At 70.8% G+C, this 44,630-nt stretch carries 42 protein-coding genes (1 of these 42 running past the window's edge); 19 read left to right on the forward strand and 23 right to left on the reverse strand.

Annotated features, from left to right (window positions below; genetic code table 11):
• The 4 genes from ligD to ABZ374_RS21540 all read right to left on the reverse strand — a co-directional run.
• Nucleotides 1-321, reverse strand: partial view of a non-homologous end-joining DNA ligase gene (gene ligD / locus ABZ374_RS21525; RefSeq protein ID WP_360313361.1) — the 5' end (the start) only. The gene continues 561 nt to the left of window position 1, outside the view; the window shows 321 of its 882 coding nt (coding positions 1-321); the start codon lies at nucleotides 319-321; its stop codon lies beyond the left edge, outside the window.
• Nucleotides 322-458: 137 nt separating this feature from the next.
• Nucleotides 459-737 (reverse strand): hypothetical protein, encoded by a 279-nt coding sequence (locus ABZ374_RS21530; protein WP_360313363.1) that lies wholly within the window; start codon nucleotides 735-737, stop codon nucleotides 459-461.
• Nucleotides 738-995: 258 nt separating this feature from the next.
• A complete protein-coding gene (locus ABZ374_RS21535; RefSeq protein WP_355537031.1) occupies nucleotides 996-1,166 on the reverse strand; it encodes a DUF5670 family protein in 171 nt (56 codons plus the stop codon).
• Between the two features lie 62 nt (nucleotides 1,167-1,228).
• Complete coding sequence (locus ABZ374_RS21540) at nucleotides 1,229-2,707, reverse strand: aminotransferase class V-fold PLP-dependent enzyme (RefSeq protein ID WP_360313366.1); 1,479 nt, start codon at nucleotides 2,705-2,707, stop codon at nucleotides 1,229-1,231.
• 151 nt (nucleotides 2,708-2,858) lie between these two features.
• On the opposite strand from ABZ374_RS21540, the gene ABZ374_RS21545 reads away from it, so the two are divergent.
• From ABZ374_RS21545 to ABZ374_RS21555, 3 genes are all read left to right on the forward strand, one after another.
• Nucleotides 2,859-3,404 (forward strand): GNAT family N-acetyltransferase, encoded by a 546-nt coding sequence (locus tag ABZ374_RS21545; RefSeq protein WP_360313368.1) that lies wholly within the window; start codon nucleotides 2,859-2,861, stop codon nucleotides 3,402-3,404.
• A gap of 226 nt (nucleotides 3,405-3,630) precedes the next feature.
• Entirely contained in the window at nucleotides 3,631-4,113 is a 483-nt protein-coding gene (locus ABZ374_RS21550) for a helix-turn-helix transcriptional regulator (protein WP_360313370.1), read from the forward strand.
• Between the two features lie 29 nt (nucleotides 4,114-4,142).
• Nucleotides 4,143-4,574: a nuclear transport factor 2 family protein gene (locus tag ABZ374_RS21555; RefSeq protein WP_360313372.1), complete on the forward strand. Its 432-nt coding sequence runs from the start codon at nucleotides 4,143-4,145 to the stop codon at nucleotides 4,572-4,574.
• 32 nt (nucleotides 4,575-4,606) lie between these two features.
• Here the strand turns inward: ABZ374_RS21555 and ABZ374_RS21560 are convergent, their stop codons facing one another.
• The gene (locus tag ABZ374_RS21560) at nucleotides 4,607-5,077 is read right to left on the reverse strand and encodes a MarR family winged helix-turn-helix transcriptional regulator (protein WP_360313374.1); all 471 of its coding nucleotides are present in this window, start codon (nucleotides 5,075-5,077) and stop codon (nucleotides 4,607-4,609) included.
• Nucleotides 5,078-5,207: 130 nt separating this feature from the next.
• Between ABZ374_RS21560 and ABZ374_RS21565 the strand changes: the two genes are divergently transcribed.
• From ABZ374_RS21565 to ABZ374_RS21585, 5 genes are all read left to right on the forward strand, one after another.
• Nucleotides 5,208-5,927 (forward strand): hypothetical protein, encoded by a 720-nt coding sequence (locus ABZ374_RS21565; protein ID WP_360313376.1) that lies wholly within the window; start codon nucleotides 5,208-5,210, stop codon nucleotides 5,925-5,927.
• A complete protein-coding gene (locus ABZ374_RS21570; protein ID WP_360313378.1) occupies nucleotides 5,813-6,226 on the forward strand; it encodes a PPOX class F420-dependent oxidoreductase in 414 nt (137 codons plus the stop codon). Before ABZ374_RS21565 ends, ABZ374_RS21570 begins: the two co-directional genes overlap by 115 nt.
• Nucleotides 6,227-6,413: 187 nt before the next feature.
• The gene (locus tag ABZ374_RS21575) at nucleotides 6,414-7,883 is read left to right on the forward strand and encodes an SDR family NAD(P)-dependent oxidoreductase (protein WP_360313380.1); all 1,470 of its coding nucleotides are present in this window, start codon (nucleotides 6,414-6,416) and stop codon (nucleotides 7,881-7,883) included.
• Nucleotides 7,884-8,125: 242 nt separating this feature from the next.
• Nucleotides 8,126-8,758 (forward strand): hypothetical protein, encoded by a 633-nt coding sequence (locus tag ABZ374_RS21580; protein WP_360313382.1) that lies wholly within the window; start codon nucleotides 8,126-8,128, stop codon nucleotides 8,756-8,758.
• 194 nt (nucleotides 8,759-8,952) lie between these two features.
• Nucleotides 8,953-10,410, forward strand: coding sequence for a CHRD domain-containing protein (locus ABZ374_RS21585; protein WP_360313384.1), 1,458 nt, complete (start codon nucleotides 8,953-8,955; stop codon nucleotides 10,408-10,410).
• A gap of 122 nt (nucleotides 10,411-10,532) precedes the next feature.
• Here the strand turns inward: ABZ374_RS21585 and ABZ374_RS21590 are convergent, their stop codons facing one another.
• Nucleotides 10,533-11,552, reverse strand: a complete 1,020-nt coding sequence (locus tag ABZ374_RS21590; protein ID WP_360313386.1) for an NADP-dependent oxidoreductase — start codon at nucleotides 11,550-11,552, stop codon at nucleotides 10,533-10,535.
• A 65-nt stretch (nucleotides 11,553-11,617) separates the two neighbouring features.
• On the reverse strand, nucleotides 11,618-13,132 hold the full coding sequence (locus ABZ374_RS21595; protein WP_360313388.1) for an MFS transporter: 1,515 nt from the start codon (nucleotides 13,130-13,132) through the stop codon (nucleotides 11,618-11,620).
• A 160-nt stretch (nucleotides 13,133-13,292) separates the two neighbouring features.
• On the opposite strand from ABZ374_RS21595, the gene ABZ374_RS21600 reads away from it, so the two are divergent.
• Nucleotides 13,293-13,733 carry a MarR family transcriptional regulator gene (locus ABZ374_RS21600; protein ID WP_360313390.1) on the forward strand — a complete coding sequence of 147 codons (441 nt, stop codon included), beginning with the start codon at nucleotides 13,293-13,295 and terminating at the stop codon, nucleotides 13,731-13,733.
• 189 nt (nucleotides 13,734-13,922) lie between these two features.
• Here the strand turns inward: ABZ374_RS21600 and ABZ374_RS21605 are convergent, their stop codons facing one another.
• Nucleotides 13,923-14,693, reverse strand: a complete 771-nt coding sequence (locus tag ABZ374_RS21605; protein WP_360313392.1) for a TetR/AcrR family transcriptional regulator — start codon at nucleotides 14,691-14,693, stop codon at nucleotides 13,923-13,925.
• Between the two features lie 131 nt (nucleotides 14,694-14,824).
• Between ABZ374_RS21605 and ABZ374_RS21610 the strand changes: the two genes are divergently transcribed.
• The 3 genes from ABZ374_RS21610 to ABZ374_RS21620 all read left to right on the forward strand — a co-directional run bounded on the left by ABZ374_RS21610 (nucleotide 14,825) and on the right by ABZ374_RS21620 (nucleotide 17,677).
• Nucleotides 14,825-16,324: an MFS transporter gene (locus tag ABZ374_RS21610; RefSeq protein ID WP_360313394.1), complete on the forward strand. Its 1,500-nt coding sequence runs from the start codon at nucleotides 14,825-14,827 to the stop codon at nucleotides 16,322-16,324.
• A gap of 136 nt (nucleotides 16,325-16,460) precedes the next feature.
• A complete protein-coding gene (locus tag ABZ374_RS21615; RefSeq protein WP_360313396.1) occupies nucleotides 16,461-16,613 on the forward strand; it encodes a hypothetical protein in 153 nt (50 codons plus the stop codon).
• Nucleotides 16,614-16,804: 191 nt separating this feature from the next.
• On the forward strand, nucleotides 16,805-17,677 hold the full coding sequence (locus ABZ374_RS21620; RefSeq protein WP_360313398.1) for an SAM-dependent methyltransferase: 873 nt from the start codon (nucleotides 16,805-16,807) through the stop codon (nucleotides 17,675-17,677).
• Nucleotides 17,678-17,762: 85 nt separating this feature from the next.
• Here ABZ374_RS21620 and ABZ374_RS21625 read toward each other — a convergent pair whose 3' ends face one another.
• Together ABZ374_RS21625 and ABZ374_RS21630 are read right to left on the reverse strand one after the other, a co-directional pair.
• Nucleotides 17,763-19,112 (reverse strand): SidA/IucD/PvdA family monooxygenase, encoded by a 1,350-nt coding sequence (locus ABZ374_RS21625; protein ID WP_360313400.1) that lies wholly within the window; start codon nucleotides 19,110-19,112, stop codon nucleotides 17,763-17,765.
• A gap of 703 nt (nucleotides 19,113-19,815) precedes the next feature.
• On the reverse strand, nucleotides 19,816-20,616 hold the full coding sequence (locus tag ABZ374_RS21630; protein ID WP_360313402.1) for an LmbU family transcriptional regulator: 801 nt from the start codon (nucleotides 20,614-20,616) through the stop codon (nucleotides 19,816-19,818).
• Between the two features lie 1,159 nt (nucleotides 20,617-21,775).
• Between ABZ374_RS21630 and ddaH the strand changes: the two genes are divergently transcribed.
• On the forward strand, nucleotides 21,776-22,621 hold the full coding sequence (gene ddaH, locus ABZ374_RS21635; RefSeq protein WP_360313404.1) for a dimethylargininase: 846 nt from the start codon (nucleotides 21,776-21,778) through the stop codon (nucleotides 22,619-22,621).
• Nucleotides 22,622-23,137: 516 nt separating this feature from the next.
• On the opposite strand, the gene ABZ374_RS21640 is transcribed toward ddaH, so the two are convergent.
• Nucleotides 23,138-23,938, reverse strand: a complete 801-nt coding sequence (locus ABZ374_RS21640; protein WP_360313406.1) for an ABC transporter permease — start codon at nucleotides 23,936-23,938, stop codon at nucleotides 23,138-23,140.
• Complete coding sequence (locus ABZ374_RS21645; protein WP_360313408.1) at nucleotides 23,935-24,906, reverse strand: ATP-binding cassette domain-containing protein; 972 nt, start codon at nucleotides 24,904-24,906, stop codon at nucleotides 23,935-23,937. Before ABZ374_RS21645 ends, ABZ374_RS21640 begins: the two co-directional genes overlap by 4 nt.
• 347 nt (nucleotides 24,907-25,253) lie before the next feature.
• Between ABZ374_RS21645 and ABZ374_RS21650 the strand changes: the two genes are divergently transcribed.
• Both ABZ374_RS21650 and ABZ374_RS21655 read left to right on the forward strand, forming a co-directional pair.
• Nucleotides 25,254-25,814 (forward strand): sigma-70 family RNA polymerase sigma factor, encoded by a 561-nt coding sequence (locus ABZ374_RS21650; protein ID WP_360313410.1) that lies wholly within the window; start codon nucleotides 25,254-25,256, stop codon nucleotides 25,812-25,814.
• Nucleotides 25,811-26,617: a zf-HC2 domain-containing protein gene (locus ABZ374_RS21655; RefSeq protein WP_360313412.1), complete on the forward strand. Its 807-nt coding sequence runs from the start codon at nucleotides 25,811-25,813 to the stop codon at nucleotides 26,615-26,617. The genes ABZ374_RS21650 and ABZ374_RS21655 overlap by 4 nt, the downstream gene beginning before the upstream one ends.
• Before the next feature lie 94 nt (nucleotides 26,618-26,711).
• Here ABZ374_RS21655 and ABZ374_RS21660 read toward each other — a convergent pair whose 3' ends face one another.
• Nucleotides 26,712-27,413, reverse strand: coding sequence for a transcriptional regulator (locus ABZ374_RS21660; protein WP_360313414.1), 702 nt, complete (start codon nucleotides 27,411-27,413; stop codon nucleotides 26,712-26,714).
• A gap of 166 nt (nucleotides 27,414-27,579) precedes the next feature.
• On the reverse strand, nucleotides 27,580-28,254 hold the full coding sequence (locus tag ABZ374_RS21665; protein ID WP_360313416.1) for a helix-turn-helix domain-containing protein: 675 nt from the start codon (nucleotides 28,252-28,254) through the stop codon (nucleotides 27,580-27,582).
• A 177-nt stretch (nucleotides 28,255-28,431) separates the two neighbouring features.
• Here ABZ374_RS21665 and ABZ374_RS21670 point away from each other — a divergent pair, with 177 nt between their 5' ends.
• The 4 genes from ABZ374_RS21670 (at nucleotide 28,432) to ABZ374_RS21685 (ending at nucleotide 33,995) form a co-directional block, all read left to right on the forward strand.
• On the forward strand, nucleotides 28,432-29,727 hold the full coding sequence (locus tag ABZ374_RS21670; RefSeq protein WP_360313418.1) for a zinc-binding dehydrogenase: 1,296 nt from the start codon (nucleotides 28,432-28,434) through the stop codon (nucleotides 29,725-29,727).
• A gap of 57 nt (nucleotides 29,728-29,784) precedes the next feature.
• Complete coding sequence (locus tag ABZ374_RS21675) at nucleotides 29,785-31,233, forward strand: APC family permease (RefSeq protein ID WP_360313420.1); 1,449 nt, start codon at nucleotides 29,785-29,787, stop codon at nucleotides 31,231-31,233.
• 259 nt (nucleotides 31,234-31,492) lie between these two features.
• Nucleotides 31,493-33,253: a Cys-Gln thioester bond-forming surface protein gene (locus ABZ374_RS21680; RefSeq protein WP_360313422.1), complete on the forward strand. Its 1,761-nt coding sequence runs from the start codon at nucleotides 31,493-31,495 to the stop codon at nucleotides 33,251-33,253.
• 346 nt (nucleotides 33,254-33,599) lie between these two features.
• A complete protein-coding gene (locus ABZ374_RS21685; RefSeq protein ID WP_360313424.1) occupies nucleotides 33,600-33,995 on the forward strand; it encodes a RidA family protein in 396 nt (131 codons plus the stop codon).
• Between the two features lie 67 nt (nucleotides 33,996-34,062).
• Here the strand turns inward: ABZ374_RS21685 and ABZ374_RS21690 are convergent, their stop codons facing one another.
• From ABZ374_RS21690 to ABZ374_RS21730, 9 genes are all read right to left on the reverse strand, one after another.
• Nucleotides 34,063-34,914, reverse strand: a complete 852-nt coding sequence (locus tag ABZ374_RS21690; RefSeq protein WP_360313426.1) for a fumarylacetoacetate hydrolase family protein — start codon at nucleotides 34,912-34,914, stop codon at nucleotides 34,063-34,065.
• 49 nt (nucleotides 34,915-34,963) lie between these two features.
• The gene (locus ABZ374_RS21695; RefSeq protein WP_360313428.1) at nucleotides 34,964-36,025 is read right to left on the reverse strand and encodes a hydroxyacid dehydrogenase; all 1,062 of its coding nucleotides are present in this window, start codon (nucleotides 36,023-36,025) and stop codon (nucleotides 34,964-34,966) included.
• Nucleotides 36,009-37,103, reverse strand: a complete 1,095-nt coding sequence (locus tag ABZ374_RS21700; RefSeq protein ID WP_360313444.1) for a dihydrodipicolinate synthase family protein — start codon at nucleotides 37,101-37,103, stop codon at nucleotides 36,009-36,011. The genes ABZ374_RS21695 and ABZ374_RS21700 overlap by 17 nt, the downstream gene beginning before the upstream one ends.
• A gap of 48 nt (nucleotides 37,104-37,151) precedes the next feature.
• Nucleotides 37,152-38,216 (reverse strand): NAD-dependent epimerase/dehydratase family protein, encoded by a 1,065-nt coding sequence (locus ABZ374_RS21705; protein WP_360313430.1) that lies wholly within the window; start codon nucleotides 38,214-38,216, stop codon nucleotides 37,152-37,154.
• 35 nt (nucleotides 38,217-38,251) lie between these two features.
• Nucleotides 38,252-39,211 carry a carbohydrate ABC transporter permease gene (locus ABZ374_RS21710; protein WP_360313432.1) on the reverse strand — a complete coding sequence of 320 codons (960 nt, stop codon included), beginning with the start codon at nucleotides 39,209-39,211 and terminating at the stop codon, nucleotides 38,252-38,254.
• 2 nt (nucleotides 39,212-39,213) lie between these two features.
• Nucleotides 39,214-40,119, reverse strand: a complete 906-nt coding sequence (locus tag ABZ374_RS21715; protein ID WP_360313434.1) for a sugar ABC transporter permease — start codon at nucleotides 40,117-40,119, stop codon at nucleotides 39,214-39,216.
• A gap of 89 nt (nucleotides 40,120-40,208) precedes the next feature.
• The gene (locus tag ABZ374_RS21720) at nucleotides 40,209-41,468 is read right to left on the reverse strand and encodes a sugar ABC transporter substrate-binding protein (protein WP_360313436.1); all 1,260 of its coding nucleotides are present in this window, start codon (nucleotides 41,466-41,468) and stop codon (nucleotides 40,209-40,211) included.
• Nucleotides 41,469-41,623: 155 nt separating this feature from the next.
• On the reverse strand, nucleotides 41,624-42,916 hold the full coding sequence (locus ABZ374_RS21725) for a Gfo/Idh/MocA family oxidoreductase (RefSeq protein ID WP_360313438.1): 1,293 nt from the start codon (nucleotides 42,914-42,916) through the stop codon (nucleotides 41,624-41,626).
• A gap of 68 nt (nucleotides 42,917-42,984) precedes the next feature.
• Nucleotides 42,985-44,630: peptidase C14 (locus tag ABZ374_RS21730; protein ID WP_360313440.1), on the reverse strand; the 1,646-nt coding region annotated here is incomplete at its 5' end.

Below are 44,630 nucleotides of genomic sequence, written 5' to 3' on the forward strand. Positions count from 1 at the left end.
CCACATCAGGGTGGCCAACGAGTCGACGTCGACGTGTCGCCGGTTCTCCTCCCGGCCGACCACCTCGATCGTGCGCACCCAGTCGGGCGCGCCGGCCGGGACGTTCTTGTTGTAGAAGCGGCTGCCGCCGTCCACGCCGTGCGGAAAGCGGATGAACGTGGCCGGGCGTCCGGTGATGTGCGGGAGCAGGACCGGGGCGATCCGGGCGTAGTAGTCCAGGGCTTGGCCCTTGGTGTATCCGGTCTGGGGCCACCACACCTTGTCCAGGTGGGTGAGCGTCAGCGAACGTCCGTCGACTGTCGTGGCGATGCGGTCCGGCATGGGAGGAAAGTCCCCCGCTGCCGCGTTTCGATGCGCGGGGCCGAGCAATCGCCCGGCGGCCTCGCGGATTCCGGTCGGCGGCCCGGTGGACCCCGGTCGCCGGCCAGGCGGATTTTCGGTCGGTCGGTCGGCGGTGTTCAGTCGGTGGGGAATGCCGCCACACGCTCGTCCAGCGGCACCGGCTCCTCGGCGATCCCGTCCGCCGAACCGCTGGCGAAGCGGGCACACACACCTCGGCAGGCGAAGGTCTGCCGCTCCTCCACGTGTCCGACCGGCACCGCGTCGTGCGCGGGTCGGTCCGCTGCGGCCCGCAGGTCGCGGCCGCACATCGTGCAGGCCAGGCCGTAGGTCATCTCGACCGTGGTCTCCGGTCGAGCGCTTCGGCGGTGTCCCGCGATCGAGTGCTGTGAGTACATGGGTTCGAATCCTCTGGTCGGTCTGGTGCGCGAATGTCCGGATCGCCGCAGACGACGCCGCCGTGGATGACGGCATACGAGGTGCCCTCGGTGTGCCCAAAGTACTCCTACCGTCACGCCGTCCGGACCCCCGCGCAAAATCGTTTCGACATCGCGGCGCGGCCGAATCGGCGCGTGCCGCGCCGACCGACCCCGGGCGCGGCGACGGGGCCCGTCACCCGGACGGGCCCCGTCTGCGCCGGTTCGGCTACGCGTGACTCACCAGCGATACCAACGCCCGCGCCGACCACCCGCGCCGGCGCTGCGGAAGACGAACCCGAGGGCCCAGAGCACCAATACGATGACGGCGATCCACCAGAGAGCCTTGAGGGCGAATCCCGCACCGAACAGGATCAAAGCGAGCAAAAGCACGACAAGCAGCGGAATCATCTTGAACCACCTCCGGCCGACGTCTGCCCCGGAAGTCTCGGTTCACGCGGTGCGTCGCAAATTCATTCGAGGGCGTCTGTGTCGGCGCCAGCCGGTGTGCCCACACCCAGGTCCGCGGCCACCCGGGCACCGATCTCCCGGACCACCTGCGCGAACAGTTCGACGTCCGCCGCCGTGGTCCGCCAGTTCACGATCGCCGGACGCAGCGCGACCCGGCCCGCGTACACGGTGGTACCGGCGTACACCCGGCCGTCCTCGTTCAGTTCGGCGCCCAGCCGGCGATTCAGCTCGTCGAGTCCGGCCTCGCCGAGCGCGGCTTCGGGGCGGTAGCGCAGGCACACCACGCACAGCCGGACCGGGGCCAGCAGTTCCAGTTCGGGGGCCTGCTCGACCAGCGCGGCGAGATGGTTCGCCAAGTCGTGGTGCCGCTCGATCATCGACCGGTAGCCGGACCGGCCGTAGGCGCGCAGCGTGGCCCAGATCGGCAGGGCCCGGGCCCGACGCGAGGATTCCGGCCCGAGCGAGGCGTAGTTGAGGTGCGTGTCGCCGACACCGGGCAGGTAGGGGGCATTCCACGCGCCGAACGCCCTGCCCATCAGCTCGGCGTCGCGCACGAAGGCGAAGCCGCTCTCGTAGGGCACGTTGAGCCACTTGTGTCCGTCGGCGGCCACCGAGTGCGCCCGCTCGACCCCCCGGACCAGGTGGCGAAGCCGCGGCGAGACCCCGGCGAACAGGCCGAACGCACCGTCCACGTGCAGCCACGCGCCATACCGCCGGGCCAGGTCGGCGAGCGCCTCGATCGGGTCGAAGTCGCCGGTGTCGACCTCACCCGCCGCGGCGATCAGCACCGCGGGTCCGTCGATCTCGATCAGCGCGCGCTCCATCGCGTCGATGTCCACCCGGCCCACGTCGTCGCGCGCGCACACCCGCAGCGTGTCCCGCCCGCAGCCCAGGATCTGCAACGCCTTGCGGTTGCTGGGATGGACGTATCCGCTCGCCAGTACCGGCATGGTCGGCAGTCCGGCGAGACCGTCGGCGCTCACGTCGACGCCGTGCTGCGCGGCCCACCAGTGGCGCGCGCAGGTGAGCGCGGTGAGATTGGCGAAGGTGGCGCTCGGGGTGAGTACACCGCCGTACGCGTCGGGCAGCCCGAACAGGTCCTTGAGCCAGCCGAGCACCACCGTCTCGGCCTCGGTCGCCAGCGGCGACGCGGCCCACAGACCGCCCGCCTGGTCCAGCAGCGCGGTGATCCAGTCGCCGGCCTGAGCGGCGGGCGTGGCGCCGCCGACGATGAAGTGGAAGAACCGGGGCCCCGAGGACTGCATCGCGGCGCGGGTGCCGACGTCGAGCAGTTCCTCGACACTGGCGAGTGTGCCGTCGCCACGCTCGGGCAGCGGCCCGCCCAACCGGTCGAAGAGCGCGTCGGCGGCCGGATTGCGGACCGGCAGTTCGGGCAGCGCCTCCAGGTAGGGCCCGGCGGCCTTGGCCACCAGGTCGAGGGCGGGCCGGACGAGGTCGCGTTCGTGGAGGGGGTCAGCCATACCGGCAGGGGAACACGCGGGCCCGGTCCGCGTCGAGTATTTCCTTGCTGTGCAAGGTCGTTGACGGTTCATCAGGACGGCGGTGCGTGGGGGACGCGCGGCGCGGGGAAGATCCGCCCGGGGGGGCCGATCACCTCTGTCTGGAGGACGCGTGGCAACCGACATCGAGCGGACCCATCACCGAGGCGGCGACCTCGACGAGATCCGGCAGGTGCTGCTCGACATCTACGCCGAGGTGTACGCGGCGGATCTGGACCGCCCCTTCCAGTCGGTGCACAACTTCGCGCGGCGGCTGGCCGGTTACGCCGCCGCGCCGGGCTTCGAGTGCGTCGTGGGCTGGAGCCGGGACATCCCGGTCGGCTACGCGTTCGGCTACCCGCTCCGGGCCGGTGCGCGCTGGTGGGTCGGGTTGACCGAGCCGGTGCCCGCGGTGGACATCGAGGAGGACGGCCGGCGCACGTTCGCGCTCAACGAGCTGATGGTTCGCGAACCGTGGCGCGGTTCGGGTGCGGCCCGCGCCATTCACGACACGCTGCTGGCGGCCCGTACCGAACAGCGGGTGACCCTGCTGGTGGATCCGACCCACCCGAGGGTGCTCGCGCTCTACGAGCGGTGGGGCTATCGGGTGCTCGGCGATCTGCGTCCGGCCTGGCCGGACGCGCCGCTGCTCACGGTAATGCTGCTCGATCGGCGCTGACCCGGTGCCGCACACACCGGCACGGGCGTCGGAGGATCCTCCCGATCCGAGCACACATGCCGGCAGCGCCGTGGGGTGATCACACCGATTCGTACCCGGTGCGCACCGCCCCGGCCTGTGCGCGTGCGGTCACTTCCGGGATTCGCGGACCATCCGCCGTTCGCCCCGGGCGGCCGGCCGGCAACGTCGCGCGCCGAGGCCGCCCTTCGCGCGGGCAGCCGAGGCGATGGCGGCGTTCCGGACCCGGGTCACGGCCACCGACGTCGCGGCCTGGGAAGCCGACACCGCCCGCCCGAATGAGCCACAACTCCTGGCGTTGGCGCAGGTGTTGTGGTGTTCGCCGGCCGAACTGATGGGCCGGCCTGGCACCTTGCGCGAGCCGCGGTTGTTCGCTTCGGAGTTGGCCCGGCGGCTCGGTCTGCCCGAGCCGTTCCATCCGGGGCCCAGGCGGACAACCGCCGGCGCGGTGACGAGCGGGCCGGCGCGGCGCCGGCGCGCGAACTCGCGCTGGACCTGCGCGGCCCGGCCGAGGTGGCCGGTGCTGCGACGGGGCACGGCGGTGGATCCGGAGGAGGTGGTCGACCGGTTCCGGGCGCCGCTCGGGATCCCGCCGGCCGACCCGACGGCGGCCGGGGTGTGGCGTACCCGAGCTCGGGCGCGTCGTGGCACGGCGCGGCGCGGCGGCACGGAGAAGCTTGCCTCTGTTTAGTTTCGGCGTGCGTGCGTAGGGTGCGCGCCATGAGTGACGCGACCGCGAACAAGCGGCTGATCGAGCAGTTCTGGCAGGACCTGTACACCCGCGACTTCGCCAAGGTCGCGGCCTGTTTCGCCGACGACGGCCACTACACGGACGTCGCCGCGCCCGGTCCCGGCGCGACCGGGCCGGCCGCGATCGAGGCTCGGTTGCGGTTGGGCCTGGAGATGCTCACCGGCTACATCCATCACCACCGCAGCACCGTCGCGGAAGGCGACCTGGTGGTCACCGAGCACGCCGAGGAGTGGCACTGGGAGAGCGGCGAGCAGGTGATCCTGCCGTTCGTGTCGATCCACGAGTTCCGGGACGGGAAGATCGTGCGCTGGCACGACTACTGGGACTTCGGCACGCTGATGAACGCCGCGCCGCAGTGGTGGCTGGAACACGTCGCCAAGGGCTACGCGCAGGGCGCCTGACGGCTTCGCCCGCGCCCGCCGGCGGGCGCGGGTCACGGGCGGGCCTCCAGGTGCTCGACCACGGTGTCGGCGATCTGTTCCAGCAGCGCGATCTGGTCCGGGGTGAGCAGGTCGATCAGGTTCCGCCGGACCGAGGCGACGTGCCGGGGTGCGGCCTCCTCGATCACCCGCAACCCCTCGGCGGTCAACACGATCTCGGCACCGCGCCCGTCCCGCGCGCACTCCTCGCGGCGGACCAGGCCGCGCTGCTGCATGCGCTTGACGTGATGCGACATCCGGCTCTGCGACCACAACATGCGCTCGGCCAACTCGCCCAGCCTGCGCCGGTGCCCGCTCGCCTCGGAGAGTTCGGACAACACGTCGTAGTCGGGATCCGACAGGCCCGAGTCGACGGCCAGGTCTCGGGCCACCCGGGTGTCCACGAGCAGCCGCAGGCGGCGGTATCCCCGCCACGCGCGCTGCTGCCCCGGGTCCAGCCAGGGCGTCTCCTCGATACCGGCCATGGCCGCCAATCTAGCAGCTACTTGACATGTCATATACCTGCCCGCGACGATTTACATGACACATCAACCACTCCGTTCGGCCCGACGTCCACGCCGACGGTGCGGCCGGGAAGGCCGGTACCTCGTGAGCGTGCCCGATCGCCTGCCGAATCGGTTGATCCGGCTGTTCCTGGGCTTGGCCCTGTTCGGCGTCGGCATCGCGCTGATGGTGCGGGCGAAGCTGGGGCTGGACGCCTGGAACGTGCTGCACGAGGGCGTCGCGGAGCGCACCGGGCTGCCGTTCGGACGAATCGTGATCGGCACCGCCGTCCTGGTGTTGCTGCTCTGGATCCCGCTGCGGCAGCGACCGGGGATCGGCACGATCGCCAACGTCGTGCTGGTCGGCCTGGTGGTGGACGCGTTGTTGTGGCTGCTGCCGACGCCGACGGGCCTGCCGCTGCGGACCGGGCTGTTGCTCGCGGGCGTCGTGGTGACCGCGATCGCCACCGGCCTGTACATCGGCGCGGGTCTGGGCCCGGGGCCGCGCGACGGGCTGATGACCGGATGGGCCGCCCGGGGCCACTCGATCCGGGTGGGCCGCACGGTGATCGAGGCGAGCGTGCTGGTGGCGGGGGTGCTGCTGGGCGGGACGGTCGGCGTCGGCACGGTCGTGTTCACCCTCACCATCGGCCCGCTGGCCCACTGGTTCCTGCCCCGCCTGACCCTGCCCCCCAAACCGGAAGCGAGCCACCCGACATGGACACGGAACTCCTCGGCACCGATCGACGCGGCGTCCTCACCACCCTCAAGCGGGACGGCCGCCCCCAGCTCTCCCCGGTCTCCTACCTCTGGGAGCCGGACCTGCGGCTGATTCGCATCTCGGCCACCGCCGACCGCGCCAAGACCCGCAACCTCGCCCGCGACCCGCGCGCGAGCTTCCTGGTCACCGCGCCCGACTACGCCGGCTACCTGGTCGCCGAGGGCCGCGCCGAGATCGGCGCGCCCTGCCGGGCCCCCGACGACGCCGCGGCCGACGAACTGGTCGAGGTCTACCGCCGGATCGTCGGCGAACACCCGGACTGGACCGAATACCGCGCCGTGATGGCCGCCGAACACCGGGTCGTCATCCGGATCACCGTCGAGCGCACCTACGGCTGGTCCCGCACCTGAGCGAGGGCGCCGGTCCGGCGGGCCGCCGCGAACCCCTCGCACCGATGCCGTGGCGGTGCGTGACGGGCGGCGGCCGGGCCCGGGAGCACCCGGGCGGGCCGGTGCGGGAATTGGTCCAGGTCCCCGCACGACGTAGAGTTTCGCCGGGGTTTCGTGGTGGCGGCGAATACAGGAAACGGCAACGACGATGACAGCGAGTAGCGACATTCAGGCGGACACGAGCGTGCGGGCAGGCATCGACCCCGTGCGTATGGAGCTGTGTCTGAGCGTGCTCGCCGAGGTCGAGGACCTGGACGTCGAGCACCCGGACGCGGTGCGGATCCGCCGGGCCACGGCCGCCATCTACAAGAGCGTCAAGGAACGCCGCCGCAAGGAGCGCCGGGACCGGGTGATCGCCAACGACGAGGCGGTCACCGCCGCCACCGCGACCGGCGCCCCCGGGCGGATCGACGACGAGACGCTCGGCATCGCGTTGACCACGGTCACCACGACCGAGATCGCCGGCGTGCTCGAACGCGCCCGGGCCTGCTACATCTGCAAGAAGCGCTACCGCGAGGTGGACGCGTTCTACCACCAGCTGTGTCCCGAGTGCGCTGCCGAGAACCGGGCCCGCCGCGACCAGCGCACCGACCTGACCGGGCGCCGCGCCCTGCTCACCGGCGGTCGGGCCAAGATCGGCATGTACATCGCGTTGCGCCTGCTCCGCGACGGCGCGCACACCACGATCACCACCCGCTTCCCCAACGACGCGATCCGCCGGTTCGCCGCGATGCCGGACAGCGCGGATTGGCTGCACCGCCTCAAGATCGCCGGGATAGACCTGCGCGACCCGGCCCAGGTGGTCGCGCTGGCCGACTCGGTGGCCGAGGCCGGGCCGTTGGACATCCTGATCAACAACGCCGCGCAGACGGTGCGTCGGACCCCGCAGGCGTACGCGGCACTGGCCGCCGCCGAGGCCGCCCCGCTCCCGGCCGGCGAGTTGCCGGAGATGGTCTCGTTCGGCCACATCGGCGGCAGCGGTCACGTGTTGTTGCCCGGCCAGTCCCGCGCGGAGGAACAGGCACTGACCCCACAGGCGCTCACCGCGCTCGCGCTCACCAGCGGATCGGCCTCGCCGGCCCGGATCGAGACCGGCACCGCGATCGACGCGGGCGGCCTGGTACCCGACCTGGACCCGGTGAACAGTTGGACGCAGCGGGTGCACGAGGTGGATCCGGTCGAACTGCTCGAAGTGCAACTGTGCAACGTGACCGCGCCGTTCGTCCTGGTCAGCCGGCTGCGTCCGGCGATGGCCGCGGCCTCGGCACGGCGCAAGTACGTGGTCAACGTGTCCGCGATGGAAGGCCAGTTCAGCCGCGGCTACAAGGGCCCCGGCCACCCGCACACCAACATGGCCAAGGCCGCGCTGAACATGCTGACCCGCACCAGCGCCGAGGAGATGCTCTCCGACGGCATCCTGATGACGGCCGTGGACACCGGCTGGATCACCGACGAGCGCCCGCACCCGCAGAAGATGCGGCTCGCCGACGAGGGCTTCCACGCGCCGCTCGACCTGGTCGACGGCGCGGCCCGGGTATACGACCCGATCGTGCGCGGCGAGGCCGGCGAGGACCTGTACGGCTGCTTCCTCAAGGACTACGCACCGGCCGCCTGGTAGGCCGCCCACCTGCGCGTTCCGGCCCCGGCGAAGCTTCTCGCCGGGGCCGGTTCGGGTTCCGGCCGGGTTCGCGGAAAAAAACTTCGGACCGCGTTGAACCCTCCGCGACCCCTCCCCCGTACTGCTGGATGTCGACGCGCAACGACCGGCACGCGAACCGGTCGACTCGGGAACGGGGACCCAAAGTCCTCCTCCCGTACCGCCGTTCGACCAAACCATCGATCATCTTGCGGGGGTTCACCATGTCCGTTTTCAGCACCCACAGCACCCACAGCACCCACAGCCGCCGCGGCACCCGCGGCATCGCCGCCGTCGCCATCGCCGGCGCGCTCGGGCTGGGGCTGTCCGCCTGTGGCAGCGACTCGAAGGACGACGGCAAGGCCGCCGGCAACACCACCCCGCCCGCCACGCAGCCGTCCCAGCCCGCGCCGAGCGCGCCCGGCCAGACCCCGAACGGCACGGCGGGCAAGGCCGTACTGAAGGCGGGCACCGACGCCAAGCTCGGTGCGATCGTCACCGACGGCAGCGGCTTCACCCTGTACCGCTTCGACAAGGACACCGCCAAGCCGGCCAAGTCGAACTGCGACGGCGACTGCGCCGTGAAGTGGCCCGCCGTGACCGACACCGGCGGCGTCACCTTGAACGGTATCGACCAGTCCGCCGTCGGCAGTGTCACCCGCACCGACGGCAGCACCCAGGTCACCATCGGCGGCTGGCCGGTGTACCGCTTCGCGGCCGACGCCAAGCCCGGCGACACCAAGGGCCAGGGCGTCAACGGCACTTGGTTCGCGGTGACCCCCGACGGCAGCAAGGCCGGTGCGGCCACGAGCACGGCGCCGCAGACCGACAAGCCCTCGACCGGCGGCGGATACTGACCGACCCGAGCGGTGCCGGTCGGTCCGCCCCGGCACCGCTCGCCAAGGACCACTGATCCGGCAACTCCGGGGCATCATCGATGAGTTGCCACCGGCAGTACCGGCCCCGTGCCCCCGCGCCGACGACGCGGACGAGGCCCGGCCGATCCCACCCACGCGTACTTCACCGAACCATGACCTCGGGGAGATTCGTCATGCCCGCACGCAAGTACACGCTGCCCACCGTCGCCCTCGCCACCGCCCTCGCCTTCGCCGTCTCCGGCTGCGCGTCCTCGGACACCAAGTCCGGTGCCGGGAAGGCCGATTCGGCCACCGTGGCCAAGGGCGCCAACGACCCGGCCGACAACCCCGGCACCGCGCACGGGGCCGAACACGGCGGCACCGTCCCGGCCGCCGACCACACCACCACCGGCGCGGCCGAACCGGCGTCCGGTGCGGAGACCTTCTTCGCCGCGGGCCTGTCCGGCGCGAACGAGGTGCCCGGCGGCAACGCCGCGGTGGGCGACCGGGACGGCAAGGGCACCGCGCTGGTCCGGATCAAGGGCGACCAGGTGAGCTTCGGGATCCGCTGGGAGGGCATCGGCGCGCCCACCGCGGCCCACCTGCACCTGGGCGGCAAGGGCCGCAACGGCGAGGTCGCGGTGCCGTTCTTCGCCTCGACCCTGCCCGGCACCGCGAACGCGGTCACCGGCAGCGTCCGGGTCGTCGACGCCGCGCTGCGGGCGAAGATCACGAGCGACCCGGCGAGCGTGTACTTCAACGTGCACACCGGCGAGTTTCCCGGCGGGGCGATCCGCGGCCAACTGGTCGAGCTCACCCGCCCCGTCGAGGTGAACAGCGTGCTCAAGAACGGCACGCTGCCCGCCGAGGCGACGGGCAAGCAGGAGGTGGCCGACCCGGCGGGCGGGAAGACCGGCGACCCGGACGGCCGCGCGGACACCTCGATCCGGCCGTGGGGCAACTGCATCGACTGGTCGTTCGCTTGGACCGGCGTCGCGCCACCCACCCTGGGCCACCTGCACCGGGGGGCGGCGGGCGCCAACGGTGACGTGGTCGCACCGCTGTTCGAGGCGAAGGCCGGCCTGCCGCAGTCGGTGACCGGCCTGGCCGGCACCGTGGAGGGGATCGACCCGGCCGTGGTCGAGCGGATCGACGCGACGCCGGCGAACTACTACACCAACCTGCACACCGGCGAGTTCCCGGGCGGCGCGGTGCGCGGGCAACCGGACCGGAAGGTGACCCCGAAGCCGCCGGCGGTGAACCTGTCGGTGGTCGCGGGCAAGCAGATCTACCAGTGCACCACCAAGGACGGCGGCACCGCGTTCACCCAGCTCGACGTGGCGGCCAAGCTCCAGGGCGGTCTCAAGCACACCTTCGTGACCCCGACCGCCGGCCCGCCGCAGTGGATCGCTCCGGACGGCAGCGCGGTGACCGGCGCGGTGGCGAGCAAGCTGCCCAACGGTGACGGCAACATCCCCGAGCTGGTGCTGAACGCGACCCGGACCGGCAAGCCGGAGGGGCTGCTCTCCGCGACCACCCAGGTGTTGCGGCTGAACACCCGGGGCGGCGTGGCGCCGGCCGGCGCGTGCGACCCGGCGAGCCGGCCCACCGCCGAGGTGCCCTACCAGGCCGACTACCTGTTCATCGGCTGACCGCAGGCGCACCGCTCAAGACCCGCACGACCCGCCCGACCCGAAGGACCCGAAGGACCGCGCGACCGACCCCACGCGCGGTCCCTCGGCATGTCCGGCGGCGGCACCGTGCCGCGGCGGTGTCACTCCGGCAGGGCGACGACCATCTTCCCGGTGTTCTCCCCACGCAGCATGCCCAGGAGCGCTTCGAGGTTGTTCTCGATGCCCTCGACCACCGTCTCGCGATACTTGAGCCTGCCCTCGCGCAGCCAACCGCCGACCTCGGCGAGGAACTCGTCGCGGCGGCCGAAGTGGTCGATCACGATGAAGCCCTGGAGGCGCAGCCGCTTGCCGATCGACAGCGCCAGGTTGCGCGGCGCCGGGGTCGGCTCGGTGGCGTTGTACTGCGCGATCGCGCCGCACATCGCGACCCGCCCGTGCGTGTGCAACGCGCCGATCGCGGCCTCCAGGTGCTCGCCGCCGACGTTGTCGAAGTACACGTCGATGCCGTCGGGCGCGGCCTTGTCGAGTTGTTCGGCGATCGGACCCTGCTTGTAGTCGAACGCGGCGTCGAAGCCGTACTCGTCCACGAGCAAGGCGACCTTGTCCGCCGAACCCGCGCTGCCGACCACCCGCGAGGCGCCCTTGAGCCGGGCGATCTGGCCGACCTGGCTGCCCACCGCACCGGCCGCGCCGGAGACGAACACCGCGTCGCCGGGCTTGAAGGAGGCGACGTCGAGCAGGCCCGCCCACGCGGTCATCCCCGGCATGCCCAGGACGCCCAGGTAGGCGGACAGCGGCGCGAGGTCGGGATCGACCTTGACCGCGCCCGCGCCCTTGCCCGGGACCACCGAGTACTCGCGCCAGCCGAGCCAGTGCTGCACCGCGTCGCCGACCTCGAAACCGGGAGCCCTGGAGGCCACGACCCGGCCGACCGCGCCGCCGTCCATGGGTTTGTTCAGCTCGAACGGCGGGGTGTACGACTTGACGTCGTTCATCCGGCCGCGCATCGCGGGGTCGACCGACAGGAACAGGTTGCGGATCAGCATCTGCCCGTCGGCGAGTTCCGGGATCTCGACCTCGCGCAGCGCGAAGTCCTCCGCCTTCGGCCAGCCCTTGGGGCGGGCCAGCAGGTGCCATGCGCGGCTGGTGGTGGGGGTCATCGGAGGTGGCCTCTCTCGTCGGTGAAGGGTGGGTGGGGAGGCGGGGCGTCGGTGCGGCTCTCGGGTCAGGCGTCCACGGGCTGCCGCTCCTGCGGCACCGGGACGGCCACGGGTTCGGCCCTGGCGGGTACCCGCTTCAGGCCCAGCAACGCCACCCCGACGACCAGGACCAACATCACCCCGGCGATCACGAAGCTGAGCGTGAACCGGCTCTCGGCCGGGATCGGCGGGACGCCGGCGGGCAGGCCCCGGACCGACTCGGAGGCCAGCAGCGTGGTGATCACGGCGCTGGCGATCGAGCTGCCGACGCTGCGCGAGATGGAGTTGATGCCGTTCGCGATGCCGGTCTGGTGGTGCGGCACGTTGGCCACGATCAGCGCGGGCATCGCCGCGTACCCGAAGGAGATCGCGATGCCGGTGAGCATGCCCGCGAGGATCACCGACGCGGAGGTGCCATGGCCGAAGGCGAGCCACGCGAAGCCGGCGATGCCCACCGTCGAGCCGATCGCCAGGGTCGTGCGGGCGCCGATCCTGCCCACCAGGAGACCGCCAAGCGGCGCCGCGAGCAGCGAGATCAGCGCGCCCGGCAGCAGGTATTCGACCGAGGCCCGCAACACCGACGCGGTGAATCCGTAGCCGGCCACCCGCTCCGGCATCTGCACCAGGTAGGAGATGCCGATGAATTGGCTGAACGCGGCGAAGCCGACGAACAGACCGGCCAGGTTGGTCAGCAGCACCGGACGGTGCACGAACATCCGCAGGTCCACCAGCGGGTCGGCGACCCGGCGCTCGACTCGGACCCACACACCCGCCGTCAGCACCGCGCCGACGAAGGCGCCGATGGTCCGGCCGGACGCCCAACCCCATTCGTGGCCCTGCGAGATGCCCAGGAGCAGCAGCACCAGGAACAGGCCGAGGGTGGCCGCGCCGAGCAGGTCGATCCGGCCGCCCGCCTTGCTGCCCCCGGCCGGCACCCGCAGGATCACCGCGAGCAGGGCGACGGCGGACAGGATCGCGGAGAACCAGAAGACCAGGTGGTAGTTCGGGTCGTCGCCGCGGGTGAGCAGCCCGGTGGCCACCAGCGAGAGACCGCTGCCGAACGCGAGGGTGCCGCTGATCAGCGACATCGCGCCGGGCAGCTTCTCCGCCGGGAGCTCCTCGCGAATGATCGACAACGCGAGCGGGAAGATCGCGGTCGCCGCGCCCTGGAGCACCCGGCCCAGGATCAGCAGCGGCAGCGAGGACGTGACCGCCGCCAGCACGGAGCCGGCGATCATCACGATCAGCACGCCGACCAGGGTCGGCTTCTTGCCGTGCTGGTCGCCGAAGCGGCCGAGCAGCGGGGTGAACACGGCCGCGGACAGCAGCGTCGCGGTGGTCACCCAGCCGACGCCGGCGGGAGTGGTGCCCAGCTCCTGTTGGAGCAGCCCGAGGATCGGGATGACCTGGGTCTGCGCCATCGCGACGACCATGGCGGCCAGACCCAGGGCGAGGATCAGCGGGGCGCCGGATCGTCCCTTGTCGGCGGTGGCGCCACCGGCGGCGGTACCGGTGCCCTTGCCGGGCGGGGTGAGGCTCACGGGGTGCTCTTCCTGGAAGGGGACGGGGCAGGAGGGAAGCTTGGGAGCCTCGATGGTTGAGGTCTTCAAGCAATACGACGGACCGACCGTAGACAGCCGGAAATTGCTACGTCAAGTTCAAAGGTTGAAGTCCTCAACCTTTTTGCGTTAACTTGGCTCCATGAGCAGCACTGCGGACCGCCCCGACACCGCCGAGATCATGGACGCCATGGCCGCCGTCGGCACGGCGTACTTCCACGACTTCGCCGCCGTGGTCAGCCGGCACGGCCTCACCTCGGTGCAGGCCAAGACGCTGTCCCTGCTCCGCCGCCCGCTGCCGATGCGCGGGCTCGCCGACCGCCTGGTGTGCGACGCCTCGAACGTCACCGGCATCGTGGACCGGCTCGAATCGCGCGGCCTGGTCCGCCGCGAGCCCGACCCGAACGACCGCCGGGTCAAGAACGTGGTGGCCACCGACGAGGGCCACGCCACGATCCGCCGCATCCGCAGCGAGATGAAGACCACCCGCGCCGCCCTCGACGCCCTCACCCCAGAGGAACGCCTCGCGCTGTACCGCCTGTTGGCCCGGCTGCGGCCGGCCATGGAGGCTCCGCACGCCTGACCGGAATCGGTCGCCTCGCCGGGCCGGGCACCGGCGTGGTCGAACTGCCCAACGGCGTCACCATCGTCGTCGCGCCGTACTGCCCGCGCCGCTGCGGGTTCGGCCTGCGCCGGGGCCGCCCTGGGTGATCGACGCCGACAGAGCGCCCGCACCCGCCCGGCGCGGACCAAGGCGACGGCGCCGCCGGGGTCACGGGTGCGGCAGGTCCGCCAGGCCGCGGATGAAGATGTCCAGGCCGAATTCGACCCGGGCCATCCGGCCGCCGGTGGTCATGTGCGGCCTCAGGGCGATCAGGGTCGGGAATCGGTCCGGGGGCAACGACTCGATGACCTCGCCGAGGTAGGACTGGGCCATCGCCATCGGATCCTCCCCGTGTTCGGACCGGGACAGGTGCAGCGCCGCCTCGTAGACGTCGGCCGAGATGTAGAGCTGAAGCACGTCCAGCACCCACGCGCTGGCCTGTTCGGGGACACCGCCGCCGCGCATCACGGCCAACAGCCCCTCGCTGATCCGCAGCGCGTTGGGTCCGGAGGGGATCGCCGCCAGTACCGCCCGGCCCAGGTCGTGGTGTGCGGCCAACACGGTCCGGAAGTCCAGCACCACCTCCTTGAGTTGGGCCTGCCAGCGCTCGGGGTCCGGCTCCGGGATCACCACGTCGCCGAGCACGTGGTCCAGCACCAGTTCGAGCAGTTCCTCCTTGCTCGACACGTGGACGTACAACGACGCCGGTCCGGTCTGCAATTCGTCGGCGACCCGCCGCATGCTCACCGCTTCGAGGCCGCCCTCGTCCAGCACGGCCAGCGCCGCCCGCACGATCGACGCCCGACTCAGCGGCGGGCGCACCGGCCTGGCCCGGCCGCGCCGCCACGGCGGGGTGGGCAGTTCCGGCACGTCGGCGCCCGCGTCCGCGGGCGGTCGGTCGGGGGTGCCTGGGGATCCGGTCCGCGACGTTCTCGCCATCTGTTGCCGTCCTGTTTCGATCGGGGGTTGCGAACAGCGTAGTTGACCCGAACACTGACTCCTGGAACGAACAGCGATCGTTCCACCGAACGACATTCGTTCGGCACGAACCTTATTCGTCGAGGAGAGTCATGGATGTCAGCACCTTCCCGTCGGGCGCCCCGCCGGCCCCGGACCGGCCTTCGGTAACGGAGGCCGTGCCCCATCCGCGGCGGTGGGCGGCGCTCGCCGTGGCCCTGTTGGCCGAGACGATGGACCTGCTCGACGCGACCGTGGTCGGGGTCGCCGCGCCGTCGGTGCGGGCGGACCTGGGCGGCGGTTCGACCGGGCTGCAGTGGATCGCCGCCGCGTACACGCTGACCTTCGCCGTCGGCCTGATCACCGGCGGTCGGCTCGGCGACATCCTGGGCCGCCGCCGGATGTTCCTGATCGGCCTCGGCGGCTTCACCGCGACCTCGGCGTTGTGCGCGGTCGCGCCGTCGATCGGGCTGCTGATCGCGGCTCGCGCGGTGCAGGGCCTGTTCGCCGCGCTGACCATCCCGCAGACGTATTCGGTGGTGGTGTCGGTCTTCGCGCCGGCCGAACGCGGCAAAGCCTTCGGCCTGTTCGGGCCGGTGATGGCGTTGGCCTCGGTGGGCGGCCCGATCGTGGCCGGCGCGCTGATCGAGGCGGATCCCGCGGGCACCGGCTGGCGGGCGATCTTCCTGATCAACGTGCCGCTGGGCGTGTTGGCCATCCTCGGCGCGCTGCGCTACGTGCCCGAATCGCGGGCGCCGCGGCGGCCCGGGCTCGACCCGATCGGCATGGTGTTGGTCTCGGCCGCCGTGCTGCTGTTGGTGTATCCGCTGGTCCAGGGGCGCGAATCGGGTTGGCCCGGTTGGACGTTCGCCTCGATGGCGGGCGCGTTGCCGGTGTTGGCGGCCTTCGCCTGGTGGCAGCGGCGGATCGCGCGGGCCGGCGGATCACCGCTGGTGGTACCGAGCCTGCTCGCCAAACGGGCGTTCACCGGCAGCCTGTCGGTGGGCCTGGTGTTCTTCGCCGCGATGAACGGACTGATCCTGGTGTTCGGCCTGTTCCTCCAGATCGGCCTGGGCTGGTCGGCCATCCACGCCGGCCTGGCGAGCACCCCGATCGCGCTGGGCGTGGTGCTCGGCGCGGTGGCCGCCGGTGCCGTGCTGGTGCCGCGGTTCGGCCGGACCGTCCTGCACGCGGGCGCGGTGGTGATGGCGGTGGGCGTGGCCGCGCTGTCCCTGACCCTGCATCGGGTGGGCGCCGACGTGGACGCCGGGCAGCTCGCACCGTCCCTGGTGGTCGTCGGGATCGGCATGGGCCTGGTGCTCGCCCCGTTCTTCGACATCGCACTGGCGAGCGTCGACGAGCACGAGACCGGCTCGGCGTCCGGCGTGCTGAACGCCAACCAGCAACTCGGCGCCACGCTGGGGGTGGCGATCCTGGGCACGGTGTTCTTCGACGCCGCCGCCGCACCGGACGCCGCGGATCGGGCCGATGCGTACACGCACGCGCTGGAACAGACCCTGTGGGTGGTCGTGGCCGCACTCGCGCTCGTCGTACTCACCGCGTTCCTGCTGCCGCGCCGGCCGCGCGACGAGGAGCCGATCGACTCGCCTTAGGGCGTGGCCGGGGTGGACGGCGGTGGGGTGTCGGGGGGATCGTGCCGCCGAGGGCGCGCCGGATCAGCGACGCGGTGCGGTACGGCCGGTTCGCCGGGATCGGCGCGCCCGCCGGCTCACGCCCGTACCAGGCGCCATGTTCGACCTGTGGTCGCACGCCGGCGTCGGCACGCATGCCGAGGCGATCCTGGCCCGGCTGCGTGCGGGCACCATGCCGTGCGACGGGCCCTGGCCGGCCGACCGGGTGGACGCCATCGCCCGCTGGGTCGACGAGGGCATGCCCGAGTAACCCCCGAGCAGGGTGGTGCCGGCGGTCCGCGCCACGGGGCCGATCGCCGGCACCGCCCGCCCGAGTCGACCGCCCGGCGACCCGGGCCGTGTATCGATTCCCCCACAGCGCCTTCGGCGCGATCCCAAACCGCGAATGGCCACAGTACGCTCGGCGAAAACGGGGAATCGGTGGTGCGGAGGCAGGCGAACGTGACATCCATACCGGCGGGGGACGCGGGAGACGACGACGAGACCTGGCGGTTGCCCCGCCTCGACGAGGTCGAGAGTCGGTTGCCCGCACGGATCGACACGAGCATTCCGCACACCGCCCGGATCTACGACTATCTGCTGGGCGGCAAGAACAACTTCGCGGTCGACCGCGCGGCGGCGGACACCATCGTCGCCGCCATTCCCGACCTGCCGGTCACCCTGCAACTCAATCGGCTCTTCCTGCGCCGCGCGGTGCGCTACGCCGCGCGCCGGGGCATCCGGCAGTTCCTGGACATCGGCACCGGCATTCCCACCTCGGGCAACACCCACGAGGTGGCGCACGAGATCGCCCCGGACGCCCGGGTGGCGTACGTGGACAACGACCCGATCGTGCTGGTGCACGGGCGGGCGCTGATGGCCGACGCCGGACCCGGCCGGACCACCTTCACCCAGGCCGACCTGCGCTCGCCGCAGGACATCCTGTCGGCGCCCGAGGTGCTGGAGGTGATCGACTTCGGCGAGCCCGTCGCGCTGATGCTGGTCGCCATACTGCACTTCATCCGGGACGACGAGAAGCCGCACGAGATCGTCGCCCGACTGCGCGACGCGCTGCCCGCCGGCAGCATGCTGCTGCTCTCGCACGCGTCCTTCGACGCCGACCCGAACCAAGGCCGCAAGGGCGCCGACGGATGGAAGAACGCCTCCGCCGAGATGACCATGCGCGGCCACGACGACATCCTGTCGCTGTTCGCCGGCTTCGACCTGGTCGACCCCGGTCTGCGCACCCACTGGAACCCGGACGCGGAGCCGGACCACCCCCTGGACACGGTGGAGAACGTCTGGGGTTACGGCGCGGTCGGCATCAAGCCCTGACGGGGCACCGCGCCGGACGGCCGCGTCCGAGCCGGGAACGGCCCGTCGGGATCGCCGACGGGCCGCGACTCCCGGATGGAGGGGATCACCCGGTCTCGCCGGCGACCACCCGGCGAAGCGGTGGCTCCGCCATCGGCTCGGCGCGCCGGCCGATGATGGATTCGGCGATCTCACCGCTGCGCACGGCCAGGTTCGACAGCAGCGACGAGGTCAGGCCGTGGGTGTGCTCGGTACCGCCCTGGAGGTAGATGCCGCAGCCCAACTCGGGCGTGGTGACCAGCCGGTAGTCCCGGGCGACGCGATGCCGACCCGTGTCGTCGCGCAGGCAGTATCGATCGAGGTCGCCGAGCAGCGCGGTCGGCTCCATCGCGTCGTAGCCGGTGGCGAACACGATCGCGTCCACGTCCAGTTCCGGCGTCTCGTCGGTCGGCAGGGACAGCAGCGACACCCGCGTCTCGTCGCCGGCCCGCTTGACCTGGTCGACCCTGGTCAGGTTGAGGAAGCGCAACCGGTCCAGGCCGCGCACCTCTTCGTCGTACGAACGCCGATACAGGTCGCGGATCACCTCGTCGTCGACCACCGAGTAGTTGGTGTTCCGGTGGTAGTGCCAGAACGCCTCGCGGGAGCGATCCGTCCCGAAGTAGTAGGTGTCCACCGCGCCCGGGTCGAAGATCTGGTTCGCGAAGGGGGTGTCGTCGGCTACGCAGTAGCCGTAGGACGGAATGATCGAGTAGACCTGCGCGTGCGGCAGTTCGTCGTAGAGATAGCGGGTGATCTCGGCCGCGCTCTGACCCGCGCCGACCACCGCCACGGACTTGAGCCCGGCCGGGTCCATCCGACCGAACTTGTCCAGGAACTCCGAGCTGTGCCACACACGTTCGTCGCGCTGCACACCCTTGGGCATGCGCGGCACCAGGCCGGTGGAGACGGCCACGTTGCGTGCGCCCACCACCCGGGTCGTGGAGCCGCTGCGGACCTCCAGTTCCACGTACGGCTCGCCGGCGTCGCCCTCGGTCGCCGCGGGCCGTCGGATCCCGGTCACCTCGGTGCCGTAGCGGACCCGGTCGGCGAAGCGGGCCGCCGCCCATTCCAGGTACTGGTGGAATTCCTGGCGCGTCGGAAAGAAGTCCTGGTTGTTGACGAACTGCGTCAACCGACCGGACGCATGCAGGAACGACACGAAGCCGAAGCTCGACACCGGATTGCGGAACGTGGCCAGATCCTTCATGAAGGAAATCTGCATGGTCGTCGTGGGCAACAGCATATTGCGATGCCAGCCGAACGCGGGCTGTCGTTCGAAGAACATCGCCGACGGCTGTGACGGATCGTCCGGACCTGCGGACCGATACTCGTCCAGCGCAATGGCCAGCGACAGATTGGAAGGGCCGAACCCGATGCCCACCACGTCGTAGATCTCGCGTGCAAAAGTGCCCATAGAAAACTCTCCCGCTAGCAGGGCGGCGACAGGGACTTCCGTATCTTCGGCGGGTCGGTCACGGAAACCGATAAGAGGACCCTGGTCGGGAATTCAGGATAACCATTGTCCGACGTGCCCATGCTCCCGAATCTCTCGACCGGCCATACGGGAGAAACGCATTCGATATTGCGTCTGGGGGCACCGCAGTTCCAACGTAGGGGGGCCGGGCAAACCTTTCAAGGGGCTCGGTCCGCAATACGACCGCCGGGGCCGTCCCGCCGACGGGACAACGCTCCGGTCGGTCCGCCGGCCCGATCGTCCACCCGGGTACCGAACCACTGCCCGGGCACACGAAGCCAGGATGCTCCGCGACATGGCGCACCGGATTACCGAGCGGGTGAGTTCCCGCGTGTTCGTTACCCGGCGGTATCGCGAACCGGGCCGTTCATGGATGGTCGAGCCGATCCGTGGTAATCAATTGGTAACCGGCGTCGGACGCCGGCTCGGCGGACGCCCCTTTCGCCATACACCCGCCGGGTATTCCGGGCTCGGCGGACGATCGACGAATTGCCGGGCGGCCGGGCGGCCGAAGCCGGACCCGTTCCGGAGAACGACCGAAGGGCCCGTGCTCGCGAGCACGGGCCCCGGGATCGTGGTGCGTTGCACCGCCCCGGGCGGTGCACTGTCCACGATCACCCCGTTGTGCCTCGATCACCTGCCGTCAGGCGCTGACCGCCGTCTGCTCCTCGACGTCCTCCAGGACCCGCTCGGCGGCGTTGTCCAGCGTCGCGAGCACCCACTGCTCGAAGTCGATCCCCGATTGCTCCGCGGCCTTGTGCCACCACTGGATGCGATCGCCCGGCACCGCGAGCCGGCGCGTCGCCTCGGCCTGCCGGCCGTCCTGCCCCTCGGTCGCCGCCCGGACGTCACGGATGGCGTTGCGAAGCTGTTTGGTGGTCCACTTCATCTCTTCCGCGCGGTCCAGCCACAGTTCCTGTTCGGCGAGCGGCAACGAGGCCAATTCCGCATGGTGTTGGAAACTCAGTGCCGACCGCCTGCGATGGAACTCGAAACGCCTCGAAACCCATGCATAATTCCTTAGCGTCTGGTAGCTTAATCCGGCCGCGCGTATCCCCCGCTGGTACAGATCGGTATAGTGGTCCTTGCCGTATACCAACCAGTCGCCGAGCCACCACGACGAGGAATCCAGGATTCCCGACAGCTTGCGACCGGCCTGCTCCCAGTCTTCGAAGGTCATATCGGCAGGTATTTGCAGACCCACTTTTGTGGTGAGCAACCGACCGCAGTGCGGATGGTCCCCGACGGCTCTCCGCGGTCGGGCGACGACCCCCGGGCCCGAGCGAAGCTGCGTCTCTCTCGCGATTTCATGATTTCTGGTTTGATTCGCCACCATGCCTCCATGTGAGTGCACGCTCGAACAAGCGAATGTTGCGCAGATTCCGTGCCGCTCTTGCGCAGTTCGTTGCCACGGGGAGTCCCACCACGGGTGCATACCAGACATATCCGATATACATTCGGTCGACCATCGATCCCATCGGCGCGATCGGACCCGAAGGCCACTCTCGGATCGCTCCCGGCCGAATGTTCGACGACCTGGGCTCCACCTGCGTACGACCGTGCCACGCGATCCTTGGGATCGCGCGGTCGGACATGGTGGACATATGTACGAATGCGTGCATCAACGACTTGCCCCGTTCGCCTCTTTGCAGATCCCCGTTGGCATTGCGGCTACCGGCGTCACGCCTTGCCGTCTCCCGAAGATCCACATTCAAAGTGGGCCTCTTCGACGGCCTACCCGAGTAGATCCCAGCAACTCCCGGAAATCAAGGAAACGGCCGCTGATCGTTTCGGAACGATACCGCCCACTGTCGCCGGGTAGTCGATCGTCTCATTCCACAACCGGCGAAAAAAGATTTGACCAACCAAGTTGTTTCTATACATGGCCGGGGTGATCGGATCGAGCGAGTTCGCGGGGCCGGTCACTATAAGGGCGCGTACCTGCTGCGGCTCGAAAACCCGGCCGTCTTGACGCGGTCCTAACGGCACCGATAGGCGGGTGTCATCGCACATTCACGACCGGGCCGCATCGGGAATGACCTCGACCATCCGGACGGATTCTTCGGCGCCCCGTTCGAGTGCCGGCGACGCGCGTCGATCGATCGAATTCGGCCGGCCCGGATCCGCGCCGAACCGGGCCGGCGCTCGGCTCCGCGGCGGTTCCCGGCCTGTGCACCGCACCGGACGCGGCCGGGTCGGGCGTCGACCCGCCACCGGGCGAGTCGGCCGGCCGGTGGGCGATCCGCAGATGCGGGCCCGGCTCGCCGCAGCCCGCCGGCGGCGACCTCGGCCCGGCCCGCGAACCCCGTCGCGCACCCCGTCGTGCACCCGCCCCGCACCCCGACCGAGCGCCCGACGGAACGCCGGGGGGAATTACCCGAATCGACTCCGATGAAATCCCCGAATATCAATTGCAGGTGATTGTCCCGTCAACGGGACGAGTGCGGCCCACACCTCGTGCTAACTTCGGCCCGCGGCGATCCCGCTCCTTTCCGGCATGCCTGCATCGGGCGAACGCCGTGTTTCCGTCCGGTCGAACACACCGTTTCGCATCGGCATTGATTTCACCCCGGACACAAATCGCGGAGAACAAGGGAATCAAAGTGACCCAGACAAACACCCAGGCGACTTCGGACGGCAACCGCACGGCTCGGCCGCGGCGTTTCCTGATGTGCCGGCCCACCTACTTCGACGTCACGTATTCGATCAATCCGTGGATGGACCCGCGGGTGCCCACCTCCGCGGACACCGGGTCGGCCCAGTGGAAGGGTCTGCACGATGCCTACGTCGCGCTCGGGCACGACGTGGCGTTGATCGAACCGGTGCCCGGTCTCCCGGACATGGTGTTCGCGGCCAACGGCGCGACGGTCGTGGACGGCAAGGTGCTCGTCGCCCGGTTTCGCCACCCGCAGCGCGCCGACGAATCGCAGGCGTACCTCGACTGGTTCCGCGCCGACGGATGGTCCGAGGTACGCCAGGCCGAGAGCCTCAACGAGGGCGAGGGCGACTTCCTCTACGTGGGCGGCGAACTGCTGGCCGGCTCCGGATTCCGCAGCGACCTGCGCGGGCACCACGAGGCACGGGAGTTCTTCGGCATCCCGGTGCTCAGCCTGACCTTGGTCGATCCCAGGTTCTACCACCTGGACACCGCGCTCACGGTGCTCGGCCCCGACGAGATCATGTACTACCCGCAGGCGTTCTCCCCCGACAGCCGGCGGCTGCTGGCCGAGCGCTTCCCCGACGCGATCCTGGCCGACGAGGCCACCGCGGTCGTCTTCGGGCTCAACGCGCTGTCCGACGGCCGACACGTGCTGTTGCCGGAACGCGCCGTCGAACTCGCCGGCCCGCAGCTCCGCGAACGTGGCTACGTCCCGATCGGGATCGACCTGGTCGAGTTGCTCAAGGCCGGCGGCAACGCCAAGTGCTGCACGCTCGAACTGCGCCGCTGAGCGGCCTCGATGCGGGGCGGGGCGCTCGTTCGGTACCGGGTCCCGTCGACGGGACAGCCCCCGCCGCCGGCGCCGAGGATTCGTGGTGGGCCCAATTGTTCGCGGCCGACTCGACCGACCGTCGTTTCCGGTCACCGAATTCCGACCGGGAGGTACGCTCGCCTCACCGGAGCGGGTGTCGGAATACGGATCGGGAACTCGGCGGGGTTCGGACGCGACCCCCGCAACCGGGTCGCACCGAATTACCCGAATCGCCGGCCGGACAAGGCTGATCATCGGTTCCACCCATCGACTGCCGTCGGGAAATGCCTCCGCCCGGGCAATTCCCGTCGGCGGCCCGGTTCCTCCTGCGGCCGGCCGGTCACAGGAGGAACCGGGCCATCGCCCGGGAAATACCGCCGGCCGGGAAATCCGCCGGAATTCGGGGCACCCCGAGCGCGCGACAATGCCGAAGGGCTCGGCCCGTCACCAGGTGACGGGCCGAGCCCTTCGGCATCGTGCGACACGGTGACGGGCCTACACCTTCGGGGCCTCGCGGTTGAAGATCGAGCGCGACCACAGGTAGCCGACCAGTGCCAGGCCGAGGCACCAGGCCAGGGCGATCCAGGCGTCGTTGCCGATCCCGGTGCCCAGGAGCAGGCCGCGCAGCGTCTCGTTGATCGGGGTGAACGGCTGGTATTCGGCGAACCAGCGCAGCCCGGTGGGCATCGAGTCGGGCGTGACGATCGCACTGCCCAGGAACGGCAGGAAGGTCAGCGGCAGCGGCGCGTTGCTCGCGGTCTCCACGGTCGAGGCGCCCAGGCCCATCGCGGCCGAGAGCCAACTGAACCCGAAGGCGAGCAGGAGCAACAGGCCGATGGAGGCCAGCCATTCGATCGGGGTCGCGTTCGACCGGAAACCGACCGCGAAGGCGACGCCGGTCACCATGACCAGCGCGATCATGGTCTGGATGACGTTGCCGAGCACGTGACCGGTGAGCACCGAGGCCCGGGAGATGGACATGGTGCGGAAGCGGTTGATGATGCCTTCGGTCATGTCCGAACACACCGACACGGCCGTGGAGACGGCACCGGAGGTGGCCGTCATCAAGATGATGCCCGGGGTGACGTAGTCGATGTAGTCGCCGCGGCCGGAGCCGCCGCCGGGCAGCTCGATGCCGTTGCCGAGCGCGTTGCCGAACACGTAGACGAACAGCAGCAACATCAGGATCGGGGTGATGACCGTCGACAGCGTCATGGACGGGTAGCGCCGGGCGCGCTTGAGGTTGCGGCGCAACATCGTCATCGAGTCGCGTACCGCATAGGTGGAAGTACTCATCGCGCGTTCTCCTTGGACGACTCGGGCCGACCGGTCAGGGCGAGGAAGACATCGTCGAGGTCGGGGGTGTGCACGGACAGCGACTGCGCCTCCGCACCGGCGTACTCCAGCGCGTCCAGCACGTCGCGCAGGGCCGCGATGTTGCCGTCGCCGGGGATTTGCAGGGCGAGTTCCTCGTTGTCGCGCAGCGCGCCGGGGAACAGCGCGGCCGCCGCGTCCAGGCGCCGCTCGGTGGCGAAGAACACCCGGATGTGCCCGCCCGGGATGCGCCCCTTGAGCTCGGCCGCGGTGCCCTCGGCAACCAGCCTCCCGTGGTCCAACACCGCGATGCGATCCGCGAGTTGGTCCGCCTCCTCCAGATACTGCGTGGTCAGGAAGATGGTCGTGCCGTCGGCGACCAGATCGCGGATCAGGTCCCGCATCACCCGCCGGCTGCGCGGGTCCAGGCCGGTGGTCGGCTCGTCGAGGAAGAGCACACTCGGGCGGCCGACCAGGGTCATCGCCAGGTCGAGCTTGCGTCGCATGCCACCGGAGAAGGTGGACGCCGACTTCCCGGCCTCGGCGGCGAGGTCGAAGCGGTGGAGCAGATCGGCGGCGCGCCGCCGGCCCTCCCGCCGGTCCAGGTGGTGCAGGTCCGCCATCAGGAGCAGGTTCTCCTCGGCGGTGAGCAGGTTGTCCACCGCCGCGAACTGCCCGGTGACGCCGATCTCCCGGCGGATCCCGTCCGGGTCGGTCCGCAGGTCGTGCCCGGCCACACGCGCCTCGCCCGCGTCGGCGCCGATCAACGTGGTGAGGATCTGCACGGTGGTGGTCTTGCCGGCGCCGTTGGGACCCAGGAGGGCGAAGATCGTGCCCTCGGGGATGTGCAGGTCGATGCCGTCGAGCACGACCTTGTCGCCGTAGGACTTGCGCACCCCGCGGGCGGTGATTCCGCCCGGGGTGGCGATCCGAGTGGTGGTGGCGGTCATCGCGCCCACCCTTCCTTTCCCTGGATCTGTCGAATGGTTCGGCGCCGGCATGGCAGTGCTGCGGCGCCATGGTGGTGCCAAGTACCGATCGGTCCGTGATCGGGTCGCAATCCGGCGGCGATCCGACCACAACAACCGCTTCCGGTGACCCTGGAGGTCCGTTGCGGCCAGCATGGCACACTTTTGACGCCACAGTGAACCCCATGGAGCCAAAGTGGCGTCATTTTCGCATCGTGCCTGGTCGGAGGGCCGAAACAGGGATGGCGCCATGGCGGCAGGCAGGCGCCCCCTAGGGTGTTGCCTGCTCCGGGATGCGGATCTCGGCTACGGGAGGAGGCCGGTCGCGAATGTCCGATGTGGACGTGCCGGGGTCCGGCCCGCCGGGTTCCGACCCGCCGGGCTCGGACGAGGAGACCAAGTTCGTCACGATGCTCTATCGCGAGTACTCACGGCCGTTGCTCGCGGTCGTGTCGCGACTGAACGGTGGCGATCGGCAGCGGGCCGAGGACAGCGTGCAGGAGGTGCTGGTCCGGGCCTGGCGCAATCGCGCCAAGCTCGATCCCGCCGCGCCGCTGCTGCCCTGGCTGGTCACCGTCGCCCGCCGGCTGGTCATCGACGAGCAGCGGGCCCGCGCGGCCCGTCCGCCGGAGGTCGGCGACGAGCCGTTGGCCACGCTGCCCACCGGCGACGAGGTCGATCGGCTGCTGCGCTCGGTGGTGGTCGGCGACGCGCTGGACGCCCTTTCCACATCGCACCGGGAAATTTTGATCGAAACGTTCTTCCGCGACCGTACTGTCAACCAGGCGGCCGAGGTACTCGGCATCCCGGCGGGTACGGCGAAGTCACGCGTGTACTACGCGCTGCGCGCGCTGCGGCTCGTCCTGGAGGAGAGGGGTGTGTCGGCATGAGCGTGCAACCCGAACATGCGGATGTCGCCGCGTATGCCCTCGGCCTGTTGGAGCCGGCGGACCGGGATGCGTTCGAGGAGCATTTGGCCGGCTGCGACCGCTGTCTCGACGAGCTGGCCGATTTCTCCGGTCTGGCCACGCTGCTGACCGAGGTGCGCGACGAGGGCGTGTACGAACTGCCGGAGCCGGCGGCACCGGCACCCGCGGCGCCGACCCGACCGGCGTGGACACCCGGACCGGTCCCGGTGCCGACGCCGGAACCGACCGCTGCCCCGCCACCGGTCGCCGGCCCGGGTCCGGTGGACGATTTGGCCGCGCGGCGCAACGCCCGACGCACCCCCCGGCTCGCCCTCCTGGTCGCCGCGTGCGTCGCGCTCCTGGTGATCGGTCTGGGCGCGGGCGTGCTCGCCGGCCGGACCTGGCTCAAGGACGATTCGTCCACCTCGGCGCAGCAGGCGGACCCGTTCCGGGCCATCGCCGAGAACGGGACGACGCTGCAGGCCACCGATCCGCGCACCGGGGCAGCCGCCCGGATCGCGCTGGAGAGCAAGGCCTGGGGCACCAACCTCGCGCTCGAACTGCGCAACGTTCGCGGTCCGTTGCGGTGTTCGCTGGTCGCGATCGGCAAGGACGGCAAGGAACAACAGATCTCCGGCTGGACGGTCCCGCCGAAGGGCTACGGTGTACCGGGTTCGGAGGCGCCCCTGGTGATCCGGACCGGCACCTGGACGCCCGCGGACCAACTCGCCCGCTTCGAGGTCCGCATCGCCGACGGCGGAACGTTGGTCGGCGTACCGGTCTAGTACGTGCCGCCGGACGCGCCCGGCGCGAACAAAGAACGGTCCTGCCGTCCCGTCGGATCCGACGGGACGGCAGGACCGTTCGGTTCGGGGTCGGTTACGCGAATCGTCCTTGCAGCAGCCACACGCCCGGGGCGCCCGGGTCCGCGACCGGGTCGCCGAGCAGCCCCCAGAACCGCTCGACCACCGCGGCCCGCGGCACGTCGGCCACGTCCATGCCCTCCGGGAAGACCGAGCTCAGCGCTTCGAGCACCTCGCCGATGCGCTTGCGGCGCATCCCGATCAACCGGGTGATATCCGGCAGTTGGGTCTTCCAGCGGCCCACCACCGCCTCGGCGAGCAGGTTTTCCAGTTCGGGGCCGACGCCGGACACCTCGGCCAGGTCACGCATCGACAGGCCGAGGGCGCGGACCAGGAAGCCGGTCCGCTGCTCGTCGGCCCGCCACTTGTTCGCACGTTCGAGTCGGGCGTAGCCGATCTCCTTCATCCGTACCTGGTTGGCCAGTTGGGCGCGGGTGAGGCCGGCCGCGATCCGGTGGTCCTGGAGATTGCCCGGTCGGCCGCCCATGAGTTGGCTCACGGGGACGACCAAGGACTTGGCGAGGGCGAGCAGTTCGGCTTCGTTCGGGCGTTCCGTCCCGGCTTCCCACTGGGCCACGGTCGACGGCAGCACCCGCAGCTCGTACGAAGCCAATGTCGCGGCCACACGCTCGCAGGTTAGCGCCATCACCCCCCGGGCGGAGGCGGCTGCGGACGGCGAGAACGCCGGTCGGACATCGAGGTCATTGGGGTCGGTCACGCGGCAAGCATAGAAAGCCTCGGCGCCGGCGTGGTGCCGACGTCTCCGGGAACACGGCGAACCGGCCCGCGTCCGGGGGACATCGGGCCGGCACCCGGTCCGTACCGGGTGTGCACTCGATCGACCCCGGTCGGCAAGCGAGCGGCAACCGATCGGCAACCGATGATTACCGGTTGGGCCGTAGCTTGGTCACATGGCGCGGCAGCGCCGGCGCGATCGACCACAACACCTCGGCCTCGATCTCGCCCGGATTCGTCCATCCGTGTTCGAGTCGCGCGGAGAACGTGGTCGAGTCGCCCGCGCCCAGATGTCGCACGGCGCCGTCGACGGTGAGTTCGAGGCTGCCGCGGACCAGGTAGGCGAACACCGTCTCGGCCTCCAGCGCGTACGCGCCGCCCGAGCCGCCGCCCGGGCTCAGCACGGTGCGCATCACCTGGACGTGCGTCTCCTCCGCCGGCGTCAACAGGAACTCCTCGATCCCGATGCCGCCCATCTCCAGCGGGGCACCGATGCCGCTGCGCACCACGTCCTGGTCGGGGTAGTCGAACAGGGCGGCGATGCTGGTGCCAACCGCGTCGCAGATGCGCAGCAGGGTCGGCACGGACACCGACGCCTTGCCGCGCTCGGCCAGGCTCAGAAAGCCCTTGGTCACCCCGGCGGCGCCGGCTACCTGGACCAGCGTCAGCCCCTGGGCCAGGCGCAGTTCGCGCAGGCGCGGGCCGACCCGGGACATCCGGCTGGAGGTGTCCTTGGCGGCGGGTGCGGCTGCGGGCTCTGCGCCGGTGGCGGCCGGTGTGGCCGCGGGCTCTGCGCCGGACTCTGCTCCGGTATGTGCTGGCACGCGCGACACGGTACCCGTCCTCCCGTCGTTTCAGCGCACCGTTCCGCGACCGCCGAGCGGTCCGTAAAGGTTCGGATTCACCCTGCTCGGGGGTCTTTACGCCACGAGTTTACTCCTGTAAAACCTTGACGAAAGTTTAGCGCTACTAAACGCGACCTCGTCCAGCCAGGAGCAGCCATGAGCACCATCCCCTCCCCGGCACCCGCCGACCGCGTCCGCGGCGTGGTTCTGCGCCCCGGCAACGACCTGACCATGACCGATCTCGTGCTGGCCCCGCCCGGCTCCGGCGAGGTCGAGGTCGCGGTGGTCGCGGCCGGCGTGTGCCACTCGGACCTGCACGTGGTGCGCGGCGAATGGGACGTGCCGATGCCGGTCGTACTGGGCCACGAGGGCTCCGGCGTGGTGACCGCGCTCGGCCCGGACACCGAGGACTCGGGCCTGGCCGTCGGCGACCACGTGGTGCTGTCCTGGGTGCCGGCCTGCGGCGCCTGCCGCTACTGCCTCGCCGGCCGGCCCGCCGCGTGCTCGCTGGTCGCCGAGGTGGTCGCGCCCAAGGGCGTGCTGTACGACGGCACCAGCCGACTGAGCTCGACCGACGGCGAGCAACTGCACCACTACCTGGGCGTGTCCTCGTTCGCCGACCGGGTGGTGGTGCCCGCCTCCGGCGCGATCAAGGTGCGCAAGGACGCGCCGCTGGACGCGCTGGCCCTGGTCGGCTGTGCGATCGCCACGGGGGTGGGCGCGGTCCGCAACACCGCGGGAGTGGAGGCCGGCGCGACGGTCGCGGTGATCGGCTGCGGCGGCGTGGGGCTCTCCTGCGTACAGGGCGCCCGGCTGTCCGGCGCGGGCCGGATCGTCGCGGTGGACGTGGTCGCGGACAAGCTCGACCTGGCGCGCACGCTGGGCGCCACCGACACCGTCGACGCGAGTGCGGTCGACCCGGTGGCGGCGCTGCGCACGTTGGTCCCGGAGGGCCTGGACTACGTGTTCGACGCGATCGGCAAGATCGCCACCACCGAGCAGGCCATCGCCGCGCTCGGTCAAGGTGGCGCGGCGGTGATCGTCGGCCTCCCGCCGACCGGCAGCACCGCCCGCTTCGACCCGCTCGCGTTGGCCGAGGCCGACCAGCGCATCCTCGGCTCGAACTACGGCTCGGTGGTCGCCCACCGCGACATCCCGGTGCTGGTCGACCTGGTGGTCGGCGGCTTCCTGGACGTCGAGTCGATGATCTCGGCCCGGCGTCCGCTGGAGGAGGCCGGGGACGCCCTCGCGGAGCTGAACGAGGGCCGCGCCCTGCGGCAGTTGCTGATCACCGGCTACCGGCCGGCGCCCCACGACCCGGCCGAGGCCGGCGTGGCCGGCTCCGACTCGGCGGCCTACGACGCGTACACCGCGTACGTCGCGCCCCGGTCCGCCTCCGGCTCCACCAAGCACGCCCCGTCCGCGTACGACCCCACCAAGCGCGAGGGCTGACCGATGACTACTCTCACCCCAGGCAATTCGGCCGGAAAGTCCGGAAAGGCAGCACCCGTGCCCGCATCCGCAGCCTCGCTCCCCTCCCCCGGCGCCCACTCCGGCCCGCCCGACGACGGCCTGGCCCGGCGCAGCGTGACCACCTTCGAGGTGGGCGCGCAGAGCGTGGCCAACGTCGCGCCCAGCGCGGTGATCGCGTTCGCGCCCGCGAGCATGGCCGCGTCCGCGGGCAACGGCGCGTGGTTCTCGTTCTTCCTGGCCATGGCCGCGGTGCTGGCGATCGCGTACTGCATCTGCGTGTTCGCCCGCCGCCGGGCCGGCACCGGCTCGCTGTACGCCTTCACCCGGCTCTCGCTCGGACCGGCCGGCGCGTTCGTGACCGGTTGGGCGCTGCTGATCGGCGCGGTGTGCATCGGCTCCGGCTCGCTCGCGGGCGCCGGCTACTACACCGGCCGGGCGCTGGACGGAATCGGCGTGGGCGCCTTCACCGGCGTGGCCGGTCAGGTGTTGCTCGACGTGTTGCTGGCCGCCATCGCGGTGCGGTTGACCATCGCGAGCGTGCGCACCGCGGCGCGGGTGGCGGCGACGTTGGAGGTGATCTCGATCGTGCTGATCGTGGTCGTGCTCCTCGCGGTGTTCTTCAAGAGCGGCAACGACCTGTTCGACACCGACCAACTCACCCTGAGCGGCAGCACCCTGGACGGCGTCGTGTTCGCGGTGGTCCTGGGCGTGCTCGGCTTCGTCGGTTTCGAGGGCGCGGCCTCGCTGGGGGCGGAGGCGACCGACCCGTACAAGGCGATCCCGCGTGCGGTGATGGGCAGCGCGCTGCTGGCCGGGCTGTTGTACATGTTCGCCACCTACGCGCAGGTGGTCGGCTTCGGCGGCCCCGACGGCCTGGTGGCCAGCGCCGACCCGATGGACGAGTTGGCCGAACTCTCCGGCCTGGGCTTCCTGAAGTTCTTCCTGCACGCGGGCTTCGCCGCCTCGTTCCTGGCGGTGGTGATGGCCTGCGTCACGGTCGCGGCCCGACTGCTGTTCGGCATGGCCAGGGAGGGCGTGGTGCCGGCCCGCCTGGGTCGCGCGCACCCGACGCACAAGACGCCCTCGGCGGCGATCCTGGTCGTCACGCCCTTCGTCGCGATCCCGACGGTGGCGGTCGTGCTCGCCGGCACCAACGGCCTGGACGCGACCACGTACATCGACACGATCGGCGTCTTCGGCTACATGTTGTCGTACGTCCTGGTCTGTCTGGCCGCGCCGCTGTTCGTCCGCAGGACGGGCGCCCGGGCCCTGGCGATCACCTGGGCCCTGGGCCTGATCGGCGCGGCGGCGATGGTCTACGTCTTCTACCGCAACCTGTGGCCCGTCCCGGAATCCCCGCTCAACGTGCTGCCGTACGTCTTCGTCGGCGCCCTGGTGGTGGGCATCGCCGGCTACGCGGTCCTGCGCGCCCGCGACCCGGAACGCGCCGCCCGCGCGGGCACGTTCGCCGACGACGCGGCGTAGCCGGTTCCGTCGCGCCCGCCGCCGCCCGCTCGGGGGGCGGCGGGCGCGACGGACGCCCATCGGCATCAAAAACGGCAAATGGTAATCAATGCCCGGATACGCCGCCGGGCGGATTCCGATTCGCGGCCGGATTTCCCTGGACGTGAATTGACTAAACTTCGCGCTACCACGATTCTTGCGTTCGGCGGCCCAGGGGTGGGGATCCCGGTGACAGACCCGGGCAGCGGGGGCCGCCTTTTCGCGAGGAGTCGTTTCTTTCATGCATAAGACGCAGCGGGGTATATCCCGCGTGGCTTCGGCGTTCGTCGCCACCGGACTGGCCGCGGTCGCGGTCGTGGGCCTGGCGCCCACCGCGCACGCGGACGCCGACGCCGGCACCAAGCTCCGCTTCCGCGGTCACGTGGACGACACGGAGGGCTCGGTCCGCCTGAAGGGCTTCCCCTTCGGCGTGCAGACCGAGCTGATGATCCTCAGCCAGGAGCGCCGGGGGACGCCCGAGGTTCTGGTCTACTGCATCGACCTGGACACCACCGTCCAGGACCAGGCGGAGTACCGCGAGGGCACCTGGGGGGAGTCCTGGCTCCAGGACACCGCGAAGGTCGCGAAGATCAACTGGGTGCTGAACAACTCGTACCCCAAGACCGCCGACCTCGACGCGCTGGCCAAGACCGCGGGTCTGCCGTTGCACAAGGGCCGGGGCAAGGACAAGGACAAGAAGTTCTACGACCTCGACGCGGCGGAGGCCGTCGCGGCCACCCAGGCGGCGATCTGGCACTACAGCAACGGTGTCGACGCGAGCAGCAGCAACGACGAGGACGTCAACGCCCTCTACGCCTACCTGACCGGCCCGGCCAACAAGGGTCTGGCCACCGAGCCGGGCGCCGCGCTGGAGCTGTCGCCGACCACCAAGTCGGGCAACGACAGTGACACTCCGGGCGTCGGTCCGATCACCGTCACGACCTCCGGCACCGACCCGGTCGCGGTCAAGCTCGACGGCAACGTCCCGGCCGGCGCCTCGCTGGTGGGCAAGGACGGCAACCCGATCAACACGGCCGCGAACGGCACCGAGCTCTACGTCAAGGCGCCCAAGACGCCGGGCGAGACCAAGATCTCGGCCACCACCAAGGCCGGCATCAACATCGGCCGGGTGTTCCTGGGCAAGAACCGCAAGCACACCCAGACCCTGATCACCGCGGGCTCGCAGCCGTTCTCGGCCAGTGCCTCGGCCCAGGTCAAGTGGTCCCACCAGCCCGTCCCGGTGCCTTCCTCGGCGGCCAAGGAGGACTGCGTCGAGGGCGGTGTCACCGTCACGCTGAAGAACTCCGGTGACGGACCGGCCGACTTCAAGGTCAACGGCACCACGGTGAAGGTGCCGCCGAGCTCGACCAAGACGCACTTCGTCAAGGTCGCCGAGGACACCGACTACACCATCAAGGTGACCGGCCCGGGCAACTACTCGCAGACCTACACGAACAAGCTCGACTGCGTCGAGACGCCGACCGTCCCGCCGACGACGGCTCCGCCGACCAGCCTGCCGCCGGTCAACACCACGCCGCCGACCACGCCGAAGCCGCCCACCACGACCGCGCCGCCGGCCCCGGGCACGTCCGCCCCCGCGACCAGCGCCGCGCCGACCACCTCGGCACCGGCGACCTCGTCCGCGCCGCCGACGAGTGCGGCCCCGACCACCAGCCAGGGCCCGGGTACGGGCGCCCCCGCAACCACGGGCGCGCCGACGACCACGTCCGCCCCCGCGACCTCCTCGGCGCCGCCGGCCACCAGCGCGCAGCCGAGCGGCAGCACCGGGCCGACCAAGCCGATCGTGGAGCCCGGTACCGACGACCCGGCCGTTGTCGTGCCGTGGCTGCCCGTCGCCCCCGCGGGCAAGGGCAAGGACCTGGCCAACACCGGTGGTGACGACTCCGCCACCTTCCTGATCGCCGGTGCGGCCGCCGCACTGCTCGCGGCCGGTGGCGGCGCGATCTACTTCAACCGCCGCCGTGGTCGCCACCAGGTCTGACGCCCTCGACCCGGGCAACCGCACGACCGCTGAACCGGGCCGAGTCACCAGGTGACCCGATCCGATGACAAGGGCTCCGCCGACCCGGCGGGGCCCTTGTCGTTTTCGGCCGGCCGGACGGGCGCGATTCCCATGCGTATTCCTGCGAATGCAATCCGTGCTTTGTCGACAGCACGATTCATTTCCCTGGCGGGCACCGAAACGGCTCGATAATTCGAAAGAACTCGACTGGTACAAGATTGTGACGCGGGCACTCCGACGGCCGCGATTGTCACCGTCGCCGGGAATGATCCGACCCCTGGACGACCTGTACTCGACGACCGTTCGCTTCGGAGGGACCCCGACCATGTCGCACCGCATCATCAACCCCGACGGCCTGCACGACCCGGTGCACTTCGGCTACAGCCACGTCGCCGTGGCATCCGGGGAACTCGTGTTCGTCGCCGGACAGTACGCGTCGGACGCCGACGGCCATGTGAGCACCGACGACTTCGCCGAGCAGGTCGAGGAGTCCTTCGACAACCTGCGGATCGCCCTCGCGGCCGTCGGCCTGGACCTGAGCCACATCGTGCAGTTGCGCACCCACATCGTCGATCACGACTCGGACAAACTGGCCATCCTCGGCAAGGCGATCGGGGCGATCTGGGGTGACGTGCCGCCGACCCAGACGCTCAGCGGTGTCGCTTCGCTGGCCCTGCCGGAGATGTTGTTCGAGGTCGACGCGGTCGCGGTGCGCCCCTGACCCGCGCCCCGACATGCGAAGGCGCCGGCCGGGTGAACCACCCCGGCCGGCGCCGATCACGAACGGGTCAGGCCGGGACCAGGTGCGAGCGCTGGCGCCCCAGCCGATCGATCTCCAGCTCCATCACGTCGCCCGCCGCCAGATACGGGAAGCGCCCGGACAGGGCCACCCCCTGCGGCGTCCCGGTGTTGACGATGTCGCCGGGTTCCAGCACCAGATACTGCGAGAGGTGGTGGATCAGGTACGCCACGTCGAAGATCATGTCGGCCGTGGTCGAGTCCTGCCGGATCTCCCCGCCGACCCACGACCGCAGCCCGAGCGTCTGCGGGTCGGTGACCTCGTCGGTGGTCACCAGCCACGGGCCCAGCGGGTTGAACGTCTCGCAGTTCTTGCCCTTGGACCACTGGCCGCCGGACTGTTCGAGCTGGAACGCCCGCTCGGACACGTCGTTGCTGATCGTGTAGCCCGCGACGTGGGCCAACGCCTCCTCGGGCGAGTCGAGGTAGCGGGCTCGGCGGCCGATCACCACGGCGAGTTCGACCTCCCAGTCGGTCTTGACCGCGCCGCGCGGAATCGACACGTCGTCGTAGGGCCCGACCACGGTGTGCGGGGTCTTGTAGAACAGGATCGGCGTGCTCGGCGGCTCGGCGCCGGATTCGGCCGCGTGTGCCGCGTAGTTCTGACCGATGCACAGCACCGCGCCGGGCCGGGCCACCGGTGCGCCGACCCGCAGGCCCGCGACGTCGAGCTCGGGCAGGGTGCCCGCCGCGGCGGCCTCGCGGACCCGCCGGACGCCGTCCGAGGCGAAGAAGGCTCCGTCGATGTCGGCGGTGAGCCGGCCGAGGTCGAAGTGGCGGCCGTCGGCGGCGAACAGTACGGGGCGTTCGTTGCCGGGTTCGCCTACGCGCATCAGGCGCACGGTGGTCTCTCCAGGGGTGAAGGTGTCGGTATGGGAGGTGAAGGAGGGTTCAGCCGACCCGGGTGAGCGCGTCCGGGCCGACCTCGTGGTCGAGCGCGGCGCCGGTGAGGTAGCGCTGCACCTCGGCCAGCACGATGTCGCCCTGCCGGCGGCGGCACTCGACCGTACCGGCGGCCCGATGCGGCGTCAGCAGCACGTTCGGCAACCCCCGGAACGCATGCTCGACGGGCAGCGGTTCCCGGTCGAACACGTCCAAGGCGGCGTCGATGCGACCGGTGGCCAACTCCGCGAGCAGCGCCCGCTCGTCCACCAGCCACGAGCGCGCGGTGTTCACCAGCCCGGCGCCGTCCGCGAGCAGGGCCAACTCGCGGGCCCCGAGCAGGTGCCGGGTCTCCGGCAACGACGGTGCGTGCAGCGCGACGATGCGACTGGTGGCCAGGAGTCGCGGCAATTCGACGAGTTCGACCCCGAGGTCGGCCGCGTCGGCGGCGCTCAGGGTGGGGTCGGTGACCTGTACCCGGGCGCCGAGCGCGCGGACCACCTCGATGTACGCCCGCCCGGTGCGCGACGCGCCGACCACGCCGATCCGGCTGCCGAGGATCTCGTGCCGCTCGGGCGCGACCGAGGCCGTCGCCCAGTCGCCTCCCCCGCGCAGCGCGTGGTCGTAGCGATGGGTTCGGTGCAACAGCGCCAGGGTGAAGGTCAGCGCGACCTCGGCCACCGAGCGGGCCATGCCCTGCCCGGCCTGGGTCACCCGGACCCCGCGGGCGAACGCGTCCGCGCCCACATACGGGGTGATCGCCGCGCCGGTGTGCGCCAACAGCCCGACCCGGGGCGCCGCCGCGAGCAACTCGCCGGTCAACCGCGGCATGCCCCACGACGACACCAGCACGTCCGCCCCCGCCAGGGCCGCCCGCAGCGCGTCGACGTCGGCGGGATCGTCCACCGGCAGCACCTCGGCCAGGTCCCGCAGCCGCTCGGCCACTCCCCCGGGCCCGGCCGGGTCCCGCGCGCCGAAGAACTCCGCGCGCAACCCGGGCGGGACGGCCAGCACGACCGCGGCGCGAGCGCCCGGCCCGGCGGCCCACGTCGGACTAGGCGAGCCAGGCATCGAGGTGCTCCGCCACGAACGCGTCGTCGGTCAGCCACGGATATGCCTTCGCCACCCGGGCGATCTCCTCGGCCTGTCCCGGCGACAAGGTCTCCGCCGGGTCCAGGCACCAGGTCCCGGCCAGCAACCCCTGCCGGCGCAACACCTCGTGCACGCCCGCGATGCAGCCGCGGAAGCCGCCGCGCACATCGAAGACCGCCGAGTTGGCGTCGGTCAACTCGGGTGCCTGACCAAGCAGTTCGACCATCATGCGGTGATCGCCGGCGCGCGCCCGGCGGACCCGGTCGAGCAGCGTGACCGCGCTGGAGGTCCAGACCGCCCACTGGCCGAGCAGCCCGCCGGCGAACCAGCGCGGCCGGTCGCCGGCCCGATACGGGGTCAGCAGGTCGGTGATGATCGCGTCGTCGTTGCCCGTGTACAGCGCGACCTCGTCGGCCCGGTCGGCGTCGGCCACCGCCGCGAGCACGTCCGAGGTGCGATAGCGGTCGAACGGTGCGATCTTGATCGCCGCCACACTGGGAATGTCGGCGAACGCGCGCCAGAACTCCGGGGTGAGGAACCGGCCGCCCACCGCGTCCTGGAGGTAGAAGCCGATCACCGGCAACACCTCGCCGACCGCCCGCGCCCGGTCCAACAGGCCCTGTTCGTCCGCGCCCGGCACGGCGGGACTGAGCAGCACCGCGTCGTAGCCGAGCGAGGCGGCGAGTTCGGTCTCGGCCACCGCCTGCGCGGTGTACCCGCAGGCGCCCGCCACCCGCACCACCGGGCGGCCCGCCTCACGCGCGACCGTCTCGGCGGCCAGCTCCAGCACCGGCCGGAGCAGCCCGACCTCGGGCCGGCGAATCTCGAACTGCGTGGTGTGTACGCCCACCGCCAGGCCGCCCGCGCCGGAGGCGAGGTAGTAGCGGGTCAGCGCCCGCTGCCGACGCTCGTCGAAGCGGCCCTCGGCGTCGAGCGCCAGCGGGTGCGCGGGAATCACGGTGCCTTCGAGCAGCAGTTCGATCGGCGTGCGCGGGCCTGCCGCCGCGTCGGTCGAGCCGACCGCGTCGAGCCCACCGGCCGGATCGACCGGGTCCATCGAGCCGACCGGACTCGGGTTGTCCGTTGCGGAGTTGATCACGATGCCTCAGAACTTTCCGTCGCGAACCTGGAACTTGGTGGCCTTGCCGGACAGCGGATACCCGCGCCGGATCCAGTCCGCCTGCCAGGCCACGAGTGTGCGCAGGGGGACCTCGGGATAGCCGAACAACTCGTGGCACAGACTCGCGTCGGACAACAACGCGCTGCCCGACTCGGCTCCGGTCACCATCGCCTCCCGGCCGAACTCGGTGCCGAACATCGCCGCGAGGCGTCGTACGGACGCGGTCTCGGGGCCGGTCAGGTTCACCGTGAACGGTGTGCCCGCGTGCCCGAGCGAGCGCAGCGCGACCTCGTTGGCGTAACCCTGCCACACCACGTTGGCCTGACCCGTCGTCACATCCACCGGTGCGCCCGCGTGTACCGCCGCCGCGATGTCGGCGAGCACGCCGTAGCGCAGGTCCACCGCGTAGTTGAGCCGGATCAGCGCGACCCGGGTGCCGCGCGTGGTGGCCGCGTGGGTGAACACCCGCTCGCGGCCCAGGCACGACATCGCGTACTCGCCGACCGGCCCGACCGGGTCGCTCTCCACGCTGCCGCCGGAGCCCGCGTCCACCAGCGGGTACACATTGCCGGTGGAGAACGCGGCGATCCGCGCGTCGGGGTAGCGGCGGGCGATCCGGTCCGGCAGCGCGGCGTTGACGGCCCACGCGTGCTCGGGGGCGCCGGCCGAGCCGAACTTGGCGCCGACCATGAACACCACGTTGCCCGCGTCCGGGAGTTCGGCCGGGTCGCCGGTCATCAGGTCGAACGCGACGGTGTGCACGCCGTCGGCCTCCAGCGCCTTCGCCGCCGCCCGGTCCGACCAGCGCGAGACCGCGTACACGCGCGCGTCGGCGCGTCCGCCCGCGTCCAGCGCACGGCGGGCCAGCCGGCACAGACTCGGGCCCATCTTGCCGCCCGCGCCGAGCACGACCAGGTCGCCGTCGAGTTCGGCCAGGTCCGCGATCAGCGCCGCGGACGGGGTCGCGAGGAGTTCCTCCAACGCGGCCTCGCCGTCCGGGAAGGCGAGTCCCGCGGGTGTGCCCTTCGCTTCGGCCACAGCTACAGCCACCTCTCTCCTGACGGATGATCAGCCATGACGGGTGATCATCCCTTGATTCCGGTTGCCGCCACGCCTTCGGTGACGTAGCGCTGGCCCACCAGGTAGGCCATGAAGATGGGCACGAACGCGACCACGGAGCCTGCCAGGACCACGTTGAGCGGCACGTTCTGCTGTTGCAGGGAGGCGATGCCGACGGTCAGCGTGCGCATGTCGGTGCTCTGGCCGACGATCAACGGCCACAGGAAGTCGTTCCAGTGCCACAGGAAGACGAACGTGCCCAGCGTGGCCATGATCGGCTTGATCAGCGGCAACACGATCCGGACGAAGATCTGGAACTCCGAGGCGCCGTCGATCTTGGCCGCCTCGAACAGCTCGTCCGGCAGTCCCTGGATGAACTGCCGCATCAGGAACACCGCTTGCGCGTTGGCCAGCGAGGGCAGGATCAGGCCCCAGTAGGTGTCGACGCCGTTCATCTTCGCGATCAGGACGAACGTCGGGATCATCGTCACGTGGTACGGGACCATGACCATCGACAGGAACGACCAGAACATCGCCTCGCGGCCGGGGAAACGCTTCTTGGCGAACGCGTAGCCGGCCAGCGCGGAGAGCAGCAGCGTGCCGAGCACGCCGACGATCGAGTAGATGAGCGTGTTGATCAACCACTGGGGGACGTCCTGCGAACCGAGGACGTCGCTGTAGGCGCTGGTGGTCAGGTTCCACGGCAGCAGACTGCCCGGGAACTCGACCGCGCCGGACGGCTTCAGGGACAGCACGACCATCGCGTAGAACGGGAAGATCGTGGCCAGCGCGACCACCCCGAGCAGCACGCCGCGCAGCACCTTGCCGCGTCGGGTGCCGCGCAACGCGTGCGGCACGGTGTCCTGTTCGCGGCTGCCGGCGGAGCGGTCGCGGCGCAACCGCAGGCGGGCGCGCGGGGGTTCGTGCTTCGCCGTCACGATCGGCGGCGGCGTGCTCTCGGTGACCTCGTGGGTATCGAGGGACATGGTCACTTCTCCTTCCCGATCACCAGGCGCTGGATGATCGCGACGATGAGCGTCAGCACGAACAGGGCCAGGCCGATCGCGCTGGCGTAGCCGAGATCGAAGTACTTGAAGCCGGCGTCGTAGAGCTGGAACACCAGCGTGTAGCTGGCGTTCGCCGGGCCACCGCCGGTCATCACGTAGACCGCGTCGAAGACCTGGAAGCTGGCGGTGGTCTCGATCACGGCGAGGAAGAACAGCGCGGGCTTCAGGCTCGGCGCGATGATGTAGCGAAAGCGCTGCCAGGGGCCGGCGCCGTCGGTGAGCGCGGCCTCCTCCAGCTCGCGCGGCACGTTCTGCAGGCTGGCCAGCAGGATCAGCATGCCGTAGCCGAACCGCGACCAGATGCCCACGATCGCCAGCGCGGGCACCACGAACACGTCGTCGGCCAGCCAGGATCCGGTGTGTCCGCCGACCCAACTCATCACCGTGGACCACGGGCCGTCGGTGGAGAAGATCCAGATGAAGACGGTGGAGGCGAGCACCAGGCTGGTGACCACCGGGAGGAAGAAGATCGAGCGGAACAACTTCGAACCGCGGAAGGCGCGTCGGGTCAGCAGGGCGAGCCCGAGCGCGGCGATGATCGTGCCGGGCACGGTGATCACCGTGTACAGCACGGTCACCTTGAGCGAGGACCAGAAGACCGGGTCGTCCCACAGGCGGGTGAAGTTGTCCAGGCCGGTGAACTTCGGCGAGTCCATCAGCGAGTAGTCGGTGAAGCCGAGCAGCACGCCGGCGATGCTGGGGCCGAAACGGAACAGCACGAACAGCACGAAGGCGGGCAGGACGAACAGCAGCCCGATTCGGGCCTCGCGGCGGGCGTGCGGCCCGCGTCGGCGGAGCCTGCGGGGTTGTTCCGCGACTGCGGCCACGGGGACCTCCTTGGGCTGAAGAGCGGATGGATGGGACGGGAAGCGGGGGCGGGGTGGGCGGCCCGGACGAACCGGGCCGCCCACCGGGGTCAGCGCGCGAGCAGCGCGTTCGCCGCCTTGGCCGCGTCGTCGAGCGCGGCCTTGGGGCTCTTGTTGCCGATCAGCGCGGCCTGGATCTCGGGCGCGAGCACGCCCATCACGTCGCGCGACTTCTCCTTGAGCGGGCCGGCGCTCATCACGTCGAGCGTCTTGGCCACGTCGGCCTGGAGCTGATTGCCGGGGTAGGGGTCGGCGGCCGAGGTGCGGGCCGGGAAGTAGCCGTTGGACTTGACCAGCGCGAGGCTGTTCTCCGGCTTGGCGACGAAGGAGATCCACTTGCCCGCGGCGTCCTTGTTGGCGCCCTTGAGCATCGCGAACGAGCCGACCGTGCCGTAGCCCGCGGACTTGGCGTCCTTGAGCGGCGGCAGCACGACGGTGTTGTCCTTGCCCCAGAACTTGTCCACGTCGGCCGGGGTGTTCTGCCAGGTGCAGGCGACCTTGCCCTTGGCCACCGGGGTCTGCTCCAGCTTGGGCGTGGTGGTGACCTGGTCCTTGTCGGTGTAGCCCTTGTCCACCAGGGTCTTGAGGTAGCTCAGCGCCTTGACGCCGGCCTCGGAGTTGAACGCGACCGACTTGCCGTCGGCGGCGAACACGTCACCGCCCGCCTGCCACAACATCGGGTACCAGGTCAGGTTCAGCGTCTGCTGGGTGTCGCCGCTGTAGCTGGTGGCCTGGTAGCCCTTGTCCTTGAGCTTCGGCGCCAGGTTGAGCAGGTCGTCCCAGGTGGCCGGGTAGTTCGTCTCGCCGATCGCGGCGAACACCCGCTTGTCGCAGATCAGCGGGTTGGCGCTCATCAGCAGCGGGGTGGCCATCGGCTTGCCGTCCACAGTGACCGAGTCGAGCGCGGCCTTGCGGTAGTCCGCCTTGTCGGCGGCCGGCATGTACTCGTCCGCGGGCACCAGGCTGCGCTGGTACTTGGGCAGCTGGTCCGGCACCAGGTAGACCACGTCCGGGCCCTTGTTGGCCGCGATCGCGGTGGCCAGCGCGGTGTCGCGGTTGGCCCACGGGTAGGTCTCGACCTTGACCTTGTAACCCGGGTTGGCCTTGGCGAAGGCGTCGGTGAGGCCGGCCCAGTACTCCTTGTTCTTCGCCTCGTCGGCGATCACCGGGTACATCCACGTGGTGATCGACTTGCCGCCCGAGCCGGGCCCGGAGGAGCCGCCGCACGCGGCCAGGCTCACGGTGAGGGCGGTCGCGAGCACCGGGAGGGCGATCGCGCGGACGGTACGCGGACGGATGTTTCTTCTCATGAGGGTTGCTTCTCCTGACAGCGGGGTTTGACGGGGTGTCAGTTCAGGGGCCGAGGCGGTGGACCGGCCGCTCGCCCACCGCCGGAAGGCGGCGAGGGCGGGACGGCACGAGCGGCCGGGCCGGCTCGGGGGCTGCCCGACGGGGCGGGGGTCGCTCAACTCGCGGGTACGACCACGGTGTTGCCGCCGTGTCGGGAGCGTTCGACGGCGAACGCGGCGAGGTGGCTGCCGAGCGAGTCGGCGCCGTCGGAGCGGATGTGCGCCCGGTCGCCGGTGGCCAGCGCGGTGACGAACGCGTCGATCAGCGCGGTGTCGCCGCCGCCGTGTCCGTCCGCCGCGTTCGACCCGGAGGCACCCGCGTCGTGGGTGACCACCTTGTCGTCGGCGAAGGTGTGCACGGTGACCCGCTCGCCGTCGCCGCGCAACCAGCCGTGGCTGCCGAAGATCCGCACCTGACGGTGCGTCTGCTCGGTGAACGCGGTCATCGTGAAGGTCGCGGTGATCCCGCCGGACAACTGCATCGCCACCACCTGGTGGTCCACCACGTCGTTGTCGCAGTGGTAGACGCAGCGCCCGTACGGACCTTCACGCAACGCCCGGACCAACTCGGCCTGATCCTGCGGTCCGTGCGCCGCGTCGGTGACGTGGTTGATCGGCCACGCGTCGCCGGTCTTGCGCAGCGCCGGGAAGTAGAGCTTGGGTCCCGAGTACGGGCAGTCGGGTTCGACCGCGCAGTCCAGGCAGTTGCGTGCCGAACCCGCCGGCGCGTTCTCCGGCTTGAAGTGCGCGAGGCCGCCGAAGCTGGCCACGGTCTCGATCCGAGCGCCGGTGACGTAGCCGATCCAGTCCAGGTCGTGCGAGGACTTGGCCAGGATCATCGGCGAGGAGTCCGCCTCCCGGCTCCACGGACCGCGTACATAGGAGTGCGCGTAGTGCCACCAGCCGACCGGTTCCAGCAGGTCCAGGCTGACGATCGAGCCGAGCACGCCGGAGTCCAGCACGCCCTTCACCAGGTCGGTGTAGGGGGTGTAGCGCAGCACGTGGCAGACCGCGAACGGCACACCGGCCTCGGCGACTCCCTCGATGATCCGCCGGCAGTCCGCCTCGGTGGCGGCCATCGGCTTCTCGGTGAGGATCGCGTAGCCGGCCCGGGCCAGCGCCAGGATCGGCTCCACGTGTTCGCGGTCCTGGGTGGCCACGATCACCGCGTCCGCGATCCGCTCGTCCAGCAGTGCCCGCCAGTCCTCGAACTGCACGCTCGCGCCGGACGCCTGCCGGGCCGAGGCGCGCGGGTCGGCCACCGCGACCAGTTCGGCGCGGTCGGGGTGCCGATGGATCCAATCGGTGTAGGTCAGGCCCCGGTTGCCCGCACCGACGAGCGCGATCCGGACGGGTCGGTCGGTGCCGGCCGGTGGGCCGGTGTTCGTGGTCAAACTGGCGGCGGTCATGGTGCTTCCCGTGGTGCGAGGGGTGACTGCTGGTACGAGCGGGCCGCGGGCCCGGGGGTGACGACGAGTCAGAGGAGTTGGTTGCCGGCGGTGTGCGCGACGCGCGGGCCCTCGTCGGGCAGTGCGGTACGCGTGACGCCGTCCTCGACGCAGCCGCTGTGCAACAGCGCGCTGCTCCCGCCGAAGGCAGCGCCGGTCAGTTCGAGCCGACCGCCGACGAACGTGTTGCCCGCCGCGCGGTAGCGGTTGGGCCCGTCGGTGACCAGCACGTGTGCCGTGGCCGGGTCGGCGGTGGTGGACACGCAGCCGTCCAACTGCCAGGAGACCGTCCGGGCGCCGCCGGTGCGCGACAACAGCGCGCGGGCCGCGTTGGTGCCGCCGAGTCGGGTGCGTGACAGGGCCACACCCTGATCGCCGGTGCCCGCCAACCGCAGCCCGGTATCCCGCAGTTCGCCGCCCGAGACGGTCAGGGCGGCGCCGGTCACCGTGGTCGGTGCGGCGCCGGGGGTGCCGACCAGCGTGCAGTCGGTGAGCACGAGTCGACCGGCGTTCTTCAGGCTCGCGTTGTCCAGGCCCTTGAGGGTGACCCGGTGCAGGTGCAGTTCGCCGCTCACGTTGGCCTGGGTGATCTCGGCGTCCTTGCCGAGGGTGAACGTCGAGTCGGCGATCACGTTGGCGCGCTGCGAGCGGTTGGACGCCTGCGACACGATCAGCGGTCCGGACGCGGTGCAGCCGCGGATCTGTACGCCGTCGGCGTTGACCCACAACATCCCGGAGCCGGCCAGCGCCGGCTTCCCGATCACCTGCATGTCCTCCAGGGTCAGATCGGTGATCTTGACCCGGGCCACGAACCACGAACACACGTGCTTGCGCACGGTGATGCGCTTGGCCACCGAACCCCACGCGGCACCGGAGTTGGCGAAGGTCATCAGTCCCGAGTTGCCGGTGTAGACGAGGTCGTGCTCGAACTGACCGTGCGTCACGAACGGGCCCTGGTCGTCGCCGTCGCCGTGACAGTTGGTCACGTAGCAGTAGGCGGAGGCGGTCAGGTCGTTGAGATGCCGGCTGTTCGCGACGTGGCAGTCCTCGACGTGCCCGTACAGGCAGTAGATCTGCTGGGTCAGGTAGCCGGCGCCGCCCCACGTGACGCTGGCCGGGTTCTTCAGCGTGCACGCCCGGGTGCGGTAGTGGGTGCACCAGCGGCGCATCACCACCGGCCAGAACGTGCCGATCGCGTCCACGTGTTCGACGTCGCAGTGGATGGTGTACTCGTAGGCGATCGGGTGCGATCCGGTGTACTGGTCGCCGTCCTGGATGCCCTGGAAGACCATGTTGCGCACGTGGGCGCGATCCACCGGTTCGATCCTGGTCCAGGTGAAGGTACGGCCGGCGGCGAGGTCCCAGCCGATCTTGTAGCCGACCCGGATGTGCGTCGCGTCGACGAGCTGGGTGATCTCGACCAGGCGCTGCACCTCCTGCTCGTACTTGCCCTTGCCCGGCTCCGGGTCGATGGTGACCGCCCACCAGTCGCCGACCTTGAACGCCGCGCTGTCCGGCACCTCGAAGACGTCGGCCAGGTCGGGCATCGGCTGGGACAGCTTGGCCTTGACCACCGTGTCGGTGACGGTGCCCTTGAAGTACAGGACGGCGCCGAAGGGGTTGTCGTGGGTGTTCTTCTCGATGCCGGTGGTGCGGACGGTGTGTCCGCCGAAGT

The sequence above is a fragment of the Embleya sp. NPDC005971 genome (genome assembly GCF_040629175.1).
In the GTDB taxonomy this organism is placed as follows: Bacteria; Actinomycetota; Actinomycetes; order Streptomycetales; family Streptomycetaceae; genus Embleya.

Bases quoted from the DNA above. Each gene is read 5' to 3' on its own strand.
- ABZ374_RS21600 (WP_360313390.1), top strand. From the start codon at position 13,293: ATGAGCAGCACTGCGGACCGCCCCGACACCGCCGAGATCATGGACGCC.
- ABZ374_RS21605 (WP_360313392.1), bottom strand. From the start codon at position 14,693: ATGGCGAGAACGTCGCGGACCGGATCCCCAGGCACCCCCGACCGACCG.
- ABZ374_RS21640 (WP_360313406.1), bottom strand. From the start codon at position 23,938: ATGAGTACTTCCACCTATGCGGTACGCGACTCGATGACGATGTTGCGC.
- ABZ374_RS21530 (WP_360313363.1), bottom strand. From the start codon at position 737: ATGTACTCACAGCACTCGATCGCGGGACACCGCCGAAGCGCTCGACCG.
- ABZ374_RS21585 (WP_360313384.1), top strand. From the start codon at position 8,953: ATGCCCGCACGCAAGTACACGCTGCCCACCGTCGCCCTCGCCACCGCC.
- ABZ374_RS21710 (WP_360313432.1), bottom strand. From the start codon at position 39,211: ATGTCCCTCGATACCCACGAGGTCACCGAGAGCACGCCGCCGCCGATC.
- ABZ374_RS21535 (WP_355537031.1), bottom strand. From the start codon at position 1,166: ATGATTCCGCTGCTTGTCGTGCTTTTGCTCGCTTTGATCCTGTTCGGT.
- ABZ374_RS21645 (WP_360313408.1), bottom strand. From the start codon at position 24,906: ATGACCGCCACCACCACTCGGATCGCCACCCCGGGCGGAATCACCGCC.
- ABZ374_RS21685 (WP_360313424.1), top strand. From the start codon at position 33,600: ATGTCGCACCGCATCATCAACCCCGACGGCCTGCACGACCCGGTGCAC.
- ABZ374_RS21560 (WP_360313374.1), bottom strand. From the start codon at position 5,077: ATGGCCGGTATCGAGGAGACGCCCTGGCTGGACCCGGGGCAGCAGCGC.
- ABZ374_RS21670 (WP_360313418.1), top strand. From the start codon at position 28,432: ATGAGCACCATCCCCTCCCCGGCACCCGCCGACCGCGTCCGCGGCGTG.
- ABZ374_RS21610 (WP_360313394.1), top strand. From the start codon at position 14,825: ATGGATGTCAGCACCTTCCCGTCGGGCGCCCCGCCGGCCCCGGACCGG.
- ABZ374_RS21580 (WP_360313382.1), top strand. From the start codon at position 8,126: ATGTCCGTTTTCAGCACCCACAGCACCCACAGCACCCACAGCCGCCGC.
- ABZ374_RS21575 (WP_360313380.1), top strand. From the start codon at position 6,414: ATGACAGCGAGTAGCGACATTCAGGCGGACACGAGCGTGCGGGCAGGC.
- ABZ374_RS21650 (WP_360313410.1), top strand. From the start codon at position 25,254: ATGTCCGATGTGGACGTGCCGGGGTCCGGCCCGCCGGGTTCCGACCCG.
- ABZ374_RS21570 (WP_360313378.1), top strand. From the start codon at position 5,813: ATGGACACGGAACTCCTCGGCACCGATCGACGCGGCGTCCTCACCACC.
- ABZ374_RS21680 (WP_360313422.1), top strand. From the start codon at position 31,493: ATGCATAAGACGCAGCGGGGTATATCCCGCGTGGCTTCGGCGTTCGTC.
- ABZ374_RS21540 (WP_360313366.1), bottom strand. From the start codon at position 2,707: ATGGCTGACCCCCTCCACGAACGCGACCTCGTCCGGCCCGCCCTCGAC.
- ABZ374_RS21625 (WP_360313400.1), bottom strand. From the start codon at position 19,112: ATGGGCACTTTTGCACGCGAGATCTACGACGTGGTGGGCATCGGGTTC.
- ABZ374_RS21630 (WP_360313402.1), bottom strand. From the start codon at position 20,616: ATGTCTGGTATGCACCCGTGGTGGGACTCCCCGTGGCAACGAACTGCG.
- ABZ374_RS21720 (WP_360313436.1), bottom strand. From the start codon at position 41,468: ATGAGAAGAAACATCCGTCCGCGTACCGTCCGCGCGATCGCCCTCCCG.
- ABZ374_RS21725 (WP_360313438.1), bottom strand. From the start codon at position 42,916: ATGACCGCCGCCAGTTTGACCACGAACACCGGCCCACCGGCCGGCACC.
- ABZ374_RS21550 (WP_360313370.1), top strand. From the start codon at position 3,631: ATGGCGGCGTTCCGGACCCGGGTCACGGCCACCGACGTCGCGGCCTGG.
- ABZ374_RS21700 (WP_360313444.1), bottom strand. From the start codon at position 37,103: ATGGACCCGGTCGATCCGGCCGGTGGGCTCGACGCGGTCGGCTCGACC.
- ABZ374_RS21655 (WP_360313412.1), top strand. From the start codon at position 25,811: ATGAGCGTGCAACCCGAACATGCGGATGTCGCCGCGTATGCCCTCGGC.
- ABZ374_RS21615 (WP_360313396.1), top strand. From the start codon at position 16,461: ATGTTCGACCTGTGGTCGCACGCCGGCGTCGGCACGCATGCCGAGGCG.
- ABZ374_RS21590 (WP_360313386.1), bottom strand. From the start codon at position 11,552: ATGACCCCCACCACCAGCCGCGCATGGCACCTGCTGGCCCGCCCCAAG.
- ABZ374_RS21555 (WP_360313372.1), top strand. From the start codon at position 4,143: ATGAGTGACGCGACCGCGAACAAGCGGCTGATCGAGCAGTTCTGGCAG.
- ABZ374_RS21695 (WP_360313428.1), bottom strand. From the start codon at position 36,025: ATGCCTGGCTCGCCTAGTCCGACGTGGGCCGCCGGGCCGGGCGCTCGC.